The organism is Pseudovibrio sp. FO-BEG1 (genome assembly GCF_000236645.1).
Taxonomy (GTDB): Bacteria; Pseudomonadota; Alphaproteobacteria; order Rhizobiales; family Stappiaceae; genus Pseudovibrio.
This window is the reverse complement of record NC_016642.1, coordinates 3,226,115-3,281,707: the sequence shown is the minus strand read 5'-3', so window position 1 is coordinate 3,281,707 and position 55,593 is coordinate 3,226,115. Positions and strand designations below refer to the sequence as shown.

The 55,593-nt window shown below is 52.2% G+C and carries 60 protein-coding genes and 4 tRNA genes (2 of these 64 only partly in view); 15 read left to right on the top strand and 49 right to left on the bottom strand.

The features are described from left to right. The 24 genes from PSE_RS14910 to PSE_RS14795 all read right to left on the bottom strand — a co-directional run. A protein-coding gene (locus tag PSE_RS14910; RefSeq protein WP_014285619.1) for a phage tail sheath C-terminal domain-containing protein crosses the window boundary here: on the bottom strand, positions 1–1,312 show its 5' portion. Its footprint begins 89 nt before the window's first position; the window shows 1,312 of its 1,401 coding nt (coding positions 1–1,312); it begins with the start codon at positions 1,310–1,312; the stop codon falls past the left edge of the window. A gap of 71 nt (positions 1,313–1,383) precedes the next feature. Further along, a complete protein-coding gene (locus PSE_RS14905) occupies positions 1,384–1,815 on the bottom strand; it encodes a hypothetical protein (RefSeq protein ID WP_014285618.1) in 432 nt (143 codons plus the stop codon). A 47-nt stretch (positions 1,816–1,862) separates the two neighbouring features. After that, positions 1,863–2,609 carry a hypothetical protein gene (locus PSE_RS14900; RefSeq protein WP_014285617.1) on the bottom strand — a complete coding sequence of 249 codons (747 nt, stop codon included), beginning with the start codon at positions 2,607–2,609 and terminating at the stop codon, positions 1,863–1,865. A gap of 65 nt (positions 2,610–2,674) precedes the next feature. Further along, on the bottom strand, positions 2,675–3,262 hold the full coding sequence (locus PSE_RS14895; RefSeq protein WP_014285616.1) for a phage tail protein: 588 nt from the start codon (positions 3,260–3,262) through the stop codon (positions 2,675–2,677). Beyond that, on the bottom strand, positions 3,259–3,996 hold the full coding sequence (locus PSE_RS26745; protein ID WP_014285615.1) for a phage tail protein I: 738 nt from the start codon (positions 3,994–3,996) through the stop codon (positions 3,259–3,261). The genes PSE_RS14895 and PSE_RS26745 overlap by 4 nt, the downstream gene beginning before the upstream one ends. Then, complete coding sequence (locus tag PSE_RS14885; protein ID WP_014285614.1) at positions 3,989–4,948, bottom strand: baseplate J/gp47 family protein; 960 nt, start codon at positions 4,946–4,948, stop codon at positions 3,989–3,991. Before PSE_RS14885 ends, PSE_RS26745 begins: the two co-directional genes overlap by 8 nt. A 22-nt stretch (positions 4,949–4,970) precedes the next feature. Next, the gene (locus PSE_RS14880; protein ID WP_014285613.1) at positions 4,971–5,345 is read right to left on the bottom strand and encodes a GPW/gp25 family protein; all 375 of its coding nucleotides are present in this window, start codon (positions 5,343–5,345) and stop codon (positions 4,971–4,973) included. A gap of 3 nt (positions 5,346–5,348) precedes the next feature. Beyond that, positions 5,349–5,549: a hypothetical protein gene (locus PSE_RS14875; RefSeq protein WP_014285612.1), complete on the bottom strand. Its 201-nt coding sequence runs from the start codon at positions 5,547–5,549 to the stop codon at positions 5,349–5,351. A 12-nt stretch (positions 5,550–5,561) separates the two neighbouring features. Then, entirely contained in the window at positions 5,562–6,176 is a 615-nt protein-coding gene (locus tag PSE_RS26740; protein WP_014285611.1) for a phage baseplate assembly protein V, read from the bottom strand. A 115-nt stretch (positions 6,177–6,291) separates the two neighbouring features. Next, positions 6,292–6,948 carry a hypothetical protein gene (locus tag PSE_RS14865; protein ID WP_051125917.1) on the bottom strand — a complete coding sequence of 219 codons (657 nt, stop codon included), beginning with the start codon at positions 6,946–6,948 and terminating at the stop codon, positions 6,292–6,294. Beyond that, positions 6,948–7,322, bottom strand: a complete 375-nt coding sequence (locus PSE_RS14860) for a hypothetical protein (RefSeq protein ID WP_014285609.1) — start codon at positions 7,320–7,322, stop codon at positions 6,948–6,950. Before PSE_RS14860 ends, PSE_RS14865 begins: the two co-directional genes overlap by 1 nt. A 2-nt stretch (positions 7,323–7,324) precedes the next feature. Further along, positions 7,325–7,630 carry a hypothetical protein gene (locus PSE_RS14855; RefSeq protein WP_148266154.1) on the bottom strand — a complete coding sequence of 102 codons (306 nt, stop codon included), beginning with the start codon at positions 7,628–7,630 and terminating at the stop codon, positions 7,325–7,327. A gap of 72 nt (positions 7,631–7,702) precedes the next feature. Beyond that, the gene (locus tag PSE_RS14850; protein WP_014285607.1) at positions 7,703–8,713 is read right to left on the bottom strand and encodes a major capsid protein; all 1,011 of its coding nucleotides are present in this window, start codon (positions 8,711–8,713) and stop codon (positions 7,703–7,705) included. 11 nt (positions 8,714–8,724) lie between these two features. Continuing rightward, the gene (locus tag PSE_RS14845) at positions 8,725–9,105 is read right to left on the bottom strand and encodes a head decoration protein (RefSeq protein WP_014285606.1); all 381 of its coding nucleotides are present in this window, start codon (positions 9,103–9,105) and stop codon (positions 8,725–8,727) included. Between the two features lie 12 nt (positions 9,106–9,117). Beyond that, the gene (locus tag PSE_RS14840) at positions 9,118–10,182 is read right to left on the bottom strand and encodes a head maturation protease, ClpP-related (RefSeq protein WP_041768552.1); all 1,065 of its coding nucleotides are present in this window, start codon (positions 10,180–10,182) and stop codon (positions 9,118–9,120) included. 25 nt (positions 10,183–10,207) lie between these two features. Further along, positions 10,208–10,468 carry a hypothetical protein gene (locus tag PSE_RS14835; RefSeq protein ID WP_014285604.1) on the bottom strand — a complete coding sequence of 87 codons (261 nt, stop codon included), beginning with the start codon at positions 10,466–10,468 and terminating at the stop codon, positions 10,208–10,210. Continuing rightward, positions 10,461–12,092 carry a phage portal protein gene (locus PSE_RS14830; protein WP_014285603.1) on the bottom strand — a complete coding sequence of 544 codons (1,632 nt, stop codon included), beginning with the start codon at positions 12,090–12,092 and terminating at the stop codon, positions 10,461–10,463. The genes PSE_RS14835 and PSE_RS14830 overlap by 8 nt, the downstream gene beginning before the upstream one ends. Then, entirely contained in the window at positions 12,077–14,119 is a 2,043-nt protein-coding gene (locus tag PSE_RS14825) for a terminase gpA endonuclease subunit (protein WP_244421315.1), read from the bottom strand. Before PSE_RS14825 ends, PSE_RS14830 begins: the two co-directional genes overlap by 16 nt. Before the next feature lie 28 nt (positions 14,120–14,147). Continuing rightward, on the bottom strand, positions 14,148–14,831 hold the full coding sequence (locus PSE_RS14820; protein WP_014285601.1) for a hypothetical protein: 684 nt from the start codon (positions 14,829–14,831) through the stop codon (positions 14,148–14,150). Positions 14,832–14,999: 168 nt separating this feature from the next. Continuing rightward, on the bottom strand, positions 15,000–15,536 hold the full coding sequence (locus PSE_RS26735; RefSeq protein WP_014285600.1) for a phage tail protein: 537 nt from the start codon (positions 15,534–15,536) through the stop codon (positions 15,000–15,002). A gap of 101 nt (positions 15,537–15,637) precedes the next feature. After that, on the bottom strand, positions 15,638–16,393 hold the full coding sequence (locus tag PSE_RS14810; protein WP_014285599.1) for a hypothetical protein: 756 nt from the start codon (positions 16,391–16,393) through the stop codon (positions 15,638–15,640). A 311-nt stretch (positions 16,394–16,704) separates the two neighbouring features. After that, a complete protein-coding gene (locus PSE_RS14805) occupies positions 16,705–18,363 on the bottom strand; it encodes a phage/plasmid primase, P4 family (RefSeq protein WP_014285598.1) in 1,659 nt (552 codons plus the stop codon). Then, positions 18,360–19,496 (bottom strand): CHC2 zinc finger domain-containing protein, encoded by a 1,137-nt coding sequence (locus tag PSE_RS26730; RefSeq protein WP_014285597.1) that lies wholly within the window; start codon positions 19,494–19,496, stop codon positions 18,360–18,362. The genes PSE_RS14805 and PSE_RS26730 overlap by 4 nt, the downstream gene beginning before the upstream one ends. After that, positions 19,496–19,738 (bottom strand): hypothetical protein, encoded by a 243-nt coding sequence (locus PSE_RS14795; RefSeq protein ID WP_041768551.1) that lies wholly within the window; start codon positions 19,736–19,738, stop codon positions 19,496–19,498. Before PSE_RS14795 ends, PSE_RS26730 begins: the two co-directional genes overlap by 1 nt. 86 nt (positions 19,739–19,824) lie before the next feature. Here PSE_RS14795 and PSE_RS14790 point away from each other — a divergent pair, with 86 nt between their 5' ends. Further along, entirely contained in the window at positions 19,825–20,529 is a 705-nt protein-coding gene (locus tag PSE_RS14790; RefSeq protein WP_041768549.1) for a hypothetical protein, read from the top strand. Between the two features lie 26 nt (positions 20,530–20,555). On the opposite strand, the gene PSE_RS26725 is transcribed toward PSE_RS14790, so the two are convergent. After that, on the bottom strand, positions 20,556–21,356 hold the full coding sequence (locus PSE_RS26725) for a phage antirepressor N-terminal domain-containing protein (RefSeq protein WP_051125916.1): 801 nt from the start codon (positions 21,354–21,356) through the stop codon (positions 20,556–20,558). Then, a complete protein-coding gene (locus tag PSE_RS14780; protein WP_148266152.1) occupies positions 21,356–21,997 on the bottom strand; it encodes a hypothetical protein in 642 nt (213 codons plus the stop codon). The genes PSE_RS26725 and PSE_RS14780 overlap by 1 nt, the downstream gene beginning before the upstream one ends. Here PSE_RS14780 and PSE_RS14775 point away from each other — a divergent pair. The 4 genes from PSE_RS14775 (at position 21,962) to PSE_RS14760 (ending at position 25,617) form a co-directional block, all read left to right on the top strand. Continuing rightward, a complete protein-coding gene (locus PSE_RS14775; RefSeq protein ID WP_041768545.1) occupies positions 21,962–23,440 on the top strand; it encodes a pentapeptide repeat-containing protein in 1,479 nt (492 codons plus the stop codon). The genes PSE_RS14780 and PSE_RS14775 overlap by 36 nt on opposite strands. Continuing rightward, positions 23,441–23,869 (top strand): hypothetical protein, encoded by a 429-nt coding sequence (locus tag PSE_RS14770; RefSeq protein ID WP_014285591.1) that lies wholly within the window; start codon positions 23,441–23,443, stop codon positions 23,867–23,869. Positions 23,870–23,959: 90 nt separating this feature from the next. After that, a complete protein-coding gene (locus PSE_RS14765) occupies positions 23,960–24,397 on the top strand; it encodes a hypothetical protein (protein ID WP_014285590.1) in 438 nt (145 codons plus the stop codon). Positions 24,398–24,516: 119 nt separating this feature from the next. Further along, positions 24,517–25,617: a pentapeptide repeat-containing protein gene (locus PSE_RS14760; protein WP_041768543.1), complete on the top strand. Its 1,101-nt coding sequence runs from the start codon at positions 24,517–24,519 to the stop codon at positions 25,615–25,617. Positions 25,618–25,622: 5 nt separating this feature from the next. Here PSE_RS14760 and PSE_RS14755 read toward each other — a convergent pair whose 3' ends face one another. From PSE_RS14755 to PSE_RS14740, 4 genes are read right to left on the bottom strand one after another with little or no spacing between them, the layout of a single operon-like run. Further along, positions 25,623–26,141, bottom strand: coding sequence for a hypothetical protein (locus tag PSE_RS14755; RefSeq protein WP_014285587.1), 519 nt, complete (start codon positions 26,139–26,141; stop codon positions 25,623–25,625). Then, positions 26,138–26,632 carry a phage regulatory CII family protein gene (locus PSE_RS14750; RefSeq protein WP_014285586.1) on the bottom strand — a complete coding sequence of 165 codons (495 nt, stop codon included), beginning with the start codon at positions 26,630–26,632 and terminating at the stop codon, positions 26,138–26,140. The genes PSE_RS14755 and PSE_RS14750 overlap by 4 nt, the downstream gene beginning before the upstream one ends. Positions 26,633–26,644: 12 nt before the next feature. After that, on the bottom strand, positions 26,645–26,857 hold the full coding sequence (locus tag PSE_RS14745; RefSeq protein ID WP_041768541.1) for a hypothetical protein: 213 nt from the start codon (positions 26,855–26,857) through the stop codon (positions 26,645–26,647). After that, positions 26,841–27,077, bottom strand: a complete 237-nt coding sequence (locus PSE_RS14740) for a hypothetical protein (protein ID WP_148266151.1) — start codon at positions 27,075–27,077, stop codon at positions 26,841–26,843. The genes PSE_RS14745 and PSE_RS14740 overlap by 17 nt, the downstream gene beginning before the upstream one ends. An 88-nt stretch (positions 27,078–27,165) precedes the next feature. Here PSE_RS14740 and PSE_RS14735 point away from each other — a divergent pair, with 88 nt between their 5' ends. Further along, on the top strand, positions 27,166–27,480 hold the full coding sequence (locus tag PSE_RS14735; protein ID WP_014285583.1) for a helix-turn-helix transcriptional regulator: 315 nt from the start codon (positions 27,166–27,168) through the stop codon (positions 27,478–27,480). A gap of 101 nt (positions 27,481–27,581) precedes the next feature. On the opposite strand, the gene PSE_RS14730 is transcribed toward PSE_RS14735, so the two are convergent. Beyond that, the gene (locus tag PSE_RS14730) at positions 27,582–28,718 is read right to left on the bottom strand and encodes a hypothetical protein (protein ID WP_014285582.1); all 1,137 of its coding nucleotides are present in this window, start codon (positions 28,716–28,718) and stop codon (positions 27,582–27,584) included. 278 nt (positions 28,719–28,996) lie between these two features. Between PSE_RS14730 and PSE_RS14720 the strand changes: the two genes are divergently transcribed. From PSE_RS14720 to PSE_RS14710, 3 genes are read left to right on the top strand one after another with little or no spacing between them, the layout of a single operon-like run. Continuing rightward, on the top strand, positions 28,997–29,281 hold the full coding sequence (locus tag PSE_RS14720; protein WP_041768537.1) for a hypothetical protein: 285 nt from the start codon (positions 28,997–28,999) through the stop codon (positions 29,279–29,281). Between the two features lie 2 nt (positions 29,282–29,283). Continuing rightward, positions 29,284–29,847, top strand: coding sequence for a hypothetical protein (locus tag PSE_RS14715; RefSeq protein WP_041768535.1), 564 nt, complete (start codon positions 29,284–29,286; stop codon positions 29,845–29,847). 8 nt (positions 29,848–29,855) lie between these two features. Next, positions 29,856–30,059: a hypothetical protein gene (locus tag PSE_RS14710; protein ID WP_014285579.1), complete on the top strand. Its 204-nt coding sequence runs from the start codon at positions 29,856–29,858 to the stop codon at positions 30,057–30,059. Here PSE_RS14710 and PSE_RS14705 read toward each other — a convergent pair. From PSE_RS14705 to PSE_RS14695, 3 genes are all read right to left on the bottom strand, one after another. Next, positions 30,056–31,348 carry a DUF6538 domain-containing protein gene (locus PSE_RS14705; RefSeq protein ID WP_083841571.1) on the bottom strand — a complete coding sequence of 431 codons (1,293 nt, stop codon included), beginning with the start codon at positions 31,346–31,348 and terminating at the stop codon, positions 30,056–30,058. The two genes, PSE_RS14710 and PSE_RS14705, sit on opposite strands and share 4 nt — an antisense overlap. Positions 31,349–31,484: 136 nt before the next feature. Then, a tRNA-Arg gene (locus tag PSE_RS14700) sits at positions 31,485–31,561 on the bottom strand. 80 nt (positions 31,562–31,641) lie between these two features. Then, a complete protein-coding gene (locus PSE_RS14695; RefSeq protein WP_008546405.1) occupies positions 31,642–31,947 on the bottom strand; it encodes an ETC complex I subunit in 306 nt (101 codons plus the stop codon). A gap of 587 nt (positions 31,948–32,534) precedes the next feature. On the opposite strand from PSE_RS14695, the gene PSE_RS14690 reads away from it, so the two are divergent. After that, positions 32,535–34,025, top strand: coding sequence for an inorganic phosphate transporter (locus PSE_RS14690; protein WP_174519212.1), 1,491 nt, complete (start codon positions 32,535–32,537; stop codon positions 34,023–34,025). 349 nt (positions 34,026–34,374) lie between these two features. Here PSE_RS14690 and PSE_RS14685 read toward each other — a convergent pair. The 4 genes from PSE_RS14685 to PSE_RS14670 form a co-directional block, all read right to left on the bottom strand. Next, positions 34,375–34,451 (bottom strand) — tRNA-Pro (locus PSE_RS14685). Between the two features lie 22 nt (positions 34,452–34,473). Further along, positions 34,474–34,550, bottom strand: a tRNA-Pro gene (locus PSE_RS14680). Between the two features lie 20 nt (positions 34,551–34,570). After that, positions 34,571–34,647 (bottom strand) — tRNA-Pro (locus PSE_RS14675). A gap of 390 nt (positions 34,648–35,037) precedes the next feature. After that, a complete protein-coding gene (locus tag PSE_RS14670) occupies positions 35,038–35,787 on the bottom strand; it encodes a tetratricopeptide repeat protein (protein ID WP_008546711.1) in 750 nt (249 codons plus the stop codon). A gap of 740 nt (positions 35,788–36,527) precedes the next feature. On the opposite strand from PSE_RS14670, the gene parE reads away from it, so the two are divergent. From parE to PSE_RS14655, 3 genes are all read left to right on the top strand, one after another. Further along, positions 36,528–38,621, top strand: a complete 2,094-nt coding sequence (gene parE / locus PSE_RS14665) for a DNA topoisomerase IV subunit B (RefSeq protein ID WP_014285576.1) — start codon at positions 36,528–36,530, stop codon at positions 38,619–38,621. A gap of 207 nt (positions 38,622–38,828) precedes the next feature. Beyond that, the gene (locus PSE_RS14660) at positions 38,829–40,259 is read left to right on the top strand and encodes a DEAD/DEAH box helicase (protein ID WP_014285575.1); all 1,431 of its coding nucleotides are present in this window, start codon (positions 38,829–38,831) and stop codon (positions 40,257–40,259) included. Between the two features lie 110 nt (positions 40,260–40,369). After that, the gene (locus tag PSE_RS14655; protein ID WP_008547239.1) at positions 40,370–41,428 is read left to right on the top strand and encodes a GGDEF domain-containing protein; all 1,059 of its coding nucleotides are present in this window, start codon (positions 40,370–40,372) and stop codon (positions 41,426–41,428) included. 15 nt (positions 41,429–41,443) lie between these two features. On the opposite strand, the gene PSE_RS14650 is transcribed toward PSE_RS14655, so the two are convergent. The 9 genes from PSE_RS14650 to PSE_RS14610 form a co-directional block, all read right to left on the bottom strand. Beyond that, positions 41,444–41,854 carry a TfoX/Sxy family protein gene (locus tag PSE_RS14650; protein WP_256378183.1) on the bottom strand — a complete coding sequence of 137 codons (411 nt, stop codon included), beginning with the start codon at positions 41,852–41,854 and terminating at the stop codon, positions 41,444–41,446. Positions 41,855–41,969: 115 nt separating this feature from the next. Further along, positions 41,970–42,629 (bottom strand): thiaminase II, encoded by a 660-nt coding sequence (gene tenA, locus PSE_RS14645; protein WP_014285573.1) that lies wholly within the window; start codon positions 42,627–42,629, stop codon positions 41,970–41,972. Between the two features lie 42 nt (positions 42,630–42,671). Beyond that, positions 42,672–43,049, bottom strand: a complete 378-nt coding sequence (locus PSE_RS14640) for an iron-sulfur cluster assembly accessory protein (RefSeq protein ID WP_014285572.1) — start codon at positions 43,047–43,049, stop codon at positions 42,672–42,674. Between the two features lie 65 nt (positions 43,050–43,114). Then, on the bottom strand, positions 43,115–43,510 hold the full coding sequence (locus tag PSE_RS14635; protein WP_008546804.1) for an SUF system Fe-S cluster assembly protein: 396 nt from the start codon (positions 43,508–43,510) through the stop codon (positions 43,115–43,117). A 5-nt stretch (positions 43,511–43,515) separates the two neighbouring features. Continuing rightward, complete coding sequence (locus PSE_RS14630; RefSeq protein ID WP_014285571.1) at positions 43,516–44,763, bottom strand: cysteine desulfurase; 1,248 nt, start codon at positions 44,761–44,763, stop codon at positions 43,516–43,518. Then, positions 44,760–46,043 carry a Fe-S cluster assembly protein SufD gene (gene sufD / locus PSE_RS14625; protein ID WP_014285570.1) on the bottom strand — a complete coding sequence of 428 codons (1,284 nt, stop codon included), beginning with the start codon at positions 46,041–46,043 and terminating at the stop codon, positions 44,760–44,762. The genes PSE_RS14630 and sufD overlap by 4 nt, the downstream gene beginning before the upstream one ends. Before the next feature lie 15 nt (positions 46,044–46,058). Then, positions 46,059–46,811 (bottom strand): Fe-S cluster assembly ATPase SufC, encoded by a 753-nt coding sequence (gene sufC / locus PSE_RS14620; RefSeq protein WP_014285569.1) that lies wholly within the window; start codon positions 46,809–46,811, stop codon positions 46,059–46,061. Positions 46,812–46,874: 63 nt separating this feature from the next. Next, positions 46,875–48,347 carry a Fe-S cluster assembly protein SufB gene (gene sufB, locus PSE_RS14615; protein ID WP_008546371.1) on the bottom strand — a complete coding sequence of 491 codons (1,473 nt, stop codon included), beginning with the start codon at positions 48,345–48,347 and terminating at the stop codon, positions 46,875–46,877. A 143-nt stretch (positions 48,348–48,490) separates the two neighbouring features. Next, complete coding sequence (locus PSE_RS14610; RefSeq protein WP_041768533.1) at positions 48,491–49,657, bottom strand: cysteine desulfurase family protein; 1,167 nt, start codon at positions 49,655–49,657, stop codon at positions 48,491–48,493. A 328-nt stretch (positions 49,658–49,985) separates the two neighbouring features. Between PSE_RS14610 and PSE_RS14605 the strand changes: the two genes are divergently transcribed. Then, positions 49,986–50,645, top strand: coding sequence for an alpha/beta hydrolase (locus PSE_RS14605; protein ID WP_008547038.1), 660 nt, complete (start codon positions 49,986–49,988; stop codon positions 50,643–50,645). Positions 50,646–50,716: 71 nt separating this feature from the next. Here the strand turns inward: PSE_RS14605 and PSE_RS14600 are convergent, their stop codons facing one another. Both PSE_RS14600 and PSE_RS14595 read right to left on the bottom strand, forming a co-directional pair. Then, entirely contained in the window at positions 50,717–51,103 is a 387-nt protein-coding gene (locus PSE_RS14600; protein ID WP_008546198.1) for an NADH:ubiquinone oxidoreductase subunit NDUFA12, read from the bottom strand. Positions 51,104–51,272: 169 nt separating this feature from the next. Then, positions 51,273–51,962: a two-component system response regulator gene (locus PSE_RS14595; RefSeq protein WP_014285567.1), complete on the bottom strand. Its 690-nt coding sequence runs from the start codon at positions 51,960–51,962 to the stop codon at positions 51,273–51,275. Positions 51,963–52,660: 698 nt separating this feature from the next. Between PSE_RS14595 and PSE_RS14590 the strand changes: the two genes are divergently transcribed. After that, positions 52,661–55,593, top strand: partial view of a vitamin B12-dependent ribonucleotide reductase gene (locus PSE_RS14590; protein WP_041768531.1) — the 5' portion only. It continues 739 nt past the right edge of the window; only the first 2,933 of its 3,672 coding nucleotides appear in the window; the start codon lies at positions 52,661–52,663; its stop codon lies off the right edge, out of view.

The following is a 55,593-nucleotide window of genomic DNA, read 5'->3' as shown; positions in this document are numbered from 1 at the left end:
CTGGCGGCTCAAAATCCACCGCCAGTGTGATCTTGCCGCCTGCCATGGCTTCATTGGTGTTGCGCTCCATGTCCAGCCAGACCCGGCCACCAAGGATTGCCCCTTCTGCCTTGAGCTTGGCCATGAAGGCATTCCCGCTCTCAACCATGAACCGCAGGTTGGCTTTGGAGAACGGCTTGTCGACAAACTCCATGTAAGCACTACGAATGGCATCATTGATGAAATCAGCGGTACGGCGCACCGCCATAAACCGCCAAAGATCATCCCCACCAGAAAGCCGGTTACCCCAGGTCTTAAACCCTTCCCCATCATTGATGATGGTGGCAATGCCGTTTTCATTGAGATAATCGGTCTGAGGGCCATATGCGATTGGGCGAGATACCGCCGTCACGCCGTTGATTGGCTTGTTGGAGAGCGACCACCAAAACCCATGTGTGCGGTCAGTTCTCGCCTGCACACCGCAAAAATAAGGTGCCGCTGGCTTAAACCGGTTGGCGTTGATATCCGTGTCCCAATCACCAGCCTTCGGATCGACTATGTAGATACGCGGGTGGGCATTTACTTTCTTAAAGTTCACCGCGTCCTGGTCAGTGCTATCAGGCCCATCAACAAGGCCGATCGCTTCAAGTTCATTAAGAACACCGCCAAGCTCGGCAATCACCGGATCACCAACCGCACCGATATTAACGGTCGCAGTTGCTCCGTTGCCATCTCCGGCGAAGGTGGCTGTCGCATTGGTGTAACCAGAACCAGCCTTAGTAACCACCACCTCAGTGATTGCCCCTTCCGAGACCATTGCAATTGCCTCTCCCCCGGTGCCATCACCTGCAATTGTAACTGTTGTGGTATCGGTGTAACCGGCACCTCCATTTGTCACATTGATGGATTGCAGGCCCTTATCTTCAAAGCTGCCCGTAAAGCCAGGAATGGCAATCAGGCGCGGTATCAGACCATGCGCTGGCTGACATTTTTTGAGCGCATGGATGCCTGTGAGCGCGGAGGCTTCACCGATCACGTTGGAAAGTGTTGCGGCAGAATCTGCCCCTTCCGCAACACGGATCACAAACACGTAGGTTCCCACCTGTTTGAACACCGCATCAACACCATCGCGCAGGTTGCCGTCCCCAAGCTTAGCTGCCTTGCTCTGGTCCCCCAAAAGCAACACCGGTTCATTCAGGGGGAAGGTTTCAGCATCGGCTCCTTCAGCAGTGCCGATCAGAGCAATGGTCGAGGTTTGGGCAATCTCAATGAGAATGGGGTTTTCAGCAGATTCAAAGACCCGCACCCCGTGGTGAAAGCTGACATCAGCCATTCAATTCTCCATAAAAAAACCGGCCTCACAGGACCGGATACGAATGAAACTCAAAAGGGAAGAGAAGTGACTTAAAACTGCTCTGTCAGCGCAACCACTTCAGGCGGGCACTCCGGCCAGCTCGCATCCAACGTGAAGTTGATGTCTGGATCTTCAGCCAGCTCAACCACCTTAGCCCGCATAGCGCCCACCCAATCCAGTGCAGCCTTTGTGCTGGTTAGAAGTGCCGCTTCCTCCGCGCTTCGTTCAGTGTGTACTTTACCGGCAACGGCAGCAGCAGCTGTCGCCATATTCATTTGGGTCTCTGCACTGGCCTGCGCATAAATGCGCTTGCGGCATTCAGCTTTAATGGTTGTGAGACGGGCTCCTTTTTTAGCTCCATCAATGGCAGCTTGAGGCACACCAGCAGCTTTCAAATCGGCTTCGCTCCAGGCAATAAACGATCGGCCTGCATGCTTCAGACTGAGGCTCTGGCCTTCAGGTTGTTCATAGTAATCAGACATGGTTTTACACTCGTGATAGAGGGTCAAAATAGGAATGTGGCAGAAGCTTAGGGCAGTTCATCAAGTGGGATGTTCATGACGTAGGAAGCCGGATTATCATTCCTGCTGATATGGTCTTTAAGATTAGCGCCAGAGGCTGTCATGGCAGAGAAGAAAACGCCAACAGGCCCAAAGTGTGCGAGAATGTGTCCTGCCGGAGTACCTTCCTCAACTGTGGGTATGTGAATGTTTCCAAAACGGAACGTCACACCCTGATTGCCCGTGTGAACAGACGTCGAGCACGAAACAAGGGCCAGATAGGAGCTTGAGGAAAGGCCTGCATATTCTGGTGGAACTGTTGGCAACCTAAAGTCCAGAAAGCAGAAATTGATGTAGCTTGAGCCATACCATCGGAAACCGTTGAGCGCGGTGGATTCTTCTCCCCCACTGACATGGATGTAAGATCCAAAGGTAATCTTGCGGTGATTGCTCTCATCACCATACAGATTGATATGGCAATCTCTGGCAATGACCGGTTCATTCATATGATAGTCACTTAGAAGGTAAATGAACCCTCTGCCATGGCGCGGCACAAGGTCAAAGGCTTTGCGAAGCGTCCTGAGCGGATTTTCCTGTGTTCCATCATTGCTATTGTCACCATTTACGGCATCCACGTAGAAGGTCCGGCGCAGGTCTGGCGCAACCTTCATAATCTCTTCGATCTGCTCATCATGTTTGGAGTACGTTTCCCGGACGGCTTGGGTGAGGTCTTTGGTGGCCTGCACCACCTCATTCAGACGTTGTGTCAGGCTCATTTAAACTGATCCTTTCAATCGAATACTCTTAGAGTTGAAATTTTGAGGAGACATTGAGTGCTTTGTTAAAGGCGCTCCTGAACCTCAAGACGACGTTGCAGCTCATCCCTGCTGGAACGGGCAATCCGCAGATCTCGGCGTAACTCACGGGAAATTTCTTGCTGTTGAAAGCTGTTCAACTGCAACGCAAGGATCGCAGAGGCAAACCCGGCAAATTCTTCTCCAAAGAAGAGTTGCAGGTCCACATCACCTGTCACTTCCACAACACCTTGTGGAAGCGCGGCAAGCGCCAGAACAAAGGAAAACGCAATCGGTACGCCAGGAGTGTACTGAGCCAAAGGCGTTTCAGGATCAGACCAGACAGCAAGCAAAGTGCCGTCCTCTAACAAGACGCCCAGCTCTGCCAGTGTGAACCCGCTGTCTCCGTCAATCTTGGCTGTGATCTCCATCTGAAAATCATCCAGATAGCGAGACCCAACAATCTCAACACGAGCTTTTTCTGACTTCAGGTTGTTCTCATTGCCAGTTGGCGTGTAGCGCGAAGTGCCAAAAGCAAGATGTGTGATCCTGGCATGAAGACCAGCATCTGACGCCTCAAAAATGGATCGCATACCAGCGCGCGTAAGTGTCGGATTAATGGCCTTAAGGCTCATATCAAAAACTCTCCATGAAGTGAAAGAAATGAATGGCCGCGCGCAGTTGCCCCGCAGCCAAACGCTGCCCCCATCTGCGGCAAAACCGGCTCAGCTGTTTTTGCTATAAAAGCCACGCTGCATGTCATTGCCTCAGCGCCTATAGTTGCCCCACTTTGAGGAAGAACCGTTTCCCCCATGGGCTGTGTAAACGCATTGGACCGGCCTGCTAGTCCCATACTGAGCGAGCTTTCAAACTGTGCTCCAATCTGGAAACTGAAACCGCGTGATATGGGTTTGGTTGCAGAGATTGTGCTCAAGATATTTTTTTGCAATCGCGCATCCAGAACTGGCCCATCAGCAAAGATTTGCTCATTTGCATAAGCGGTAATCTCAAACGTGCCAGGAACACCCGAGCCGCCCTCTTGCCACCACTCCAGCAAGCGCGCCCTTACCCCAAGAGCCTTGAGCGCAGTCTTGATTGAGTATGGAGTGCCTTTGTATCTGTGCACCTCTGCCGAGACGGAGAGTACCCGGCGCTTGACCTGTTCAGGCCATTCCCGGTCCCACACATCAACAGACAGCTCCCAGCCCAGATGATCGAGCAGGCTTGCCGGTGCCCTCATTGGGTCAAGGCAATCACGGATGACCTCAGCCGGAAGGCCAGACATGCGATCCTCGACAAGATCCAGCGCCACCGCGATAGCTGAAGAGTTGGGAGGCAACACAGTTTGGCGGGAAGTCTTATCAGACATTGCGCCAGCCTCCGGTGATGGAGTTGACTGTAAGTTTCACAGAAGACGCATACGGCGCTTCAAAAGGCCCAACCATCACATCACTTGCAGGCTTGGTGATAATCACCTCTTCCACGCCGTCAACCTTTAAAGCAGCTGCCAGGGTGGTTCGGTAAAGCGGGCGACCGATTGCCAAGCGGGTTGAGATGAACTTTTGCAAGGTCGCTTGCGCTTGCTCTTCAACGAGTGAGGCCGTTGCAGCTGAAACAACTTGCAGCTCTGCCTCAACTTCATAGTGAACAGGCGTTGCAGAGATCACCGTCAGCTTATCACCCACCGGCCTGCGCTTATCTGATTTCAGGTTCTGATAAACACTCTCCAACAGACCTTCATTTGCAGCCCCGTCTCCAGTTCTGGAAAGAACACAGATCACAGGTTCAGCGGGCGCAATTGGTGGGTCCAGATTGTCATCAGGCCCATAAGGCACAACATCCAGCACATCACCAGAAGCCTGCAAAGCCCAGTACACGTAAGCGCCTTCCGGCCCATAAGGAGAGTAACTTTCCAGTACCAGCTGAATGCGCGCCCTGTAACTCTCATCATCCTCAAAAATGATGTTTTCAGGGTCACTATCATCCAGCACCAGCCGGGCAACGCCTCGCCCTGAACCCAGGTGATCAAGATCAGATCCGGTTGCCGTTGCCAGCAAAACGGATCTCACCGCCGCATTGATGCGCGCGTTCATATAAAGCTCGCGTGACGCCCCCGCCTCGCTTAAATAGCGGGCGGGCGATGCTGCAATGGAGCGTGCCAAAGCCATGATCTCATCAGCTTCAGCCTGCTCAAAACGACCGTCACGCAAATGACCGTCCAGCTCTGCAAGACGAGCTTCAAGCAAAGCAGTATAGTCCAGCTCCACCACAGCGGAGGGCTCCGGCAATGTTGCCAGATCAAGCGCAGCATAGCGGCTCATAGCGTGTTCCTGATGTAGGGAGTTAAAGGCCAGTAATCGGCACAGATAAGACTTGTTCGTCACCCTCCGGCGTGGTGTCGCCGTGATGACCTCTTGGCAGATAGGTTCCAACCAGGTTCAAGAGGATTTTGCCAGGCTCAGCCTGCGATACGTTTAGAGAGCTTAAAGAAAACCTTGGTTCCCATTGCTCCAGAGCTGTGGCAACAGCTACAAACAGCGCCAGAATGCCAGCATCATTTGAGGGAACATCAACAAGGCTAGGCAGATCAGACCCAAACTCACGCAGGAAGACCCGCGTGTTTTTGGGAGTAGAAAACAGCCGATTGATGGACTGGACCACATGAGCCCAGCCAGAGACTTCACCGCCTGTTGTCTCACTTAAGTCCTTACCGGCCATGTTCTAGCCAACTTTTCGAGAGCTGGCCTTGCCTTTAGCGGATGCCGACTTTGCCGCTTTGCTCTTCACTTCCTCTAGCCGGGTGCCAAGGGGTGGAAGGTCAACTTGAGCCTGCTTTTCAAACAGCTCAATCTCTTCCCCCTTTTGGCGATAGGTTCCATGCAAGAAGCCTTCACGCAAAACACGGTAGCGTTTCTTTTCCATAGTGTTCTCCAATTAGACAGGGGTTCCGGTGTTAGATGGACCAGGAGTAACTCCAGAATGAATGTGAGTGTGATCGATTGTGGTGCCCTCAGACTTCACATAACCGCCGTTCAGATCCACATCGCCTGCGGTTGTGATACCAGATGGGCTCAAAGTGATAGAGGTGCCAGCAACGCTGAAAGTCATCTGCCCATCAACCAAGGTTATGGCGGCATTCCCAACGCTGAGCTTGAGCTGTTCACCGCCACCTGAAACGATAACTTTTGTCGCCCCAACCTGCGCCAGAACATAATCATCCCCTTTGGCACTCGGTCTGGGATTGCCTTCACTTGGAAGCGCGGCCCCAATGCGAGCATCGGTTAAATCTCCGCTCTCACTGTTAATTGTGACCTGCTGACCAACTGAAGGAGGATTGTGGGTCTTGTTTGCCCCACTTGCTGGCTCCGTCCATGGCAACCAACCTGTGAGCATGGGACTATCAGAATCCGTCAGTCTGACCCGCGCTTTTCCTCTAGCCGCATCAACCTCAGCAATCACCCCTTCCCGTGTACGCGAAGCCAGGCGACGCTTGATCTCAGCAACTTCAAAATGCAGCTCGGCAAATAGGTCGGGCATGTCCTGCGCCATTGCGGATGCTCCATTTTAGGGGGAACCGGCGCTATGAGTGCTCTCCGGTACATCATCGGAAAAGACGGCAGAACGATTGAGCACAGATGCACTGGTTAGGTGCAGAGCATCAGCTTCAAGGCCCGTCAGGCCATAAAGTGCAAGCAGCTGGTGTTCCTTTGCTTGCCCATCCCAGGCAAGTAAACTTTGCAAGCTTTGCAAGAAACCGACTCCAGATCCCGGTCTCAGGCAGCACTGCGCCGGGAACCGGATCTGCAACCAGCTCAACGGTCAGTCGCAACTGACCGCTCACCAACCGCACTCCATCGCGGGCGTTGCCATGGCGCATCTCTTCACATGCCTTAAAATCGGGAGCAAATCCTTTAAGCAACTCAGACCATGGGTTGAGCGGATCAAGAAGCGTGAACTTGATTTGCCGCGTTAAAGCATCAAGAAAGAACTCAAAGTTGGGGCTGGTTGCCGGAACCTCCAGACCAACCACAACGCTCTCACCTTTATCATTGGTCTGGGTCATCGCGGCTGTAATGCCGAAATTAAAGACCAGATCCAGATAGCCGTTGGTGCGCAATGAGCGACCATTCAGCTCGCCCGATTTGGAAACATCCGTATAGACGGCAATAAACGGCCCTTCTTCATCGGTGCGCAAGCTTCCATCGCTGCTCACCTGAAGCGCTGCCACCTTGCTATCAAGAATATTGTTACCGACCAGCGTTCCAGCTGCTTTGAGCGCCTCCACCGCGCAGTGACGCAAGGCAATTCGGGCAAGAGACATCAGGCTTCTCCAAGTTCTAAGATGATGCGGGAAGCGCCCCGATCAGAAACATCAAGGACTTCAAACCACGGTTTGCCAGCACGTGCTAGGGCCTGCACCTTGTCCCCGATCCTGGGCATCGGCCCGTCATAGTCAGAGCGGGCAAGTTCCAAAAAGGAAGGCTCTGCAGAAAGGCTGGTGCGTTCTTTTTTCGATCCCTTGGAAAGGTTGAACACATGCCCGGCGCCACACCGCAAAACCGCATCTACTGCTACATTCTCGCGGGAAGGATCGCTCTGCTGTTCCCCGTCAAGGAAAGCCAGTAAAACTGGCTCTCCCATGACGTCATCCACCGCATCGGTGAGTTCGACCCGAAGGTCATCAAGTTCTGACATGATCAGTCCTGAACTGATCCACCAGAGCCATCACCGGCACCGGATTGATCATCGGGCTTCTTGCCATCGCCTGCAGGAGGGTCTTTGGGAGACTTACTGCCCTGAGAACCAGAGTTCGTAGGAGTTTCCTGCGACTTCTTGGTTTTGTCAGGCACATAAGCAAACCCCTCGGCAAGCAGATGATCTGCATAACCTTCAGGGGCAAGAAAGGGCTTGTCACGATCCTGACGAAAGTCTTCCTCTTTCCCCATTGCCTTGCCATTCAACATGGTAGAGCTATGGAGAGAAATTCTCTTCTTCTTCGACATAGACGTACTCCAAAAGTCCGGCGACAAAATACTGCCACCAGACCTTTCAATGAGATGTAGTTGGAAGGAGCTTTACAGTGTCAGCTTTCGAAGAGCTGCCGGCTGAGTGCAAAGTGAAATGGCATTGGTCTGCACTTCCAAAGCAATCCCTTTATTATTGGGCAGAGCATATTGATTGGCGTAGCGTGGCAGGCCAGGAGTATTCACTGTCTCAATGTAATCAGCTGGGGCAAAGCGCGTGATAAATAATCCAGGAACGCCAACGGGCACCACCCGTGCCTCATCATGAGCAATGTAGGCCCCACCTGCATTAGCACTGGCGCCAGCGCCTGTCTTGTAACGTTCAAACGTAAAGCTACCAACGGTGAAGGTATCAGGCACAGCCTCACGAAGCCGAGCTGCTCCTGATGTTGCAAGGAACGTTTCTCGGATGCGCTTGTGGCCCCAAAGCTTCAGATGAAACTCACGCCCCGTATAGACGTGAAAACCATCATAAAACGCATCCAAGCTGTCTTCGATCGAATGCTGAACATCAGTGGCCAGGAGTTCATCCACCTTGGCATCTTCGTTGCCCAGATTCAAAGAAATGGCAGCAGGGACAGCAATATCAAAGCGCGAGTAAAGATTATGCAGTGTTGCACCAGATCTGGACTTTACCAGGCCCTTAATCGCCCCAACACGTTGATGTTCAATCGTCATATCACAATCAGCAAGATGGCGATCCATCTTGGATGTCACACGGTCCAGAACTTGCTCAACTTCGTTTTCACTGCCAAAGGCTCGAACATTCTGAACTTCATCTGCTTTTACCGCATCATCGCGCTGATAATGGTCCACCTCAAACGGAACCAACTTGCGATCGTCATCACTCGTTGTCTCCCCGGGGCCACCACGCGCCGAAGGCTCAATCAGTCCCAGTTTCCCATCTTTCAACTCAACTGAAACCAGCGTGGTGGTTACACTGTCTTCTTCAAACAAACCAGATTTACTGATCTGTCCAGGTCGATAAGGCATTTGGTTTACAGTTGCCGTCAGGTTTTGAACTGAGAAAGCATCATCATTAAAAATATCTAGTCCTGGCATTATCGCTGCTCCTATCGAACTTTGATGAAAGCAGCAGCCAGCTGCTCATGTTTGGCAGAAATCTTTGTGGCATCATCAACACTGTCGTCAAAGATCAGCAAGTCAGACTTCACCTCAGCCAAACCATTGACCACCAGTGCTTCGACTGGACCTGAGGCTGTATCTGTTCGAATTGCCAGAATGGCCGTTGCTGTTTCAGCGCCTTCTTTCCCGGCTTCTTCAGCTGTCGGTGATGTAACGTACTCACCACCTGCAGTTAACTTGCCAAGCACGGTTCCTGCTTCCAAAGTGTTCTGCCCGCTGGCAAGGGTGATCGTATCCGTGCTCAAGTTTCCATGAGCAGCAGACAGCAAAAAGGCCCAGTTACGGGCCCCTTGAACTTTCGTTTCCATGTCGTGCAATCCTTATGCCTGCTTGCGTGCGGCAAAAATGTCGGCGCGGTTGAGAGTTGCGGTTGCTGTGGTCTTTTGAGAACCGTAATTGCTGGCTTGATTGCTTGAACGAAGCCGCTCCTGCTCATAGGTACTTGCCTGCGTGTTGGGCACATCATCTTCAGGCTTTTCAGTTCCCTCCGTTTTAGCAGCCTTGGCAAGCACCTTTTGAGCCTCCTCAAAGCTCGTTGAGGTCTCAAACGCGAGGTACTTTGCAAGTTCAGTTCGTCCTGCAGCTTCCTCGCAGTTGAGGATCTTACCGATGCGCTCGCGTTCTGCTGTTTGAGCATCACCAGTATTGGCCTGCGTATGGTCTGTCGTAGAGCTGGCGGAGTCGGCACCCGCCGCAGGTTGTGTCGTCATCGGCTGTATCTCCTGTTTGACAGTCTGTTGTGCGACGGATGCCGCTGGAGAGCGCTGTGCTTCAACGCTCCAGTTCATGTTTTTTGAGAGATTTCTCAACTCTTCGGGGGCATTGCGATATAGGCAATAATTGAAAGGCGCATAATCTTCAGCCAGGTTGCCTTCAGCAGATGATGCAAATCCCAACTCCACCGCTTCCTTGCCATTCATCCATGTCTCGGCTTCCATTAAGGCAAGGATTTCTTCTTGGGTTTTACCTGTCCTCACAGCGTAAATTGCAGCGATGGCAGCTGCATCTTTTTCCAGCTTATCCGCGCGATCACGAAAAGCCTTGGCATTCCCCTCGCCCCAACTCCAGGGCTCATGAACCATCATCTCCGCACCGGTTCGAATGACAATCTCATCACCAGCCATTGCAATTATAGAGGCTGCAGACGCGGCCATTGCCTCGACATAAACGGTGACCTTGCCTTTGTGGTCTCTCAGAGCGTTGAAACACCCATTCCCCTCGCGAACATAGCCACCACCCGAGTTTATGCGAACAGTTAACGGATTATCGCCTCCATGGTGCGCAAGTGCTTTCCTTACTTCAGCAGAGGTAAAGTAATCCCCCCAACCAAAGGCGCCCACGTCCCCGTAAAGGAGAAGCTCGCCCCCGTGATAAATATCAGGCATTTTTGAAAATCCTTAAAAGTTGAGTTCAGCACCAGCGAACTGAGCGAGCCCGGCGGCGAACCTTGCCGCCAGCTGCAAGGCTGCATTTGGCCTCATACTTGGCAATGAGCTTTTGCAATGCTGGCAGGTTGGCAGCTGAGTAGGTCACTTCATCCCGCCCGAAGCGGACGGTCTCCCGGCGACCACCAGCAGCAACAACAAGCTCAATTTTGCGAAGAGCCGTTGCAACGTCACAAGGCTGATTGATGGAAACTATGTCAGAACCGATTTTGACCTGATCACTCATCGGTAGCCCCTTGCGTTTCGTCACGGCTGACTTCCGCTACCTGCGAAGTCTTTGGCTCATAGGGCGAGCGCATGCCGGCATCCAGATAGCGTCGGTGCTCAGAAAGGCGCTGCTCAAACAGCTCCTCTTCATCAATGCCCATTTCAGAGCATTCGTGAGCAAGGGATGACGTGCCATTCTCCAACCGTGTGCTGGACGCCTTAGCGCTTTTTGCATCATCTGCCGTTGGCTTGGCGGGGCCTTGCCATTGAGCCCAGGATGCTTCCTCGCGTAAAGCAGAATAAGCTTCATATCCGCCCTTGAACGGGATACGCCCCTCACCCACTTCCTCATCAAGCCAGCTTTCGTAAACTGCCTGATAGGTTGGTGCAGCAATGCGTTCTCGCCGCCGGGTCACTACCGGCCAGATGCTTGCATTTTCCATCCGCACACTGGAGTAAGTGGCGTTGGAATAGTCCATGGTTAAGCCGCCATAGGTGATCCCGATCGCCCGCGCCATTTCCCGCCCAAGTGAACCTGAGAACGGCAAGTAATGAGGCCCTGGCGTTCCAGCCGTTTTGATTTCAAAATCTTCACCCGGCGCAATATGTGACACTGTGGGATCACTCCCCAAACTCACAGAGCTTTCAGCGGACTTATCCAAGGCACCAAGGAGATAATCAGAAAAGGATTCTTTGAACTCCTTGCCTGCATCTGTGTCCTGCATCGCATCAATTGCAGCAAAAGCCTCTTCTGATGGCAGCTCGCTTTTCAAAACAGCGGCAAACAAGGTTTGCAGGATCGCCGTTTGCAGCGTGGCATCTTCGAGCATCTCGTGCTGGATATGCTTTCTAAAGGCAGAGGCCAAAACAGAGATCCCACGCACGTCACTTGCGCATGTGGGATCAAAGATATGCAGGACCTGAACACGCCCAGCCAGGTCGCGTGCGCTATATCTCGTTTTAACTGTTTGACCGTTTCTCGCCTCTTCAATCAGATAAGAAATCGGGCGACCATTCTCATCATGGTAGACACCTTGGAACAGACGTTCATGCTCCAGCGTGTCCTGAACCAGCTTTTGTGGTGAGAACAAGCAAAGCTTTGTTCCAGCCTTAATGCCGTAACGAGCCCGCTGAGCACTGCCCATATAGTCCAGCATACCCGTCACTTCACCAAAGGTGATGTAATCGCGCAAAGAGCAGTCAACCAGTTGGGGCAAGGTGAACTTGCCGCGCATATCGCATTCAGCGTGGTCCCAGGCAAAACGCTTCCAGCGTTGCTTCACAATCCGGCACCATTCAGCGGTCTCCTGCGCATCATAGCCCGCAGCACTTAAATCCGGCTTTGGATTGAGCAGCAACTCAGAGCCAACCGTATCTGCAATCACCTGATCCACAGCGCCTTTAAGTCGGCCTGAGTTTTGAATGATGTCACGAGCCAGCCCGGCGCAGCGGCGCCAGGACAAACGAATATCATCCCGGCTGTTTGTGAGCGGTGCAGGACGTGTTGCCAGAACCCTGGATCGGGTATCGCGCAGATATCGGTTGAGGCTGCGAACTGCAACTTGCCCTACTCCCTTCTCAGTTGGAACAGGATTGCCGCCCCGGTTAAACAACCGACCAAGCGCTTTTAACGGTTTCGCCATTTCTCGCGCCTCTTCCTGATGCGTTCCTGCCTCTCTGCCCCTTCTTTATCGTGAGCTTGAGCTGCCTTTTTCTCTGTATTTTCGGAGGGTGTGCTTTCCTGTTTTGCTTTCACAACTTCAGGTGAGAGCAAATCCAGATCCTTTGCAGGTACAAGCCGCTTGCGCAGCCGCGCCCAATCATTGTCAGTATTTGAAGTCAGGCCCAAATGCTCGGCAATCGCCATGGCGTAGATCCGGCAATCAAGGAAGTGGTTGTCTTTTCGGGACTTCTTCCATTCCTCAAGCAGCCGGCCCTTCACCAGCTTCTGGTCGAAGTACTCAGCGGTGATTTGAAGAAAGTACTCTTCACCCAGCCAGACCCCATAATGGCAGTAACCAGGTGGATCACACTCAGCACCAGCCGCCATGCCAGACTTGTGCAAGCTGCCATAGAACTCATGCTTAAGGCCCCATGTTCCAACCGGCCAAAGCTGAGAACCGCGTACCTTCACGCGCTTGCCCCGCTTGTTGACTGACTTTTTCTGAGGCAGCCCGATTGCAGGAACACCGCGTCCCCCTTGACCTTTAATGGCGTAGGTATCTGGCCTTGCTCTGCACCAGCTGAGGACTTGCTCCATGCGGCCACTGTCACCAGCATCCACCGCCAGACCATCCAGCCGGCGCTCCATGCCCCATGCGTCCTTAAAGTGCTGTTTGTAAAACTCATCCAGCTTTAGCCAGGCACCTGCTTTGATGTCGTCCGTAGAGCCTTCAAGAAAGTGCGCATCCACGCACCAGCTTTGCCGGTCATCACCAAAGGCCACCGCCTCCACATAGATGCCGTAGTGCTGCACATCAGCGCCGGCCACGAACAACAGACCTTCAGCCGGGATCTTGCCGCGCTCCAGTTGCTCGCGCCGCTCCATAAGCCGTTCATGCTTAGGAGCATTGCCGCGCATGGCATATGCCTTGGCAAGCACCAGATTGGTGAAGTTCTTTTTGGCTGCTTCGCTGCGCTTTTCTGCGTTGATGAAGTCCCGCGCGATATCGCCGTAACTCATCATCAGCGAGCAAAATGCATCCACATGGAAACCCGGCTGGCGTCCATCAGCTGGCTTTGTAGCAATGAACCGCCCTTTGCGAACAGCAACAACGCGCTCAGCTTCTGTAATGGAGTGGCCGCATTCCTCACAAAGGTAGGTGCTCTCCTCTGGATCTTCCCGGTTTATCTGGAATCCGCTCCACTCCTGCCGTTGTTCAAAGTCGCAGGACGGGCAGCGAATGTGCCAGAACCGTTGGTCTGAACGCTTGAAGTCACGGTCAATGCGGCAATGGCCTGGCCCTTCACCATCTTCATCACCACTATCATGTTCCGGGGTAGAAAGAGCAAAGATCTTATAAGATTTCTCACGGCGAAAGGCGGTGAAGCGTCCAAAGAATAGCTCTTCAGGATCGCCGCCATTGTCTGTCTCTTCCCACTTGGAAACCTCGTCTTTCACCCCATACTTGATCGTCTTGGAGGAAAGATCCATTTCCGAGTTGGCATTGGCCAATGACAAGGCACCGCCTGGAAATTTCTTTTCATATGTGGTCGACCCTTTACCGCTACGGCTCGCAACAGGTTCAATCACTTGTTTGGAAGTGCGCTTCTCCCATGCCTCAATCAAAGGCATGATCTTCATGGAGTTGGTTTCTTTCAGCGCCTGATCACCAGGCACTGCGTAAAGGATGTTATCAGGTGCGTTTTCTGCCAGATAAATGCTCCAGGATAGCCCCAGGATAGAAACACCGGTCTGCTGAGACTTGCGCACGCACACATAGTTGCAAGGGTGATCAGCAGACAGACAGGCGGCGATCTCCGGCAAGTAAGGAGCGTCTTTTGCATTCCAAAGCTCACCGCGTCTTGGACCGTCCACCAGCTCAATGTTTTTGGGAAGCCACTCATGAAACGGCAGTGGCTTTTTAGGGCGGATCGCTTTAGCAAGTACTCGCGTAACAAGACGAGCTGCGCCGTAAACTTTTGTGTGTGCACCTCGCAAACTTCCCAAAGTTCCCTGCATGGCTCACCTGTTATTGTTAGAGTTCCTCCTGTTGCTCCCCTGCAAGCATGAGTTCTTCTGCACTGGCTTCAGCCCCGACCACACCCTCTGGCAGGTCATCAAACTGTGGTGCTTCCTGAAACGCAGCCTCCATTGCTTCAGCAATCTCCTGCGCAACGTCAAAGGCAACATCCTTCAGCGCTAGGCGCAGGCCATGGACACCATCCTTGGTGACACGTGCAGCCAGGTCATCCGCTCGATTGGGAAGCCGCGAAACAACGGATTTGATCTCACCTCCCATTTTGGCGAGCGCATCTTCCATAAGATCTCGGCGTACAAGCGCTCCAAGCTCCTCCTGCATTGCCAGTCGGAGCCGAAGAACCTTAAGCCATGTTTCCTGACGCTTACCTTCGTTCAGACTTTGCGGATCGGCACCGGGTGCTGCCGGCATACTGCCCTCTGCGGCGGGCTGGCTTGTTGGTGACGTTGGAACAGCGGGGAGCTTGGTGCTTGTTTTCAGCGGATTAGAAAACCGGGAGCGGATGTGATCGTAGTGGGCAAGCGAAAAGCAGGTAATCCGTCCGCGCCCATCCCGCTCAACCGGCAAACTATGGTTGTCTGCATAATTGCGCACGTTTTTTGAAACAGCCGATTTGGAGACCCCGTCCCGATCGGCAACCTGCACAAATGTTGCCATCACCAGTGGTGCATCTTCGTGCATCTGAAAACCCCCGTTCTGGCAACCTTGGCAACCGGTTGCTGGCAACTCTAACAACCCTGACAACTCAAATTTTCAACCTGTAAAACTGGCGAAACCCCGGGAGCTGCGCCCCCCGCGGGGAAAGGATGTTTTGTACGGTCCCTTTTTTTCTCAGCCGCCGCCGCGCCTTCAAAGGGAGCTCAGCAGCCGATCGATCTCGTGTTCCAGCCGAGGCCGCAGCTTCTCATCAGCGACATCTTCGAGCACATCCATGAACTCATCTTCGTGGTTTTGAACATCGGCGGCGGGGTTCGGTCCCCAAAGCTCGCGAACTGGAAGGCGTGCTGCGCTTGATCGCTTGAATACGCCGGTATGACCTGAGGCCATCGTGGCAAGGAACGTGCCTTGGTGTGTTCCCCAATTACGAACCGAAACGCCATCCCGTGTCTGGCGTACGCTCCCCAGCTGGTAGAGCGGTATCCAACCAGAGCGCATAATAACGCTGGCAATATCTGCACCGGTATTCACCGCAACGGTAACGCTTCGAATATCCTTTTGCCGCATTCCAGTAGAGGCTGCGGACTTTCGAACAACCCGCGTTTTGGCAATTGCTGTCGTGTGTTTGAGGGCGCGAGCAATCGCCTTTCCTTTGATATCGCCGGACAAGTTGCCAAGCCCACGCATGAGATCATCAAGGTCTCTTGTGTCAAAGCTTACGGTAAACACGTTCGCACCTCATTGCTGAGAAGGTAAGTTCATCACCTGAGCCTTTGATCAAAGCAAAACCGCCCTGAAGGTTGTCCCTCAGAGCGGTTTTCTGGTCGCTGTTAGGCTGTCAAATGCTCTAGGTCATTACAAGTATCGAGCTTCAAAAAGTTCTTGGCAGTGGTGCTCCGATCAAACTCAGGCATTTGAAACTCTTTGACTTTATGAGTTTTCAACATGGGTATCGCTTCGGCTATCATCTGAAGGCCTGCACACCAGTAGGTATAGGTTTCCAGCAAAAACTCCTCCAAATCACTTTCAACTGAGACGACCGCCAACTCACAGGCCTGACCCACCCGGCAGCCCGGGCCATCGTATCCATACGGCTTTGCCAGTTTGGTGTTGGGCTGAACGAAGAGCTCCTCGCCATCCTTCCAGTAGCTCATAGCAACGCGGCCAGAGGGATTGCGCTCGGCAACAAGCCGCTTGCCGCTCACATGAGGTTTTTCCGGCTGCAGCATTTGAGAGGCGTAGTAGATCACCAGACCCGCTGCATGTGCGCAGTCATCGGACAAGCGCGCAAAGTCCATCACGGTGCGATGCACCAGCTCCGCATCCGGATGCAGATCTGCACCAGAACGTCCGCCGCCATCCACGAATGTGCCAAGCGCCAGAACATTCTCAAGCCGTTCCAGCGAACAGCGCACGGTCAGGTGGCGGGCTTCGTCATCCGCGACCAGTTCCTGATGCGCCTTCTGCTCGGCGTAGACCCATTCCAGCAAGCTCACCAGATCAACCACACGCCGCTCTGCCTTTGCCGCCACATCCTTGTGCACCTGAGCTGAGTTTTGAGGAGATGAACGCAATGTTTGAACCATTTTGCACCTTTGCGAGTGTTCCGAGCGTTATGTGAGTGTTGAAATCACAACGCTCGCGGCCCTTTTAATTAATCAAATCAATTTGTTGTTTAACCCCTTGCGAGGGTACGAGTGTTAGAGTTGGAATTACGCACATAACTAATTGTCTTGGACAAAGCCTTTCCCAATTCCCCTTATACGCGCGGGTGCGCGAGTAACGCTCGCACCCGCGCAGCTTCCCCGTAAGCTCCTGTCACGAAACCGGAAATCCGCGCGAGGCCCAAAGCTCAACCCTCGCGCATACACTCGCACGCTCGCAGCTCGAAACGCACTCATCCCGGCACGCTCCAATCCATCGGATCAGGACGCATTTCGGGCGGCAGATTGAACCGCACATTGGCGTATTTGCGGATCCGGCCCATCACCTTGCGCATGCCATCCTTCTTCGGAAGCTCGCGACCAAAAGCCGTTTCTGTAAAGGGCTTTAGACCGGAAATTTCAGACCATTTCTTATAAGTGTCATACATGGTTCTGCCCGTGATTGAGGGCTCATCTGCGTCCTGTCCGGGCGGCTCGGCAAACTCGATGCACGCTTCCACAAATTGCTGGATCGGGTCGAGCTCAGTCTTGTAATCCTGCGTCAGCCCCTCCACAGCAGCAGGCACATCCAGTCCCTCCTCCATGTAGATCTGCAAGCCCTTCAGCATCCAGTTCAGGATGCCCGACCGCTCCACCTCAAACTCGGCAAGCACCTCTGCCATGGGCCGCTTCTGGTCCTCAGAGATGCGCACGTTCCAGGGCACAATCAGCAAGCGTCGCCAGATGCCATAATCATTGCCCTTGATGAACGGCTTGTCGTTGCCGCTCATGATCGCCTTGAAGATCGGCGTCATATCAAAGAAGCCCTGATGCAGCCGTCGCACTTGCATGGGCTCGCCGCCCGTCAGGGCCTTGATCAGCTCCTCCTTCACCGCCTCGCCCTTGGGCAACTCGGAGACACGCACCAGACGTTTCCCCACCAGCGTGGCGAGATCCGGCGTTGCCTGATCACCGCGCCGCTGCCCGGTGCCGGTCACGCTTTCCGGGTTCAGCTGCCCAGCATAATCGCCCATTAGCCCGCAGATCGCCTCCACGAAGGTGGATTTGCCATTAGCCCCATCGCCATAAAAGAACAGCAGCTTCTGCTCACTGGTCAGCCCCGTCAGGCAGTAGCCGGAAAACACTTGCAGGAAGCGCTGCATCACCTCGCAGGGCTGGAAGTAATCCAGAAACGCCTGCCAGCTCGGACATTCTGTTTTCGGGTCAAAGTCCACCGGCGCGCATTTGGAAAGCCGCATGGCCCGGTCATGCTCCAACGGCTCCACATTCATCACCCGGCCTCCATCCCCATCTGGCTCCGGATGCAGGTTCAGCGTGGCCGTGCGGGTGTTGAACACCAGCCCGTCTTCATCCATTTCCTCAGGCGCATAGGTCACATGCGGCAAAGCCTGTGAGATCATGCCTTTGATCTTGTTGGAGTTGCCGCTGGAAACCGCAAACTTCTTGCGTCCGTTTCGCCGGCTGCCGCGCGCTTTCTTCACGCCTTCCGCATCGCGCAGAATGGCCTCCTGCTCTTTGGTCAGCGGCGCATCATCATCCTGCGGCGGCAAACGCTTGGCTTTGTCCAGGATCAGCTCTTCCCACGGCTCATAGCCCAGATAATCCAGCTCTTCCTTGATCAGCTCCGCCGTGCGCTGCGCATAGCGCGTCATCACTTCCTCGCCGCCGGTCAGATCCCAATGGGTGCCTTTGTAGGTGTAAAAGCCCACTTCCCGCACATGCAGAAATTCGCTGCCAAAATGCTCCATAAGCCGCTTGGCGTTGCCCGTATCGTTTTGATCGTATAGGGCACAGCGTGAGAGTTTATCGGCAAACTCTGTAGACAGAGGGGTGATGAGGGGATCATCACTGGGCTGCATGGCATCATCAATGGCCGCTTTCATGGTGCTCATGCTGCATCCCTCCGTTCCATCATGATCCAGTCATTCATATCCATGCCCAAAGGCGGCCACAGAATGCGGGCAGAGCGCCCCTCACAGCGGGCACGACGCACCGCCCGCTCCAGTTCGGCCTTCAGTCCATCAAGGTCCTTGCTGTCGCTATCTGCGAGAACAATCGCAGATCTCAGCTTGTTAGGCAGATCCATCCGAGTGCTGTCAAAATCCGGCTGCGTGGTTGGCAACATATGCCCGATGCGTTTGGGGTGCGGCTCTCGGATCCCATGCACCCAGCCCCGCCCCACAAGATTTCCCAGAGAGCCCGCCGCCCAGCACGAGAGCCCACAGGCTATGACAGAAAGACAGGTCTCTATGCCCTCGCCCAGCCCCATCACGGGCGCTGCCGGGCCAAGGCGCAAACTGGCACCCATATACGGCCCGCGGATCTTTTTGGCCGGCAACCGCTGGCCATCCTCCAGCACAATCTCTGCCTTGCCGCTGCCATCGGGTTTCAGCCAGGTCTGATGAACGGCAGCAAACCGACTGTCTTTGTGCTGAAAGGCCGCCAGCAGCGCCGGGCCGCGATGCACCACCTCAAACTTGCCTTTGCGCACTTCCGCCCAAAACGGCAGATCCGGCGCATACCGCAGCACAGCCTCAGGCAGATCAAGATCACCCAGCCCCCGCGCTTCGCGCAGATAGGTTTCCGCAACCGATCCTTTCAATGCCCGCCCGGCTTGGAAAATGCGATAGCCTGCCGCCCTCGCCTTTTCCTGGTCAGTGGCAATCCGCTCTTCCACCTTCTGGCGCTTATAGGCTGGCCCCTTGTACCCATTGTCCTGCACAATTTCTTTTGCCAGCTCCTCACCGCTCAGGTCTTTGATGCAGTCCAGAAACGAGCGGAACCCTTCAAACTCCATCATCCAGTCGATGATAGAACCCGCCCGATCGCACTCGGTAGAATAGCACCGGAAGGTGTTTTTGACCGGATCAAACACAAAGCTGGCATTGCGGTCATCATGATCCGGAAACGGACATTTACCGGAATAAAGCCGCCCTGATCGGCGCAGTGTGGTGTGCTGGCAGATGCGCTCAAATAGATTGGCGCTCTGCTTGATTTTCTCGACCTGAACCTCGCTGAACCGCATCACACCAGCCTCCCTTGTTTGGGCGGTCGTGGGGGCGGAGGCGTGCGCTTGGCTGCCTCCACATCCGCCTCATACTGCTTGGCATGGTCCGGACAAAACCACAGTTGCTGACGTTTGCCAGCATCATCTACGGTGTACCCACGAGAGCCCCAGTTGGTGCAGCCCTCTGCCATGCAAGGATGCTCGGAATGGCCTGCTACCGTTGTTCTAGGGGATTTACGGAGATCTATCTTGAGAGTCATGCAGCACACCTCTCAACTGAAGCGTGCAAATGAGTAGAATTGCCGTTATATCTCATCGGCCTAAATGAGACTGTGAGTTCCTTTCCATGCCTAAGTTTAACTGGAAGCACTTTTTTGCCTTTGCCGCGATTGGCATCGCCTCGTCTCTCATCGCTTCTTTTTATACCGTATCTGTCATCGGATATTGGGCGGGAGGAGTTCCAGAAGGAACTATAACCATCCAAACTACCGAAGAGCATTGGGTTCGTGAGTGGATTGGTGCGACGAGTGGTTGGGTAGCAGCTATTGCTGCGATCACAACAATTTTTGTGTTGCTGTTTCAATCTAAAACAGCCCAACGGGACTACAAGAAAAGAGTAGCAAAGGACACGAGAAAACAGCTTGTTATACTGCACCAATGGATTAAAGCCGTTGCGCAACTTGGATCTATAACCCCTAAGAAACTTTGCGAACTCTTCGATGGAGATTGGGATCATGTGCTCTATGTTTCCGAAATGCGCATGGCACAAGTGAGCGAAATCTTTCACCTTCGAAATGACGTTATTCAATGTATCGATATTGATGACTTCGTGACCCTGCGGTCCAATTTTGGGAATAGAGAACATGCGGAGAAAGCTAATTTCGACAAAGGAAACTATAAAGAAGGCTCTGAGTTTTTTTGCAGCTACTCTCATCAACCTGATAATGGCAGCGAAAACATGGATGACGTAATTTCCTCTGCTCTCAAAATTCTCAGGAAGAGCCAATTGGCACTTACTGAAGAATTGAAAAAACTTGAAAAGATCACATAAGCATTGGTTGTCGAACGCTTTTCCCATCACCCCACCTCCTTCACCCGCAAACCACGATAAGTCACGATGCGGGCTTTGATTTTCAGGAAGTTGTAGTCCTGTGAGAGGTGGAGCATAGCGCGGCCGAAGGCGGTCTCGGAGATAATGGGGTGGCCTTCTGTGTGGGCCCAGTCTTTGTAAGCCAGGAACATGGCCCGGGCGGTCATGGTGTGCTTTGGATCCAGTCGGCAGCCATCCTCGATGAACGAGCGTAGTTGGTCTTCTGCTTCCATGACCACACCAGCGGGCACATCAGCAACGCGGGGGCCAAAGGATGGGACTGTTGGCAGCCCCAACTGATGCCAGAGCTCGCAGGCCGCACGAGGGCCAGAGATGCGGTTGGCGATCTCCACCAGTCTGGATTTGTTGCCCAGCTCAGTTTGGCTGCCCAGATCGCTACCGACGCTCTCTTCAGAGAACATCTGCTCATTGCGCAGGCCCAGAAAATGCTGGGACAGCACTCCATAACACTCGCGTTGATAGTCAAGCACGCGCAGCCGGATGCTTTCATCTTTGATCCGGTTGCTGTCGATGGTGAAAAGCCAACCATTGATCAGGTCCAAACGCAGGCAAATGGCCTTCTGGTCGCCGCCACGACCCAAAGGTGTTGCCATGATGGCAATACCTTCCTTCAATATCGGGTCTCGATTGACGCGCCGGTATTGTGCGGACCAATCCAAACCGATCGCCTCCACCATCGGCTTCAGCGCAATGAACACACCGTCACTTTGCTCAAAACCCCAAAGAGTGTCGCCTTGGAATTCAACTGGAACGATCTTGGTAGCCATCATGCTGCTCCTTGGGTTGGTAAAAGCGTGCGGGTGGAGTGCCACGCGGATTGGGTGTGGGTGAAAATCTCTTTGTGGTGGGTGAAAAGAAGGGATTGCAGGGTCACAATAGACTGCACCGCCTCGCACTGATGGGGAGGCAGGTTGTTGCCGAGCGCGGACATGGCGTGCAAAAGCGCACCGAACTGGGCCACAGCTAAATCAATATTTTCAAGGGAATTCCGTAGGTCTCGGCACGCACGTGTCGTGTCATCTGCCAGTACTACCATGGCAAATCTCCTTTGGTCAGAATGTATCCAACCGCAAGAGAGGCCAATCTCTGGCGGCCAGACGAGCAGGATTGGCCTTACCGTCCCAAAGGAAAACGGCGCGCGTGAGCGCTCCCGCCCGCCTAGCCATAAAAGCAAAACGCCGCTGGCATAGACATGCCGCGGCGCATAGCGTGCGCCTTTGGAATAGGAAGGGAGGCCAATCCCCGCACGCCTTTGTGTGACGCGCTCACTGGCAAACCACCAGCTGAGCGGAATCATGGCCTGATTTGTACCTGTTGTCAACGCACCCGGAATCGCGGATAGGTTGCAGATATTTGCATCGGGAATACTTAAATGAAATTCTTGCGGTACTTCTTCAGGACCAAGCAAGCCTATCGTTTGCTTCGCAACCTCATAATCGCACTGCTTTTGCTTCCTGTCGTTGCATTGGTCATTAGCTCTTCCTCCTTTTGGGCGAGCGTATCTATTTGGACTTCTGAGGTCTCTACAGGGCTGCTGGACTACGAATATTGGGGCGGCAAAGATGCTGATAGAATGGCAGTCCTTAGAAACGCAGCTTTGATCCTTTTTGGGTTGCTCGCCTTGTTGCTTGCTATTATTCGAACTCGTACCAGTACACGGCAGACCAACCTGTCTGAACGAGGCCTCAACAATGAACGCTATCAAAAAGCAGCGAGCATGTTGGGAGATGACCAGTTGATTTTGCGACAAGCTGGAGCCTTGTCCTTGAAAGCTCTGGTAGAGCAAGACCCGAAGAACTACTTTGACCTTGCACAGGACCTTCTTTGTTCTTTCATCAAGCACCGTACCGAAGAAATTGGTGAGCTCTATAACTTGCAGTTCACTGATGTTTCGGGAAAAGCAGAAACGCTTGACCAGAAAGACCGCAGTCGAACAACTGACGTTGGCACGGCGATGGCTTGTTTGGGAGCAATTCGTCAGGAAGTCTGGCAATACTACGCTATGGAAACCAAACCCGAGCTGAATGGTGTAATTCTGAGAGATTGCGAGTTTCCGAAAAGCAACTTGATCGGAGTTGAACTTCAGAAGGGTGATCTTCCTGGCGTAAATCTTGAAGACAGTGACCTGAGTCTGGGCAACTTCGCTGCGACCGACTTCTCTAACGCAAATCTGCAACGTGCAAAACTGGAAGGGACTGACTTTACATCTGCTATCTTTCGGGGTGCGGATCTTCGGTATGCCAATGCTATCAGAGGTATGAGAACAGCACTTTTGTTTATCGCAGTAACATTTTCGCCCTTGATCGTGGCTATCCCGGTTGCTTTTTGGAGGATTTACGACCCCACTGATCTCATTTTTACTTATCTTGGTTTTATATTTTGGACTGCAATTGTGGTGCGCATACTCAAAAATCGCACGGATAACTACCTCACCGGTTTCTTTCAGTCTATTCCTTTGCTGAGACGGTTTGTGCCTGCAGCTCCAGATTTCAAGCATACGGATTTGACTAGCGCAAAAATGAAACACGCAGATCTTGCGTACGCTAATTTTACAAGAGCAACTCTGAATGACACTAATCTCAGAAGAGCTAACCTTTGGAACGCAGATTTTCGAATGGCTAAGCTTTGCAATGCCAACTTGATTGGAGCAAATCTCAAAGGTGCTTCTTTTAAGGATGCAAAACTCACTGGCGCTCTCGTTGAAGAAAAATGGAGGCATTTGTTCAGCCAACAACAATGGCATGAGATTAAGGTCTCCACCAAGCATGGCTTGCCTATTCTCAACTCTGATGCAGAGAATGCCGAACAGCCAGAAGTCGACATCCGAGAACCCGAACAGGAAGACAGCTAGATGACTGCCTTGCCCTCTGCTCCACCAAGACCTTTCCGCTCCTACCTGCCAGCTCAACTGCGTGGGTTTGGGTTTGTTTTTGCGGGTAATTTGTGGAGCCTGGGCGTCTATCTGATTTATCAGGGTAGCGCGCTGCGGGATTGGTTTCTGGCTGGGTTTCTCTGGATTATTGGGGCGGTTATCGTTTACTGGCTGGCAACACGGATAGAGCCCGTTTTCAGCCCGTTCAAAGCCCTGCTGGTCACCCTGTTCTTTCAGGTGCAGATGTTCGCCGCCATCGCCCTCATCCGCGTGAGCCTGGCAGACTTCGAGATTGAAGCCATCAACCAGCTGACCATCACCCAAATGGTTATGGCGGTCTACATCCTCATGGTGCCCATAACCCTCCTCTCCGCCTTCATAAGCTGGGTGCGGCAGAGCAACGGGTGAATTCTTTTCACTGGCGACCGACTGGACATACCTCCGCAAACTGAGTGACAGTTGCGCCATTGAAAACCCTAGGAATTTTTGAGCTAATTGATGTCTGCTAACAATGCTACGCAAACAGGGTCTGCTACCGACGAACCTCATCAGCTCCTGAGCAAGACTGCTCTTATAAAAAAGTATGTTGCTGTCATCGCGTTCTTTGCAGGCGGACAGGGCTACTGGTTCTTTTACCGCCAGCTTTATGACATGCCCCCCATACTTGGGTTGGGTTTGCTTCTCGGCAGTCCGATTGCAATAGGTGTTGGTGTGTGGCTCTGGCCTAAGAAGATCAACATCATCAATCTGCTCAGCCTGGTTATCCTGATAAACGTCGGCGTGGTCGCACTCTTCATCGGCATTGGCACTATAATCGCCATTCTGCACTATGTTGAAGTTCTTGAGTTGTGGGCAGCGGAACCCGTGACCATCTATGGCCTGACGATCGGTGGTATTGCGACCTACTGGCTGTTCAATATCATTCGTGCGCCCTAACATCATGCAGCAGCCCTCCAATTGTCATTGGACGACCAGCATCCTCTGATTGAAGACTCAGAGGTGGGCGCCTTACTGTGCGAGGCAGTTACTTTATGCTGTTTTGAGAGCTGAGATTGATGATGATTATGTTGCGTGCGGTGCTCACCAAACTTGCTTGGTGGTTGGTGTGTTTGGCTGCGATTGCCATAATTAGCGCTTTTACTTTTATCGCTCTTGAGTATGCCAGCAATGTCTACTCCCAAAGCCCTGATAGCTTCTCTTTGGAGTATTGGGGGGCAGATAATGCCTCTAGGGCAGAAGTCCTTCGTAACCTTGGCTTGGTCGTCATTGCAGTTGTTGGTTTGCCTTTTTTGGTATGGCGAAGCATAACCGCACATAGGCAAGCAGAAGCATCTTTTAAACAGGTTGATGCAGCAAATCGAAACCTGTTTCAGGTTGAGCACGGACACAATGTAGATCGTCTTCAAAAGGCCATTGAAGGAATTGGTGCGGAAAGTGCACCGATAAGAGAAGCTTCGGTACACAACATCGGTGCTGTCATTTCGCTTGATCCAGCGAAATTTTATATCGTTGGCCAAAAAGCTATTTGTGGGCACATCCGCGATCTTTCTTATCAGCAAATTGATCAAGAGAAGAAGGCTGCGGACATGAACTTTGACCAATCGCCGGGAAGATTTCCCTACAACTACGAAATTCTGGATGCATTCGGAGCGTTCTCTGAACTCAAGAGAGTTTATGGTCCTGAGTTTGATCGCCATTGGAAGCCGAACTTGCTGGCTCTTAGGCTTTTCAACTTTGTGTCCCAATCTACCGGCTATGTGGGCGCAAGCTTCAATATGAGTAAACTCACCAACAACGACTTCATCGAGTGTAATTTCTCTAATGCACTGTTTGAAGAAGCTGTAATGAACAGGACGTCCTTCGATCGCTGTACTATGTGTGACTGTGTTTTCCGAAAGGCCGAGTTCAAGTACACAACCTTTATGAACTGCAATCTTACGAATACTGACTTTACTCAAGCAAAGCTTGATTTGCGAGTTAACCAAGCTGAGGCTGACCACTCCACTAAGTTCATTGGATGTACTTTGAAGGATGCAAAAGTTCCAATAGAATACATCGACTTGTTTCCAAAAGATCAAATCGAAGAAATTCAATGGTTTGACGGATTTGGTCAGCCGACTATGCCTCACAAAGAAACGGTTACCGACATAAAATAACCCCCTCACGCCACAGCCCTCCTTGTATCAGCCAACTCACTCGGGCGTGGTGCTCCAACCTGGAGGCAGTAGCGGCGGACGGCGCGGTGGACGACTTGGGGGCTGACGCCGCAGGTGGTGGCGATGCACTCATAGCCCAGGTCAAAGTGGCAGCTGAGGCCGTAATAGAAACAGCCGCGGCACAGAACATCTTCCGGCTTTCTGCCGTTACTGGTGAACAGCTTTGTCAGCGGCACATGGCACTTTTGGGCGGTCTCATTGGCAAAGCTTTGCATCTCCTTTGACAGGGCCTGATACAGCCGCATCTGCGGGGTGAGTTTGCGGGCGGGATCCTGCACCGGGTGCAGCGGCACGCCCTTCACCACCGGCACGCCGGAGAGCACAATCCGCTCGGCATTGGCGAGCTTGACCACATCCCCCACCTCAGCCTCACTACAGCCGAAGATGCGGGCGATGGCGCGGTGGCTCATGCGGTTGGTGTTGTGCTCCAAAATTCTGCGACGGATGGTTGGGGAGTGGATCATGAGAGCTCCCCCTGCTCTATGGCTTCGCAGGTTTTGTCCAGCTTGACGGCCACGCTGATCAGCTCGGCGATTTCCTTGCGCAGTCGGTGGTTTTTGACCTCGCTGGCAGAGACTTTGCCATCATCCTTCAGGCATTCGGCCACGCGGGAGACCACATCGGAAAACTCAGCGGAGAGCTCGCCCAGATTGCCCATCCAGTCAGGTTCGGCAGCTTCGCGTGGCAGCTGAACCAGCGCATAACCGCGCATGCGCGCCAGCACCTGTGTGAGGATGGGTTCAGCGGCCTCATGCTCCAGATCGGCGATCACATCCACGGGCATGGATTCCTCGCTTTGCTGCTGACCATAGCGGGCGAGCTGACTGGGCGAGACGCGCGTGCACATACTGGCCGCTTCTACGCCGCCATTTCGTTTCACCAGCGCTTTGGAATAGGCCACCAGCCGCTCATAGTCAGAGGCTGGCAAAGTGCGGGAGTTTCGTGCGCGGGACATGCAAAACCTTCCTTAAAATAACCGCTGACGGCGTCTTGGCAGTCTTGCAGACTGCCCTTCCAGAACAGCGGAGCCGAGCTGATGCAGGCAGAGAAATGGAATTTGGAAAAACTGGAGCGCGATGCTGAAGGGAAGCACGGCCATGGCCGGCGACAGATGCAAACCGCCCTCGCCGCATGCCGGTTCGCGCGTTGTTTTTCGGGCAAGGTCAGAGAGGAGTGTCATCGCGGCGCTCCTCTCCGTCTTCTGAAGCATGCTTCCAATTAAAAAGCGTACGCGGAACGGAAACGCCTTGAGACGCTCCCATACTGTCCGGCGCATCAAACCAGGCCGCGGGAAAGACGCCCTTGCCTTCAGCGGCATAAATTGCGGATTGCTTGACGCCCAAAGCCGATTTAACAGCTTCGCGGCCCAGTGATTGGAGAACTTGCTTTGCATCGGTCATGACGCGTAACATTACAAATATTTTGTTACATCACAAGTACAAAATAAAAAAGCTTCCAATTTTTTTGTAATCTGGAATCTTTAAGACCATGAAAGAACCAGAAGAATCCTCGACCAAGCACGTTGCCGAGCGCCTTAAATGGCTCAAGGAATACTATGACTTGAGCACAAAAGAGCTCGCAAGCAGTGTAGGCGCGAGCTACACCCAGATGGCAAACTGGGAGAATGGTACGCAGCGTCTATCCCTCAAGGGTGCGCTGGCCATTAACGACACTTACGGCACCTCATTGGACTTCTTGTTCATTGGGAGAGTTGAGGCATTGCCACAGAAGATTGCGAAAGCCTGGGCATCCAGGCCACGCGAGAGCAGCTCTAACAAATCGAGCGATAGCCCTGTCGAATAAGCGATAATTATCAGTCGTCTCAATCTACATTCATCACGCATAACTCAACCCTTAAAATACGGAATAAGGGCTGAGTTATAAAATGCATGCAGTTTGAATATTTAAAAGCAGAGGCTTACAAAGTCATCACAGAGCGCCATCCGCGCATCTTGGAGAACAAGCTTGTAAGTAAATGGCACAGGGGCATCACCCATGCTTAAATTAATCTCCTTAGTCTTAAGCTCCTGAATCGCATAATCATTTATCTGCTCCGGATCTCTCCCATACTCTTCTCGATATTGATTGAATATAAGCTCACGCTTTTCCTGATTCCTAAACACCCCTGGCCACATCAAATCAGACTCCACGTACTTTTGTAGGAGTAAGTAGAAGTCTTCGCCTATTTGAAAATCATTACCCTCCACCACGAGAGTATCCGACTTCGCAGAGTAGGTTAGTACAGAAGAAGTCACCATCGCAGCCATGCGGTCGGTGCCACCAGCAAGCAAAGTTAACTCGATGTCAACCTCAGGTAATGTTGAGTTAATTAACTTTGCCAATGAAGTCAGAGATCTTGCCCGCTCAATAGAGGTCCAGTTACCAATCCCGACCTCTCTGAACACCATAAACACCTCCCCGCCTTCATTTCTCTCTTCATCTCCCTCATCTTTGAGCTTGTAGTAGCCACCCATATAGAAATGCAGCGGCACTAGGCCGTGCTTTTGTAGATCTGCGGGAGTTTCTGCCTTGGCAAGCTGACTTGAGAAACTCAAATCCTCACACTTTCGCTCTAGGTACCCCATCCCCGCAGCAAGGTCCTCTGCACCGTAGAGAAAAGACTTGCCATAAAAGTCCCGCATTTCCATTCCGCCCTGCACTTGCTTTAAGCCTTTTACGGGATAAGAGGCGGACCTTGGATAAATTTCATAAGTAGACAGTACAATGTCGCCGAGATAACGCTCTACCCGCAGTTCCGGGCTACTAACTCCCCCTTCATCAATCTGAAATTCGAAGAGCACGAACTTCAGATTTTGCATATCTTCACGGCCATTTACCCCAAGACCTAAAATAGAGAATTTATACTGAGCAACCATCCTATCAGTGCAGGAAATAGCCAGACGTAGTGGAGAATTAATACGCCCTGCAGGCTCAAGCGCAACGGATGCAGTCGCATCCGGCAGCGGAGGTATAACCTCAAACGCATCCGAGTACGCGGTAGTCAAAAATAAAATCAATGAAGTTAATGCGATAGCTTTCATAAGCGCCCCTTAGAATTTAGGGGTAACTTTAGTAAATTTGCAGCATCTCGGCACAATGAAAAATATTCAGCTACAAATATTTTGTATTATACATGTTGACAATACAAAATATTTGTAATTTCTTATAAGGATCAATCAGACAACTTTTTTGCTCTGAAAACACATTTTTCCAAAGTACCTGCCATGCAGCTCCCCACGCTAGGCAGGTGACAGGCGCGGGCACTCCCTCCAACCCTTGTGCCCGCGTCACTTGTTTCATGCGCTCAGGAGATTTCTGCATGAGTTCATATCTGACACTTGCTTCACACAACACCGGCCCACTCCTGCAACCAGGACAATTGCCCACAAACCCCACCGCCGAGCAGCAAGGCCACAAGCTGCTCGACCAGATCGCCCCAAGCTTTGGCGAAATTGCGCTGAAGCGAGAAGACCTGAAACAGGTCCTGAAAGACACGCCCGCGGACAACACTGCGATCGTGGCGCAGATCCGCAACCTTCAGGATTTCTATCGAGACGGCTGGCAGCTGTGCCAGCACACTCTCAACAAGCTGGGTCGGGGGTGATCATGAAAGAGACCGTAAGCCTCATTCCGCTGCCAGAGCGCTGCTACATCAATCTGAGCCACCCTGCCTCGTCCAAAGTGAGCTGGCGGTCTCTGGGCATTGTTCTGGGCCGTGTCGCTGCCCTGCCCAACCTGACAGATGTTTTCCTCTCACAGGCCCAGTTCAATCTGCTGGCAGCCCGGTTCACACCGCGCCCATTGCGCCCGCTGATGATGACCTCTGGCCTACAAGTAATCCTGACCAGTCTTGCTTACGTGGAAACAGACTGTGATAGCGGCCAGACAACCCTTCAGCGCCCCTCAGGCGGCCTCTGTGAGCTTGCCAAAGCCCTTGGTGAGCTCATTCCTCGCCCGAACACCATCTCGCGCACTGACAGCGCCAAGCTGGAGCAAATCCGGCAGGCCACCACAATCACCGCCCTCAACCAACTCTCCCGCCGAAGCCTGACAGGCCCAACCATTCCATTAGCAGCGACCATCAAACCCAAAAGCCCCGAGATTGCAGCCATGGACTGGGCGGATGCGATGGAAAGCTACACCTCCTCACGTTCGCATGAAGCCGCTTAGGTGCTGATATGAGAAAAGCCGCGACCCAAAACGATGCAGAGGTGAGCATAGAAGAGCTCATCAAAGCACGTGGGATCGCGGCTACGATCGTCAAAAACTATGGACCAGACTATTTGCCTGTCTTCAATCGGGTGCACGAACTGATTGAAGAGCGCGAGAAGCAGCAAAAGGAAATGGATCTGGCTTTGCGTTACGCCCTGCCCGGCACTTAAAACGCGATTTTCTGAATTGCCTTCAGTTTCAACTCAAGACTTCCGCCCGGACCGTACTTCGGGCGATTGTAGGCATGCCCCATCAACTCAACCCTGATGCGCTCATCAACCCCAGCTTCTAGAAGATTTTCCTCAAACGCATGACGAAGTGAATAAACAGTGTGGCGCTCACTCTCACGAAGGCCATTCTCTTCCAGATACTTATTGACCGTATTGCTCCAAAGATCGGAGTTCAGGAAGTAGCGCTTAACTCCACCCGCATCCTTCAGCCTCCTTGCTGCCGCCAATGACACGCCGACCAACGGAATGTCACGCGCAGAGTGCTCCGTTTTCAATTTTCGCTGATACTCGCCACCTTGATAGGCCCGCACTTCAAAATAAGGGATGGCGCCATCAAGCATCAGATGCTCAGGCAGACTCCCAATCAGCTCGGATGGACGAATGCCCGTGTTGATCAGAAACAGGAAAACATCCCGCGCTTCCTCATTCAATCCGCCAAGCGCCCCTTCTGCTAAGATCTCATTGCGCATCCAGCCTGGAGAAAATGCAGCACGCGGCGCTGTCATTGTCTTTTTCACGCGCATTCCGGCAAATGGATTATCCAGATCCAGCTCGTGCATCAGGCCATACACTTGATAAATTTGCGCCAGATGCCCGATATCCTTGTTTGCAGAGACGGAGGACTTCCCCTCGTTCAGCAAGCGATCCACCCACCATTCGCGCAGCCTCTTGGCATCATTACGCGTGATTTCAAGGATCGGCTTGTCTCCGACAAGCTTTACAAGATTGTTGACGGCCTTCAGACGCGGGTTTCTCCATTTGCGCACCTGGTCATCATTCATGCCGACGCGTTGGTCCTTGGTGAAGTCAAAATACTCCTCAAACGCAAGGCTAAGCTGCTTGGGCGGGATTTTGGCATTGCCCAGCAATGCTGGCACCAAGGGATCCTCAACCTTCTCCAAGGCGCCTTCCAGCTTCATCAGGCGGTCAATGAGTTCGCGAGGACTGCTGGAAACCAAGTCATCCATGGGAGCGTAGTTAAAGCCGCTCGCCTGCGCCAACTCACGCAGAGCGTTCGCCAGCGCATCAGCATCTTCGCTGCTCCCTGTCCTCAGAGCCTCCCAGTAGGATAAAAGCTGCGCCTCAATCGGCCCCGCCTTAGTCAGGGCAATCTCTCTGCTGTCCGTGTGAAGAGCGATTGTCACCCGAGAACGCGGGTCAAATTTCTGGTAGCGCTTAGGCACCCTTTTGACGAAATAATATCTTCCACGATCACACGTAATCCCCATCACGACGCCCCAAATGTTACGGGATTTGTTACGGGAAATGTTACGGGATTACCGAATCATCGTCAAATGCGCAAAAGCAGATATTGCATAGTGCATTGATACTGCTAATGAAATTAGATTTTTAGGGAGAGAAAAGTGGCGATCCCTGCAGGATTCGAACCTGCGACCGTCGGCTTAGAAGGCCGGTGCTCTATCCAGCTGAGCTAAGGGACCGCTTTGGCTCGGGGCGATTGGCTCGCCCCTTGCGTGAGATGTTTCATAAGGCCGTTAGAGAATAATCTCAATGGCGAAACTTAATGTGTCCACGGAGATAATCTGTCAAAACGGAAATTATCTGAATAAGATGCACGGCGGTGCTTGCGCTTGGCCTCTTCATCAACGCGGTACTGAATGTTGTTGCGGCTGGCATATGCGACCGCTTCTTCCTTGGAGGAGAATTTCAACTTCACCTGCTGTTTCATGTCGCCGGAAGATGTGTAGCCCATGAGCGGATCGATGGACTTTGGAGACTGCGGATCAAACTCCAGCACCCAGTTGTTGGTTTTGGCGGTTCCGGACTGCATGGCCGTTTTGGCTGGATTGTAGATTCTAGCTACCATGTCACCTCTCTTGCTCGCATCGGAATCGGAAACACGTTTTCCAAGGCGAAATACCAGTTTTCCTGTTTCTTCTCCAATTATGCCATTGGTGTCAATGCACTTGGTAAACCTATACCGATTTCTCTTAGTAAATAACTATAGATGCACTCATTGCGGCAGCAAGTGCAATAATTGCGCTCATAGGTGCAATATTTGCGGTTTTGACTTCAGTATTATTGGACTTGACGCTGAGCCATTTTGAGTGAAGGTAGTGCGAAGTTTTCGTGAAATATCTGTGACTAGTTACTTCTCCAAAGTTTATAGGTATTTTTAACTTGAAATATACCGGCGCAAAAACTAGTTTGCGCGCGAACTGAGCGTTCACCGGAAATAAAAGCGCTTGCAGGTAACTTTAATACACAAAGTTCCTCGAGAAATGTTTCCGGCGCAGGCTCATTTGAAGGCAAAGATGCCACACTAAATGACATGCACTCACCTGTCCTTATCGGATGATGAGGGGTTGGGTGCCAAATTGCAGTGGGTATGATGCTTGCTGCGCGGTGCATGAGAAACTACGCGAAGAAGACGCGGCGAAAAAAGTATACAGCATGTCTAACCTTAGAAAAAAGCCGACTCTAGACAAAGACTTAGAAAAGTTTTCCAGGCTAGAGCTGGCCGGCAACGCAATGGCACGGCCATTGGTTGCTCCTGCGGTCGCATTTGTTTTTCTAATGTTCGCTATGGCGATGGCTGGTTTTTATGTCTCTGACCAACCAAACGCTATCATTATTGTTGCTGCAGCTGGTATTGGCGCCTATCTGGCGATCAACATCGGCGCAAACGATGTGGCAAACAATGTGGGCCCTTCCGTGGGCTCCAAAGCTCTCACAATCGGCGGCGCTCTGCTGCTGGCTGCTATCTTTGAGAGTGCTGGCGCTTTGATTGCCGGTGGTGACGTTGTTAAAACGGTCTCCAAGGGCATTATCGACGCAAGTCAGGTTGGTGACTACACCGACTTCGTAAAGCTGATGCTGGCGGCACTGATTTCCGCTGCAATCTGGCTGAACCTTGCGACCTGGATCGGCGCACCTGTTTCCACCACTCACTCCATTGTTGGGGGCGTGATGGGTGGCGGCATTGCTGCTGCTGGTTTCAGCTCTGTAAGCTGGGGCACTATGGCCGGCATCGCGGCCAGCTGGGTTATCTCTCCGGTTCTGGGCGGTATTATTGCTGCACTGTTCCTGGCCTTTATCAAAAGCTTCATCATCTATCAGCACGATAAAATCGCTGCGGCGCGCCGCTGGGTGCCGTTGCTGATCGCGATTATGGCAGGCGCGTTTGCGACTTACCTGGCGATGAAGGGCCTGAAGAAGATCGTCAAGATCGACATCGAGATTGCTCTTCTGATTGGTGCTGCTGCGTTTGTTATCGCACTGCTGGTTTGTCGCCCACTGATCCGCAAGCAGTCTGAAGGCATGGAGAACCGCAACCAGTCTCTGCGTACGCTGTTCCGCTGGCCTCTGATTTTCTCTGCTGCGCTTCTCTCATTTGCGCATGGTGCAAACGACGTTGCGAACGCGATTGGTCCACTCTCTGCAATCGTGCACACCATTCAGGAGGGTGGCATTGCGAAAGCTGTTGCTATCCCTCTGTGGGTGATGCTGATCGGTGCGTTTGGTATTTCCTTCGGCCTGATGCTGTTTGGTCCTAAGCTGATCCGTATGGTTGGCGAGAAGATCACCAAGCTGAACCCGATGCGCGCTTACTGTGTGTCCCTGTCCGCTGCGATCACCGTGATCTTTGCAAGCTGGCTCGGCCTGCCTGTGAGCTCCACGCACATTGCTGTGGGTGCAATCTTCGGTGTTGGCTTCTTCCGTGAGTGGTACACCATGAAGTCCAAGCGCCGCATTGCTTTCGTAAAGCAGAGCACCGGCATGGAGACCTTCAAGCAGAATCGCGTCAAGGAAGACGAGAAGCGCCGTATGCTGGTTCGCCGCTCGCACTTCATGACCATCATTGCTGCATGGGTTATCACCGTGCCGCTGGCAGCGATCCTGTCTGCTTGCATGTTCTTCGTTGTGGACCTCTTCATCTTCTAAGAAGAGCTCAACGAAATAAGATTTCGAAAGCCCGGAGGTTCACGCCTCCGGGCTTTTTTTGTTGCGCTGGCGCCCTTCCCTCATTGCTAAGTCGACCTATCCTCATGATGCGCTGAGAGGCGCCTGTAGCGGTAGTCTTAGGCTTCAGCGCCTCGCTGCGCTGCCATAGCCGCAAATGCATTCACAGGAGCCTGAGAGCTGCCTGTTGCTCCGCTGTAAAAGTTTGACTGTACAGGAATTTTTCGTCACGCTTGATACGCTCAGGATTTCTGAAAGTGGTGCGCAAACGCAAAAAAACACAGAGTGATCCGTGTCATTCAATCTTAGATTTTAAGAAAGAAAGAGAAGATGGTCGGAGCAGCAGGATTCGAACCTGCGACCCTCTGGTCCCAAACCAGATGCGCTACCAGGCTGCGCTATGCTCCGAACTAATCTTCGGGTCGATAGATGGTCGGAGCAGCAGGATTCGAACCTGCGACCCTCTGGTCCCAAACCAGATGCGCTACCAGGCTGCGCTATGCTCCGATCTATCTCGGGTTGATGAATGGTCGGAGCAGCAGGATTCGAACCTGCGACCCTCTGGTCCCAAACCAGATGCGCTACCAGGCTGCGCTATGCTCCGTTACTCATCAACGTGACGCCCCGCGGCGTCTTGTTGAGGCAGGTATATAGGCAGAGTTTTAAAGCTTGGCAATAGCGTTTTGTAGTTTTTCCCAAATCATGCGTGAAAAATGAGAAATCAGTTTCCAGCTGTTGAAAAGGCTGAAATTTCAGAGGCTTAAACAATATGCGGGAAGACTGTGAAAATTTTAGCTTTTCTGCGGGGTTCAGGCAAAAAAAGAGGGTGAGCCAAAAGACTCACCCCAAGTACATTCCAGAGACCCGCATCGGGGTCTACAATCGCCAAACAGAGGTCAATAACAAAACTTGAATATTGAACTCATGATTTAAATCGCAGAAATAACCTGAATGGTCAAGTCATATTTAGAAGAAAATACAGGAAGGACGTGGATTAGTTGCTGGAAGCAACCACGTGACCGCGTTTTGCGAGCCATTCGTCAGCCCATTCAGCGGATTTGCGGCGCTCTTTTTCAGAGGCCAGAGAGAAGGCTTTCTCATGCAGCGTAACGATCCAGGTGTCATTCGCACCGCCGACAATCTGCCTGCGCGCCAAAGTCATCCACTTCAGACCGGTTATGCGTGCTGTGGTGAGTTCTTCTGTAAAATAAAGAAGTTCGCCGAATTTAGCCTGTGCGCCCACATGTCCTTTTACCGCAGCCAGTTTGAGCCAACGCGCCGCGAGACGGCGGTCATGATCGGGAAGTTTGTCATCCAGATACATAAGGCCGAGATTGTACTGTGCGTCTGCATCACCGAAGTAAGACGCGGCGTAGGTGAAGACCTCACGTGCCTTATAGGTGTTCTGCTTGACTGGGGTATCGCCAATGCCTGTCAGGAAGTAGCGGCCCAGTTCAACGAGTGCGCTTGCCACGAAAGGAGCGGAGCGCGCGTTTGGACCATCAGAAGAGTATTCGCGTACGACCTGAGAAAAGTACTGGAATGCCTGAAGATCATCTTCTGGCACACCATCTCCCTGCGCGTACATTCTGCCGAGCTTCCAGGCGGCCATGGCCTGCCCGTTTTCAGCTGCGTAGCGGAGCGGAGAAAGTGCCTTGTCTTTTTCACCGGAGTAATAAGCGCGGGCCCCTTCCTTCAGAGCCTGCTGAGGTGTGACGTTTGCCATCTGGTTGACGGCGGCCATAGCGTCGGCACTCTTATTTGAATCGAGCGCGTAAACATTTCCAATTGCAGCGAACGTGAGAACCGAGACACAGCTCAAGCTTGTTATAAGACGCGTAAACGCAGCGCGGTGCGTCACCATTCCATCTTTAAACAATGCTTTTTTCAAAGTGCCTCACTTGACCGCTATCGAATGATCAACGGTTCTGACTTCTCATGTTTTCATGCCGTCGTTGTAGGTTCAGGCTATGAAAGGAAAAAATGTCAATTTTGTTTCCAAAGGCGACATATCTTCAAATTGTCACAAATGATCTTACAAATGCCTAGCTTTCAATCTGATTGACAAAAAACCTACACAGTTCGACCACCTCTCAAACATGGACAAGGCAAACTATCCAATTTGCCTTTAGCGAACCAGTGTCAGTTTCGACCATTCCGGTCAGCGTAATTTCATGTTGCAAGCTCGCAACAATCTACAGCACATGACGCTACTGTATTGTGTATGCGCGGTGTAAAGTTTTGACCACAGGCCATAGGGTAATCAGAAATGCCATTTGTATTTTCGCCGCGAATGGCGCATATGGCTGTCAGATGCCCGCTAAAGGTGGGGCTCGGCACAATCAGGTAAGCGAAAAAGCGTATATCTGGCGCTTACCCACAAGGAACAAGAGTAGAACTCCGGCAGATCTTTGCCCTTTTCTCTCAGTCCTGCAAAACTGCCGTTTGATTCGAGACTACTGAGCGCAAGACCAAAGAGGTACGATGAGCACGCCTGATGATCTGTTTGCAGATGTTACCAAAAGCATGGATGAGCTGACATCCTCTTCTGGCAGCACTGAGAAGAAACAAACACCAGCAGCAAGCGCACCGTCCTCCCCTGCCAAATCATCCAGCGCAGGCCGGACTCCTCCCCCTGCTGCAGGTGATGCGGAATATACTGCTGCCGACATTGAGGTGCTTGAAGGACTGGAACCAGTCCGTCGCCGTCCGGGCATGTATATTGGCGGTACGGATGAAAAAGCGCTGCACCATCTGTTTGCTGAAGTGATTGACAACTCCATGGATGAGGCCGTTGCAGGCCACGCCAGCTGGATTGATGTCTCCTTAAGTGAAGATGGCTATCTGACCATTACAGATAACGGTCGCGGTATCCCGATTGATCCGCACCCTAAATATAAAGACAAGTCTGCACTGGAAGTCATTATGACGACCCTGCACGCTGGTGGTAAGTTTGACAGTAAAGTCTACGAGACCTCCGGTGGTTTGCACGGCGTGGGTATTTCCGTTGTGAACGCGCTCTCTGAAGAGCTGGTGGTTGAGGTTGCCCGTAACCGGAAACTTTATCGCCAGACGTTCCGCCGTGGCCTTGCTGATGGCGGCCTTGAGCTGGTTGGCGATGTTCATAATCGCCGCGGCACCATGGTGCGCTTCAAGCCGGATGCAGAGATCTTTGGCAAAGCACTGAAGTTCAAGCCTGCCCGCCTGATGAAGATGGCGCGTTCCAAGGCCTATCTGTTTGGCGGTGTTGAGATTCGCTGGCGCTGTGCCAAGTCTCTAGCTGATGAAGCCAATGGTGTCCCTGAGAGTGCAACCTTCCACTTCCCGGGCGGCCTGAAGGATTATCTGGAAGAAGCGTTGGGCAAAGAGCGTCGCGTGACGGATGAGGTCTTTGCTGGCCGCACACAGGCAACTGGTAAACATGGCGCTGTTGAGTGGGCTGTTGCGTGGTTTGCAGGCGATGGGTTCGTCAATTCATACTGTAACACCGTTCCAACTCCGGAAGGTGGCACACACGAAACCGGTCTTCGTTATGCCCTGCTCCGCGGCCTGAAAGCTTATGGTGAGCTGATCGGTAACAAGAAAGCCTCCATTATTACCGGTGATGACGTTCTGACGTCCGCTGCTGGTATGCTTTCTGTGTTTGTGCGTGAGCCTGAGTTTGTTGGTCAGACAAAAGACAAGCTGGCAACCAACGAAGCGACCCGTATTGCTGAAAACGCTGTTCGTGATGCCTTTGATCACTGGCTGACGGCTTCCCCGAACCAGGCCAACAAACTGCTGGAATGGGTGATTGATCGTGCGGAAGAGCGTCTGAAGCGTCGTCAGGAAAAAGACGTTGCCCGTAAGACTGCTGTTCGCCGTCTGCGTTTGCCGGGTAAACTGGCGGATTGTTCCACCAGCAAGTCTGATGGCACAGAACTGTTCATCGTGGAGGGTGACTCAGCGGGTGGCTCAGCAAAGCAGGCTCGTAACCGTTCAACGCAGGCTGTTCTGCCACTGCGTGGTAAGATCCTGAACGTTGCCAACGCTGGTCGTGACAAGCTCGTGGCCAACCAGTTGCTTTCTGATCTTATTCAGGCGCTGGGGTGTGGCACGCGTTCCAACTACGACGACAAAGATCTGCGTTATGAGCGCATCGTGATCATGACCGATGCGGACGTGGATGGTGCGCACATTGCGGCGCTTCTGATTACCTTCTTCTATAAAGAGATGCCTGATCTGATCAACAACGGGCACCTTTATCTGGCTGTTCCTCCGCTTTACCGCATCAGCCAGGGCGGCAAAACGCTGTATGCCCGTGATGATGAACACCGCGAACAGCTGCTGAAGACCTCCTTCAAGAAGAACGGCAAGATTGAAATTGGTCGCTTTAAAGGTCTGGGTGAGATGCTGCCTGCGCAGCTGAAAGAAACCACCATGGACCCGAAACGCCGCACTCTTTTGAAGGTGGTTGTTGGCGAAGATGAAGTGATTGAGACCCGCAGCGCTGTTGAGCAGTTGATGGGCAACAAACCTGAGGCTCGTTTCAACTTCATTCAGGAGCGCGCGGAGTTCGCGACTGATCTGGATATTTAAAAGAGCCTTAATTCTGAATAGTTGCTGAGTTTTACGTAGGTTAGAACTCAGCAACCTTGGCATAACTTGAAGGAATATATCGGTTATGCCGCAGAATTTATTGACAACGCTGCTTAGAAATGTAGTGTTCCGCCAAACTGGTTGGAGAAACCTGTAAATCATACGGATTCCAGCTTCTCTCCTTAATTATCGTAAAGAACATGCCATATGTCGTTTTCCACTCTCGGACTTAGTGAGAAAGTTCTCGCCGCTGTTGAAGCCTCTGGTTATACAGAGCCGACTGCCATCCAGGCAGGCGCCATCCCTTACGTTTTAGAACGCAGAGATGTCCTCGGCATTGCTCAAACCGGAACCGGGAAAACGGCAAGCTTTACTTTGCCGATGATTACTCTTCTGGAAAAAGGCCGTGCGCGCGCCCGGATGCCAAGAACTCTTATTCTTGAGCCAACCCGTGAGCTTGCTGCGCAGGTGGAAGACAATTTCAACCGTTATGGTGTCAATCACAAGCTGAACGTGGCACTGCTGATCGGCGGCGTTTCCTTCGCTGAGCAGGATCGCAAGCTGGAGCGTGGTGCGGATGTTCTGATCGCAACACCAGGCCGCCTGCTGGATCACTTCGAGCGCGGCAAACTGCTTTTGCAGGGCGTTGATATCCTCGTGATTGATGAAGCCGACCGCATGCTGGACATGGGCTTCATTCCGGACATTGAGCGCATCTGTAAGCTTATCCCGTTTACGCGTCAGACCTTGTTCTTCTCCGCAACAATGCCGAGCGAAATTCAACGTCTGACCGATACATTCTTGCAGAACCCTGCCAAGGTTGAAGTGGCTAAAGCTTCCACTACGGCTGAAACGGTGACACAGCGTATTGCTGCAGCTGAGCCGGAAGATTATGAGAAACGCGCGAAGCTGCGTGAGCTGATCGAAGGTGCTGAAGATCTTCAGAACGCGATCGTGTTCTGTAACCGTAAGCGCGATGTGGCCACCCTCTTCCGCTCGCTTGTTCGTCACGAGTTTTCCGTTGGCGCCTTGCACGGCGATATGGATCAGCGCTCCCGCATGACCATGCTGGACAACTTCAAAAAAGGTAACATCAAGATCCTTGTTGCCAGTGATGTTGCAGCACGCGGTCTGGATATTCCGAGCGTAAGTCACGTATTCAACTTCGATCTGCCGATTCAGGCCGAAGATTACGTCCACCGGATTGGCCGGACAGGACGTGCAGGCCGTGACGGCACCGCAATCTCCATTGTGACGGGTAAGGACGAGAAAGCATTGCAAGCGATCAACGAGACCATTGGCAAGGAACTGGAATGGGTTGGCGAACCTGTCGACTTCTCAGCGCCTGTCGAAGAAAAGAAATCTCGCCGCCGCTCTACCCGTGGCCAGAAAGATAAAAATCGCTCACGTAAGTCCAAAACAGAAGCACAGGAGGCTCCAGTTCAGGAAGCTGATTCTGTTCCAGCTGGTTTGGAAGAGCAACCTATGGTTCCAATGCACACCGAACGCCGTGCTCCAGCACGTGCACGAGGTGGTCGCCGCGCTAACCAACCTAAGGATGAAGCGATTTTCCGTAATGCAAGCCACATTCCGGCGTTCCTGCTGCGGGAAACTCGTTCCAAAGTTCAAAGCCGATAGCCCATTTTCCTGAGGTTAACCACTGGTTAGGTATATCCCATTAAATAAGCTAATGTTAAATTAGCTTATTAACTATGGGGTAGCCCTATCCGTGACGCGGTGATGCAATCATGAGTCAAGAAGACGAGTTCAAGCGTACTATTGTTTATGCAGACAGTGCGCTCGATTACATCAAAACGAATAAGCTTCCAGCGTTTCCACGCAACTATGAGCTGTGGTATTCTTACGCATCCGGATTTAACCGGGCTCTCAACCGGACCATCAATAAGATTCTTGCCCGTGACGGCAAAATCTCTCCTGAAGAAACTCAGAAGATCTACAACCGTTTTTTGTCGCCAAACCGTTTGGGCGAACGCATTGACGAAGTTGGCGACAAGATCTCCGAGGAAGTCCGGGAGCTGATTTCTGCTCTTGATAAAGGCACGCTGAAGACCACCGAATACGGTGAAGAGCTTGCCCGCACTTTGAGCGCTCTGGAGAACGTGAGTGATCGTTCTCAACTTTCCAAACTTGTGATCCATCTTGCCAAGCTGACCACTGAAACTGCTGAAAGCAATCAGGAGCTTCGCGAACAGTTGGTTGATTCTCGTCGCCAGATTGGCGTTCTGCAAGAAGGTTTGGAAGCGATCCGTTATGAGTCGCTTACCGATGAGTTGACCACGCTGAACAACCGCAAGCACTTCGATCAAAGTCTGGTGCGCGCGGTGAAAGAAGCGGAAGAGAGCCATGCGCCCCTCTCCTTGCTGATTTCAGATATCGACCACTTCAAGCAGTTCAACGACAACTACGGCCACCAGACCGGTGACCAGGTTCTTCGCCTCGTTGCACTGGCTGTGAAGCAGAACGTGAAAAACAACGACATCGCATGTCGTTACGGCGGTGAAGAGTTTGGCATCATTCTGCCACGTACCACCATTGAAGATGCGAAAGTGATTGCGGAGAAGATCCGTAAGAACGTTGTTGCAAAGGAACTGGTGAAGCGCTCCACGGGCGAGAACCTTGGCCGCATCACGATCTCCATCGGTATCTCCACCTTCCGTCCGGGCGACAGTGCGGAGAGCATGGTTTCTCGTGCAGACCTTGCGCTTTATGCAGCGAAGAAGGCTGGCCGCAACCTGGTGAAAGCTGAGGAAGAGAAAAAAATCCCCAGCGTGACACAGGTTGCCTGATTTAAACGACTAACTTTAAAAGAAGAACGGGTTCGGGACGGCAGATCGTATGGTTGCCGTCTTTTTTTGTCGACTGTCCAATGTGACGGATGCCTTAGCTGTTTTTTCGGCTTGTTCCAGCTGCCGGATTGCCTTTGCAATCCACTTGGTCAGCTGGTCCTCATCCTCAACAACATCCAGCGGAACTGAATAGAAGTTTGTCGGAAAATACTCGCCAAAACACTGATGGATGTACGGCAACTGACCGGTCAGAAGGAAGTCTGCAACATTGCCGGAACCTGCCTTGAGGTACAAAGACTTTTCACGCACAAGCGCGAACATTTTTCCGTTTGCATAGTATCCGTGACCGCCAAACATAGGGCGGCAACGGATATTCTTTAGAAATAACGGGCGTTTATCAGATAGAAAAAATGCGGACAAAGACATAAGCTATCACCAAAAGAAATAAATATACCGAAAGCTTGCAATATTCAGTCAAACACCGACAAGAATATTGCCTACTTCATCCACTCACAGAAATGTGATGTGATCTTTTGAGTGATTATAGCTCGAGGCCCATTTGCCAGAAATTGGCCTCAAGTCTAGTGGCCTCTCTAAATATTCTAGACAATTTGGCGTAGCGGGCGTCTGTGGCGTAGAGTTCGCCGAGATCATCGATCTCTTTCACAGCATCCGCTGCGAGTTCCTGATACTCATCGCTAGAGTACTCTTTAATCCACTCCGCATACGGATTACCTGGATCCAGTGCACCATCCTGCTTTGCCAGTTCCGCGCCGATTTCGCCATATCCGATTGCACATGGCGCAAGCGCGACTTTCAGGTCGAGCATGTCGCCTTTCATCGCGGTGTCGAGAACATATCGGGTATAGGCCAGATTGGCTGGCTCTTCCGGCGTTGCTACGATTTCAGCTTCTGAAAGCCCCCAGCTTTCGCAAAGGCGGATGTGAAGACCCATCTCTACTTCCAGAATGCCTTTAGCAGAGGAAAGGCACTTCCTCATCTGGGTCAGATCAGTGGATTTGTACATGCCAAGTGCGTAAGCACGGGCAAACTCGATGAGGAAGAGATAGTCCTGAACCAGATACTTTTTGAAGGCCTCAATCGGCAGCGTTCCGTCGCCAAGGCCCTGGACAAACTCATGTTTTATGTAGGAATGCCACGTCTCGAGATTATCGTTTTTCAATGAGTTAAAAAGAGACATGGCATCCCACCTATTGCCATAGCTGCTCTTAAAGGAGCACTATTAATTTTTCTGAGCGAACTTTGAAAGATCAGCCGCCTGCAACTCTACGGATTCACCGCAGCCGCAAGCAGATACTTCATTTGGATTTTTGAAGGTAAAGCCAGAGCGGAACTTGGTGGATTCAAAACCCATTTCCGTTCCAAGCAGGTATAGTGTTGCAGCCGGATCAACAAAGACCTTCACGCCTTTGTCTTCCACCACATCGTCACCAGACTTTGCTTCTGTTACCAGATCCAGTTCGTATTCCATACCAGCACAGCCACCGGACTTGATGGAAACGCGCAATCCGAGTGGATCAGCGTCGCTTGCATCAAGCAGTGTGCGGATGTGCTCAGCTGCTTCCTCTGTCAGCTGTAATACCTGAAATCCTGAGGCCATTTTGCACCCTCCATGGGCACCTCAACACTGTCGAGGTGCCATACATTGTAAGCGCTGTTCGAACCTTAGAAGAAGTTCAATGCGACGCGAGCTTCGTCAGACATGCGGCTTGGATCCCATGGAGGATCAAAGGTCATGTCTACCTGCACAGCACCAACGCCAGGTACTGAACTTACTGCGTTTTCTACCCAGATCGGCATTTCGCCAGCAACCGGGCAGCCTGGGGCGGTCAAGGTCATGTCGATTTTGACCGTGCGATCATCCTCGATATCAACCTTGTAGATCAAACCGAGTTCGTAGATATCGACCGGAATTTCCGGATCGAAAACGGTCTTCATCGCAGCAATGATATCACCGGTCAAACGTTCCAGTTCTTCTGCAGGGATTGCAGAGCTCTGGTTGATTTCCGGAGTTGTCAAAGGTCCGTCAGAGAACTCGCTTGTTTGTGTGTTGTCTGTCATAGGTCCTAACCAAACATCATCTGCGCTTTACGCAAGGCTTCTACGAGAAGGTCGACTTCTTCATGGGTGTTGTACAGGCCAAAACTTGCACGGCATGTACTGGTCACACCATAGCGAGCCAGCAGCGGCTGCGCACAATGCGTCCCTGCCCGAACTGCAACGCCTGCCCTGTCAATCACCATTGAGATATCGTGGGCATGCACCCCTTCAATCTCGAAGGAGAAGATAGATCCCTTATCCTTGGCATTACCAAAGATCTTGAGGGAGTTGACTTCCTTTAAGCGCTGCTCTGCATAATCACGTAGGGACGCTTCATGCAATGCGATATTTTCGCGCCCCAGACTATCCATATAGTCAAGAGCGGCCCCTAATCCAATAGCCTGGACGATTGGCGGGGTACCAGCTTCGAAGCGATGCGGTGCTTCGGCATAAGTGACGAGACACTCAGTCACGTCCTTGATCATCTCACCACCACCCTGGAACGGGCGCATCTGGTTGAGTAGTTCTTTCTTGCCGTAGAGCACGCCGATGCCGCTTGGACCATACAGCTTATGCCCGGTGACCGCATAGAAGTCACAGCCGATATCCTGAACGTCTACAGGCATATGAACTGCAGCCTGTGAGCCGTCGATCAGGACTTTTGCACCGCGTTCGTGCGCAAGACGTGTCACTTCCTTCACAGGAACAACTGTTCCGGTGACGTTGGACATGTGGGTGATTGCAACGATTTTGGTGCGATCCGTCAGGAGCTTTTCAAACTCCTCGATCAGAAACGTACCGTCTTCTGCAATCGGTGCCCACTTGATGACCGCACCCTTGCGTTCCCGCAGGAAGTTCCAAGGGACGATGTTGGAATGGTGCTCCAGAATGGAGATGATGATCTCATCGCCTTCCTGAATGTCCTCTTCCAGACCGTAGGACACAAGGTTGATTGCTTCCGTGGTTGACTTGGTGAAGATCACCTCATCCACGCTTGGAGCATTCAGGAAGCGGCGCACGACCTCGCGTGCCGCCTCAAAGTTCTCAGTGGCTGTGTTCGACAGATAGTGTAAGCCACGGTGCACATTGGCGTATTCCTGGCTGTAGGCTTTAGTGATTGCGTCAATCACCGCAGTCGGTTTTTGGGCCGAAGCGCCATTATCCAGGTACACCAACGGCTTGCCATAGACCTGCGTGGAGAGGATCGGAAAATCTTTCCGAACCTTCTCTACGTCGTATGGAGCTGTGAAAGCCGTGTTGTCGACCTTGGTCATTCGCTCACCATCTCGTCGGCGTGGAGCCACTTGCGTGTCATTGCTTCCAGCAATTCTACAGAGCGTTCCTCTTCAAATTCCTCAATAGCTTCAGAGAGGAATGCGAGAACGAGGATTTTACGCGCCTGTGCTTCCGGAATACCGCGTGCCATGAGGTAGAACAGCAGATCTTCGTCAATGTCGCCGGTGGTTGAACCGTGGGCACACTGAACGTCGTCTGCGAAGATTTCCAGCTCAGGTTTGGCATTGATTTCAGCCGTATCGCTCAAAAGAAGAGACTTGATCATCATCTGACCGTCTGTTTTCTGGGCGCCTGGCTCCACAATGATCTTGCCTTGGAAGACTGCGCGGGCTTTGTCGTCTACGACGGCGCGGTAGTATTCGCGGCTTTCACATTCTGGCACTGCATGGTTCACAAACAGTGTAATATCAGCATGTTGACTGTTTTTGAGCAGACATGTACCGCGCAGACCTGCGTGGGTGCCCTCGCCTTTGAACTCCAGGAAGAGCTGTGCACGGGACAGAGCTGAGCCTTCATTGTAGATGAAGTGCTGGAAATTGGTTTCCGCACCCAGCTCAATGCTAAGCGTCTCGATGTGCTGCGCTTTTTCGCTTTCCACCTGCAGTTTCAGCCAGTGAATGTTGGCTTTATCGCCCACTTTCACTTCTGTCAGAGCGTTGGACTGGTAAGCAGCTTCTGCGTCACCTTCGAAGCTTTCGATGATGAGCGCTTTTGCGCCAGAACCGATTTCGACAGAGGTGCCTGCATAGGAGCTGACTTCCGTGCCGTCGGTGTAACGAACGATCTCAATTGGCGTCTCAATGGTTGCATCTGCATCAATCTTGATGGTGATGCCGCCCTGAACCAGAGCCTGATTGAGGTGCGCCATGGCATCATCTGTGCCAAGCTGAGCGGCCAGGAAGCCATCTGCTTCGGTCACAGTGAGACCTGCAAGTGTCTGATTTGAAGACAATTCCGGCACATAACGACCGTTGACGATCGCAATGCGGTAGGTCTCCAGATCTCCAGCACCAGTCAAAGCGTCGGCCTTTGGCGACGTCTTGGATGCCAATGCAAACGCATCAGCCATCTTGGTGCGCAGGTCAGTGTAGTGCCACTCTTCAACGCGGCGGTGCGGGATGCCTTTCGCTTTGAAAGCGTCCCACGCCTGTTTGCGTTGGTTTGCGTTATCTTGCGTTGTTTGCGCGAGAATTGCGTTGAACTGAGCGTTCAGGCTCTGCTCTGCTTTTGTCTCTTGAATTTTTGCCGGAGCATTCATCGGTTACCCTCCAGCTCAAGCAGCTTCTTCGTCGACGTAGTCAGCGTAGCCGTTTTTCTCCAGCTCAAGAGCAAGCTCTTTGCCGCCGGTCTTTACGATCTTGCCTTTGGACAGAACGTGCACGACGTCCGGTACAATGTGATCGAGTAGACGCTGATAGTGAGTGATCACGATCATGGAGCGCTCTGGGGAGCGAAGCTGGTTGACGCCTTCGGAAACGATGCGCAGTGCATCGATGTCCAAACCTGAATCTGTTTCATCCAAAACGCAGAGTGTTGGCTCAAGCAGCGACATCTGCAGGATTTCAGCGCGCTTCTTTTCACCGCCGGAGAAACCAACGTTGAGCGGACGCTTCAGCATGTCAGGTGTGACTTTGAGCTCTTTGGACTTTTCACGTACAAGCTTCATGAAGTCCGGGGTGGAGATTTCGTCTTCACCACGTGCTTTGCGCTGTGCGTTCAAAGCTGTTTTCAGGAAGGTCATGGTCGCAACACCCGGAATTTCGATCGGGTACTGGAATGCCAGGAACATACCAGCTGCTGCGCGTTCATCGGCGCCAAGCTCAGACCAGTCCACACCGTTGTAGGTGATGGAACCCTCGGTGATCTCGTAGTCTTCTTTGCCTGCCAGAACATAAGACAGGGTGGACTTACCAGAACCGTTTGGCCCCATGATTGCGTGGACTTCGCCCGGACGAACAGTCAGGTCAATGCCGCGAAGGATTTTGTTGCCATCAACTTCGGCGTGCAGGTTTTTAATCTCAAGCATCTATCGTTCTCGTCTTTTCAATTCTTCAATAGGTACGAGGCAAACGCGGGATCTGTCCGCGTTTTAGCCCACACTTCCTTCAAGGCTGATGGAAATCAGTTTTTGAGCTTCAACTGCAAATTCCATTGGCAGTTGCTGGATTACGTCCCGTACGAAACCATTCACGATCAGCGCGACAGCTTCTTCCTCATCAAGGCCGCGGGCCTGACAATAGAACATCTGATCGTCAGAGATCTTGGAGGTTGTCGCCTCGTGCTCGAACACCGCTGAGGAGTTCTTGCTTTCGATGTATGGGACGGTGTGGGCACCGCACTTATCGCCAATGAGAAGCGAGTCACACTGGGTGAAGTTACGTGCGTTAGATGCCTTGCGATGCGCGGAAACCTGCCCGCGATAGGTGTTTTGAGAAACACCTGCTGAGATACCCTTGGAGATAATCCGGCTGGCCGTGTTCTTGCCCAGGTGGATCATCTTGGTACCGCTGTCGATCTGCTGGTGACCATTGGAGATCGCAATGGAGTAGAACTCACCCTGGGAGTTATCACCGCGCAGAATGCAGCTTGGGTATTTCCAGGTGATAGCAGAACCAGTTTCAACCTGTGTCCAAGAGATCTTGGAGTTCTTTTCGCGGCAATCGCCACGCTTGGTCACGAAGTTGTAAATACCACCCTTGCCTTCAGAGTCGCCTGGATACCAGTTCTGAACGGTGGAGTATTTGATTTCTGCATCTTCGAGCGCAACGAGCTCAACAACAGCTGCGTGAAGCTGGTTTTCATCGCGCTGAGGAGCTGTACAGCCTTCCAGATAAGACACGTAAGAGCCTTTATCTGCAATGATGAGTGTACGCTCGAACTGACCGGTGTTCTTCTCGTTGATACGGAAGTACGTGGACAGTTCCATTGGGCAGCGAACGCCTGGTGGTACGTACACGAACGAGCCGTCAGAGAAGACTGCGGAGTTCAGAGTTGCGTAGAAGTTGTCAGAGACCGGCACGACTGAGCCAAGATACTTCTGCACCAGTTCCGGATGCTCACGAACCGCTTCGGAGATCGGGCAGAAAATCACGCCAGCTTTGGCAAGTTCTTCCTTAAAGGTGGTTGCAACGGACACACTGTCGAACACGGCGTCAACTGCGACGCGGTTTTCAGGTGCGACACCGGCGAGGATTTCCTGTTCGGACAGCGGAATACCTAGCTTCTTGTAGGTTTCCAGCAGTTCAGGATCCACTTCATCAAGGGACTTGGGCCCTTCAGTGTTCTTTGGTGCTGCGTAATAGTGAAGGTCTTCGAAGTCGATCTTCGGATATTCAACACGCGCCCATGTTGGCTCTTCCATCGTTTTCCAACGACGAAACGCCTCCAGACGCCAGTTTAGCATCCATTCCGGTTCTTCTTTTTTGGCTGAGATGAACGCAATGATATCTTCGTTGAGCCCTTTGGGAGCAAGCTCACTTTCGATATCCGTTACAAAGCCATATTTATACTGATCAACGTCAATTGCTTTGACCTGATCAATTGTTTCCTGGACTGCCGCCATGCTTTGTCTCCATACGCGGTTCAAAGCCGCATTGGGTACACCTTATTGGACCCTTTTGCCCTATCTAACAGATGCGCTGTCGCAACACAGTGCATCCTTATTTATACGAGGGTTTTGTCCTCGTTTATTTTTATATTTGGCGCTCACCCCTTCTGTGTGGGCTTCATTCGTTTATAAATTTTCGTCCAAGCGCCTAAAAAGCGCTCAACGTCGTCTTCGGTCGTTGCCCAACCCAGGCTTACCCGGATTGCGCCCCGCGCCAGTGATTCCGGCACCCCCATCGCAAGAAGCACATGGGATGCGCCTACTTTGCCGGAAGAACAAGCTGATCCAGATGAAACTGCCACACCAAACAAATCAAAGTTGATGAGCGCGGTTTCAGCTGAAATCCCTTCAACTGCGAAACACGTCGTGTTGCCAAGACGCGCGACATCTTTACCAAAGATGATCGCATCAGGAGAGATTTGTTTCACTCTCTCCTCCATATGGTTTCGCAGGCGCAAAATTCTAGCATGTTCATCAGGATCAGTTGATTGCGCTGCCGCAACTGCAAATCCTGCAATCCCTGCTGTGTTCTCTGTGCCTGCTCTTCTCCACGACTCTTGTCCGCCACCGGTGAGCAGCGGGATTGGCCTGAAGTCACCCTTACCTAAGATAAGAGCGCCTACCCCTTGCGGACCTCCGATTTTATGGGAGGAGATCGACATGGAGTTACAGCCAATCATGGCCATGGAGATTGGTTCCTTACCTGCCATCTGGACTGCATCCACATGGAAGATGTGACCTTTATCTTCTACCAGTACACCTATTTCCTGCAGCGGCTGCAAAACACCGGTTTCGCTGTTCGCGGCCATCACGGAAATAAGAACTGTTTCATCGTCACCCAGAGCATCCAACATATTGGAAAGTTCGCCGACGATGACACGGCCTTCTTCGTCAACCGGAATGCTCTGTACGTTCTGAGCTGCAAATCGGCCACCTGCGATAACGGAGGGATGCTCGATTGCGCTCACAAAAACCTGGGTCAGAATATAGGGCTCGCCATTTTTCAACCAAGTGGGCGATAATGCCGTTACATTCGCCTCAGAAGCACCACTTGTAAAAATAATGTTTGCCGGATTGCCATCTACCAGATCTGCAATTTTGTGCCTTGCATCTTCGATGATCGCCCGGGCGCGCCGACCGCTGCTGTGAATAGAGGACGCATTGCCAGCGGCTTTATATGCTTCCTGAAGAGCTAAAAGAGATTCTTCCCTCAACGGAGCGCTGGCGTTATAGTCTAAATATGTCAGTTCGCGGTTCGTTGTCATAGTTTAACACAGAAAATGGGGTTCTTTAGTGCCCTAATTGGGTCTCTATGGAAATGGAAACCTTGATATTTTCCACGGTGCTTACGATAAGGGTTAGTGAGTTCCCTTTGAATTCGTTGAGGTCTATAACGTGAGTGCGCCGAGTTGGATATACCTTTCTCCAATAGAGGTCGATTTTCAGTGTAGTCCTTGAGATTCACCGTAGAATAATTCTAAACTGGTTCTAATAAACTTGCCCTTCGCAGTCAAGTTTAATCGACATTGATCCAGTGTACCAAAAAATCGGCGGTCATTTGCTGCCGACCAAAACAAAAGGATTTTGCAGTATATGCCTGAGGTGATCTTCAATGGCCCTGCAGGGCGGCTAGAAGGCCGTTTCCATCCAGCTAAAAAACGCAATGCTCCAATCGCATTGGTGCTTCATCTGCATCCGCAGTTCGGCGGGACGATGAACAACCAGATCATCTATCAGATGTATTACATGTTTGCGAAACGTGGCTTTGCGGTTCTGCGCTTCAACTTCCGCGGTGTCGGTCGTTCACAAGGCCAGTTCGATCATGGACAGGGCGAGTTGTCTGATGCAGCAGCAGCGCTGGACTGGGTGCAGACTGTTCATCCGGATGCGCGCGCGTGCTGGATTGCAGGCTTCTCGTTTGGTGCGTGGATTGGTATGCAGCTTCTGATGCGTCGTCCAGAAGTGGAAGGCTTCATTTCCGTTGCTCCACCAGCAAACCTGCATGACTTCTCCTTCCTTGCGCCTTGCCCGTCTTCTGGTCTCATTATTCATGGTGAGCAGGATAAGGTTGTTCCGCAGAAAGACGTTCAGGCTCTGGTCGACAAGCTGAAGACCCAAAAGGGTATCATCATCGATCACCAGGAAATGCCTGGCGCGAACCACTTCTTCGAGAACCATGTTGATGGTCTGATTGATAACTGTGCCGGTTATCTCGATCGTCGTCTCGGTTTGATCGGTGAAGACGCGATGTAATCAGCGCAGATTTTCCGAATAAAAAAAGCCCGGTCAAATGACCGGGCTTTTTTTGTAACTGATGTTCTGACTTATTCGCCAGGTGTCCAGGCGTGGTAGTCTCCGGTCACTTCCGGACGTTTTTCCGGGGTCAGGATGGAGCCTTTTGGACGGTAAGCGTTTGGTGTGCCTGTCAGATTTGGCTGGTGATCTGCTTCCCAGTCGCGCTTGACGTATTCCATCTCAGTTGGAGGCGTGTCAGTGCGGTAGTGCATCCAACCGTGCCAACCGGCAGGGATCTGGGAGGCTTCTGCGAGGTTCTTATAGATCACCCAGCGACGCTTGCCGCCACGCTCTCTATAGTACTTGTTGCCAAACTCATCGGTACCGACGAACTCACCCTTTCTCCAAGTGAAGAAGCGAGTGCCCCACGTGTCACTGTTCCACCATGTGAAGAACGTAAGCAGAAGGTGTTTCATGTGTCTGGCCTTTCCAGATCGCTGGCTTGTAAATTTTGCTGGAATATGACGAGTGTTGGCCTGCCTGTCCAGTCTTTGAGTACCGTAGTTTCAACTATTCACCGGAAGTCGCTTAAAATATCCTAGGGTCAGTTAGCAATTTCCCAATTCTGCCCCTCATTTTGCGACTTCACTTCTTGGCTCTGCGCGGCAAGTACGGGTTTTGACTGAACTTGTCTGCCGGTGAAATGTTGCCGACTTCCAGATCCTTGAGGGAAAGCGGCTCATTATCATCCCTGCTCCGCTGTCTGCGCTTCGGTGGCACCGGTTCAGATTCGGGGGCAGCTGCGTTTTCATCCTTCTGGTACTCGCGCGCTTTGTTGAGCGCTGCGAACTTGGCCTGATTCTGTTCCAGACGCCTTGCCGTGCCATCAATGATGAAACCACCATCCTCATTGCGTATGAACTGACGGCGATCCTTACAGATTGATTCCAGCGACTTCTTCAGCACTGCGGAGGAAATAGGTGTCACCAGCAGATGGTGGGCCCCTGCTTCCATGGCGCGGGTTACGAGCGCACGGGTGCCGTAAGCAGTGATGAAGACGAGCGGAACGTTGATGAGTTCAGGGATTCGGCCTGAGCGCATCAGCTTTAAAAGCTGGAAGCCGCTGACCGGTTTCATCTCCCATCCGGACAACACTATATCTGGTGGGTCCGAGATAAGCATCGGCAATGCATCCTTGGGACTGTCATAGACACGTACGCGCCCCAGCTTCAGGGTGCCTAATATGCCCCTTAGGATTGCTTGGGTGGGTTTTGACTGTTCCACAAGAACCACATCTAACTGAGAAATGTCCTTGCCGAAGGAGGTGTGATGCATATCTGCTCGCTAATTTAACCTAACCAGATACTGAAGGTAATTGAGAAACTATATATGATCTCTCCATACAACTACTGCGTAAAATTGCGTGGGGTGCACAGACTTTTTTACCTGCGATTTTTTGTGATCCACTGAATAATTTTTCCGAAAAATATCCCCCAGAAAAAATGAGGTTGAGTTTGCTTTTTCGCTTGGCTTTGCGGAAATGGCAGGGTTCTGCTGCCTGTGCCCCATTTCGGACATACTTGAAGCTCCACACAATCCACACAGATTACAATATTTGGTGTTCCGATCCCTCTTATGCACACAAGCAGTGGACAGATCGACCTTGACGATGGTTTCCGATTCAATCTAGTTTGAGGTCGAAATCAAGACGTGTTCAGGATAGTGCGGCCTCGGCCGGGAGTTCACCTAATTTAAGTAGCTTCGAGTGCTAGGAGTTGGATTTATTTTCAGTTCCGGCGGTCGCTTTTTTTTGCCAATTGCAAGCTAAATATTGTGTTAATATATTATCGACACACTAGATATTGTGATAGCATCAGATTGCGTACCACTTTGCCTGCGTTAACTAGTATAAATACCAGATGGCGGATTAGTCGAAACCGGCGGCGGATTTTTGATTAAAATCTTAGCTATCTGATCTCTCAAAACCGAGATGCGCCGCGGTGGCCTTCACCGGGTGCGATAAGGGGCTAAATATGAGAATTGAGCGCCGATATACTGCGGAAGGACAATCCCCCTACGCAGATATTGAATTCTGCAATGCCACAAGTGAGATCCGTAACCCAGACGGGTCCGTTGTGTTTCGCCTTGAGAACATTCAGGTTCCAAAGCAATTCTCTCAGGTTGCCTCAGACATTCTTGCTCAGAAGTATTTCCGTAAGGCGGGTGTGCCTGCAAAGCTGAAGGCCGTTGAAGAAAACACGATCCCTTCCTGGCTGTGGCGCAAAACTGCAGACGACAAGGCGCTGAACAAGCTGCCTAAAGACAAGCGTTTCGGTTCTGAAACCGACAGTCGTCAGGTCTTCGATCGTCTGGCAGGCACCTGGACATACTGGGGCTGGAAAGGCGGATACTTTGACAGCGAAGCTGATGCGCAGGCGTTCTATGACGAACTGCGGTACATGCTCGCCACTCAGAAAGTTGCGCCAAACTCCCCGCAGTGGTTCAACACCGGCCTGCACTGGGCTTACGGCATTGATGGCCCAAGCCAGGGTCACCATTACGTTGACTTTGAAACCGGCAAGCTGACCCGCTCTGCGACCGCCTATGAGCATCCGCAGCCGCATGCTTGCTTCATTCAGTCCGTTGACGATGATCTGGTGAATGAGAACGGCATCATGGACCTGTGGGTTCGTGAAGCGCGTCTGTTCAAATATGGTTCCGGCACCGGCACCAACTTCTCTTCTCTGCGTGCAAGCGGTGAGCGTCTGGCAGGTGGCGGCAAGTCCTCCGGCCTGATGAGCTTCCTGAAGATCGGCGACCGTGCAGCGGGCGCGATCAAGTCCGGCGGCACCACCCGCCGTGCGGCGAAGATGGTTGTGGTCGACATCGACCATCCGGATATCGAAGAGTTTGTGTCCTGGAAGGTGCATGAGGAACAGAAGGTTGCGGCGATCGTAACAGGTTCCAAAGTCTGTCAGAAGCACCTTCAGGCTGTGATGAAAGCTTGCGTCAACTGCGAAGGCAGCGGTGACGATTGCTTTGATCCGAAAAAGAACCCTGCCCTGAAGCGCGAAATGCGCGCTGCTAAGAAGGCAATGGTTCCTGAAAACTACATCCAGCGTGTGGTTCAGTTCGCACGTCAGGGCTACAAAACCATTGAATTCCCAACCTACAACACAGACTGGGATTCTGAGGCATACCTGACCGTTTCCGGCCAGAACTCTAACAACTCCGTTCGCGTGACTGATGGCTTCCTTAAAGCTGTTACCGCTGATGGTGAGTGGGATCTGATTGGCCGTATTGACGGTGAAACCAAGAAGACCATCAAAGCTGCTGAGCTTTGGGAGCAGATTGGTTACGCGGCATGGGCATCTGCTGACCCAGGCCTGCAGTACCACACCACCATCAATGAGTGGCACACCTGCCCACAGGGCGGCGAGATCCGCGCATCCAACCCATGTTCTGAATACATGTTCCTGGATGACACCGCGTGTAACCTGGCGTCTCTGAACCTGCTGCAGTTCCGTCAGGATGACGGTCAGTTCGACTTTGACAAGTTTGAGCATGCGACCCGCCTCTGGCAGATCGTGCTTGAGATCTCCGTCATGATGGCGCAGTTCCCATCCAAGCAGATTGCAGAGCTGTCCTACGAATACCGCACCACTGGTCTGGGCTACGCCAACATCGGCGGCCTGCTGATGACCTCCGGTATTGCTTATGACAGTGACGAAGGCCGCGCGCTGTGTGGTGCAATCACCGCGATCATGACCGGTGTATGTTACGCCACTTCCGCTGAAATGGCTGGTGAGCTGGGTGCGTTCCCTCGTTATGAGGAAAACGCGAAGGACATGCTGCGCGTGATCCGCAACCACCGCCGCGCCGCTCACAGCGATACGCAGGGTTATGAGAAACTCAGCACTCTGCCTGTTCCTCTGGATGCTGCCAACTGCCCGCAGGCTGACCTTGTTGAACGTGCCCGTCTGGCATGGGACAAGGCGCTGAAACTGGGTGAGAAGCACGGTTACCGCAACGCGCAGACCACTGTTATCGCGCCAACCGGCACCATCGGTCTGGTGATGGACTGTGACACCACTGGTATTGAGCCTGACTTCGCGCTGGTGAAGTTCAAAAAGCTTGCTGGTGGCGGTTACTTCAAAATCATCAACCGCGCTGTGCCTGAAGCTCTTCGCGCTCTGGGGTACTCTGAAGCTGAAATTGGCGAGATCGAAGCTTACGCTGTTGGTCACGGTTCCATTGCTCAGGCTCCGGCAATCAATGAGGCCAGCCTGAAGGCAAAAGGCTTTGATGATGAAGCGCTTGAAAAACTCGCTGGTGCACTTGGCTCTGCCTTCGACATCAAGTTCGTGTTCAACCGCTGGACCCTTGGTGACGATCTGCTGACTGGCAAGCTGGGCGTTTCTGCTGAGCAGCTTGAAGACATGGAGTTTGATCTCCTCTCCCACATGGGCTTCAGCAAAGCAGACATTGAAGCGGCAAACACCCATGTTTGTGGTGCAATGACCCTGGAAGGTGCACCGCATCTGAAGGAAGAGCATTACCCAGTGTTTGACTGTGCGAACCCATGTGGCCGCATTGGTAAGCGCTTCCTGTCCGTGGACAGCCACATCAAGATGATGGCAGCGGCTCAGCCGTTCATCTCCGGTGCGATTTCCAAGACCATCAACATGGCAAACACTGCCAGCGTTGAGGATTGTAAAGACGCCTACATGCTCTCCTGGAAGCTTGGCCTTAAAGCGAATGCGCTTTACCGCGATGGTTCCAAGCTGTCTCAGCCGCTGAACGCTCAGCTGCTGGAAGACGATGAGGATGATGCAGAAGACACCGTTGATGACATCCTCGCACAGCCACAGGCTGCACGTGCGGAAGCTGTTGCAGAACGTGTTGTTGAGCGCATCGTTGAGCGTGCTGTTCGCAATCGTGAAAAGCTGCCAAACCGCCGCAAAGG

Bases quoted from the DNA above. Each gene is read 5' to 3' on its own strand.
- PSE_RS14905 (WP_014285618.1), bottom strand. From the start codon at position 1,815: ATGTCTGATTACTATGAACAACCTGAAGGCCAGAGCCTCAGTCTGAAG.
- PSE_RS14900 (WP_014285617.1), bottom strand. From the start codon at position 2,609: ATGAGCCTGACACAACGTCTGAATGAGGTGGTGCAGGCCACCAAAGAC.
- PSE_RS14895 (WP_014285616.1), bottom strand. From the start codon at position 3,262: ATGAGCCTTAAGGCCATTAATCCGACACTTACGCGCGCTGGTATGCGA.
- PSE_RS26745 (WP_014285615.1), bottom strand. From the start codon at position 3,996: ATGTCTGATAAGACTTCCCGCCAAACTGTGTTGCCTCCCAACTCTTCA.
- PSE_RS14885 (WP_014285614.1), bottom strand. From the start codon at position 4,948: ATGAGCCGCTATGCTGCGCTTGATCTGGCAACATTGCCGGAGCCCTCC.
- PSE_RS14880 (WP_014285613.1), bottom strand. From the start codon at position 5,345: ATGGCCGGTAAGGACTTAAGTGAGACAACAGGCGGTGAAGTCTCTGGC.
- PSE_RS14875 (WP_014285612.1), bottom strand. From the start codon at position 5,549: ATGGAAAAGAAACGCTACCGTGTTTTGCGTGAAGGCTTCTTGCATGGA.
- PSE_RS26740 (WP_014285611.1), bottom strand. From the start codon at position 6,176: ATGGCGCAGGACATGCCCGACCTATTTGCCGAGCTGCATTTTGAAGTT.
- PSE_RS14865 (WP_051125917.1), bottom strand. From the start codon at position 6,948: ATGTCTCTTGCCCGAATTGCCTTGCGTCACTGCGCGGTGGAGGCGCTC.
- PSE_RS14860 (WP_014285609.1), bottom strand. From the start codon at position 7,322: ATGTCAGAACTTGATGACCTTCGGGTCGAACTCACCGATGCGGTGGAT.
- PSE_RS14855 (WP_148266154.1), bottom strand. From the start codon at position 7,630: ATGTCGAAGAAGAAGAGAATTTCTCTCCATAGCTCTACCATGTTGAAT.
- PSE_RS14850 (WP_014285607.1), bottom strand. From the start codon at position 8,713: ATGCCAGGACTAGATATTTTTAATGATGATGCTTTCTCAGTTCAAAAC.
- PSE_RS14845 (WP_014285606.1), bottom strand. From the start codon at position 9,105: ATGGAAACGAAAGTTCAAGGGGCCCGTAACTGGGCCTTTTTGCTGTCT.
- PSE_RS14840 (WP_041768552.1), bottom strand. From the start codon at position 10,182: ATGCCTGATATTTATCACGGGGGCGAGCTTCTCCTTTACGGGGACGTG.
- PSE_RS14835 (WP_014285604.1), bottom strand. From the start codon at position 10,468: ATGAGTGATCAGGTCAAAATCGGTTCTGACATAGTTTCCATCAATCAG.
- PSE_RS14830 (WP_014285603.1), bottom strand. From the start codon at position 12,092: ATGGCGAAACCGTTAAAAGCGCTTGGTCGGTTGTTTAACCGGGGCGGC.
- PSE_RS14820 (WP_014285601.1), bottom strand. From the start codon at position 14,831: ATGCACGAAGATGCACCACTGGTGATGGCAACATTTGTGCAGGTTGCC.
- PSE_RS14810 (WP_014285599.1), bottom strand. From the start codon at position 16,393: ATGGTTCAAACATTGCGTTCATCTCCTCAAAACTCAGCTCAGGTGCAC.
- PSE_RS14805 (WP_014285598.1), bottom strand. From the start codon at position 18,363: ATGAGCACCATGAAAGCGGCCATTGATGATGCCATGCAGCCCAGTGAT.
- PSE_RS26730 (WP_014285597.1), bottom strand. From the start codon at position 19,496: ATGCGGTTCAGCGAGGTTCAGGTCGAGAAAATCAAGCAGAGCGCCAAT.
- PSE_RS14795 (WP_041768551.1), bottom strand. From the start codon at position 19,738: ATGACTCTCAAGATAGATCTCCGTAAATCCCCTAGAACAACGGTAGCA.
- PSE_RS14790 (WP_041768549.1), top strand. From the start codon at position 19,825: ATGCCTAAGTTTAACTGGAAGCACTTTTTTGCCTTTGCCGCGATTGGC.
- PSE_RS26725 (WP_051125916.1), bottom strand. From the start codon at position 21,356: ATGGCTACCAAGATCGTTCCAGTTGAATTCCAAGGCGACACTCTTTGG.
- PSE_RS14775 (WP_041768545.1), top strand. From the start codon at position 21,962: ATGAAATTCTTGCGGTACTTCTTCAGGACCAAGCAAGCCTATCGTTTG.
- PSE_RS14770 (WP_014285591.1), top strand. From the start codon at position 23,441: ATGACTGCCTTGCCCTCTGCTCCACCAAGACCTTTCCGCTCCTACCTG.
- PSE_RS14765 (WP_014285590.1), top strand. From the start codon at position 23,960: ATGTCTGCTAACAATGCTACGCAAACAGGGTCTGCTACCGACGAACCT.
- PSE_RS14760 (WP_041768543.1), top strand. From the start codon at position 24,517: ATGATGATTATGTTGCGTGCGGTGCTCACCAAACTTGCTTGGTGGTTG.
- PSE_RS14755 (WP_014285587.1), bottom strand. From the start codon at position 26,141: ATGATCCACTCCCCAACCATCCGTCGCAGAATTTTGGAGCACAACACC.
- PSE_RS14750 (WP_014285586.1), bottom strand. From the start codon at position 26,632: ATGTCCCGCGCACGAAACTCCCGCACTTTGCCAGCCTCTGACTATGAG.
- PSE_RS14745 (WP_041768541.1), bottom strand. From the start codon at position 26,857: ATGACACTCCTCTCTGACCTTGCCCGAAAAACAACGCGCGAACCGGCA.
- PSE_RS14740 (WP_148266151.1), bottom strand. From the start codon at position 27,077: ATGACCGATGCAAAGCAAGTTCTCCAATCACTGGGCCGCGAAGCTGTT.
- PSE_RS14735 (WP_014285583.1), top strand. From the start codon at position 27,166: ATGAAAGAACCAGAAGAATCCTCGACCAAGCACGTTGCCGAGCGCCTT.
- PSE_RS14730 (WP_014285582.1), bottom strand. From the start codon at position 28,718: ATGAAAGCTATCGCATTAACTTCATTGATTTTATTTTTGACTACCGCG.
- PSE_RS14720 (WP_041768537.1), top strand. From the start codon at position 28,997: ATGAGTTCATATCTGACACTTGCTTCACACAACACCGGCCCACTCCTG.
- PSE_RS14715 (WP_041768535.1), top strand. From the start codon at position 29,284: ATGAAAGAGACCGTAAGCCTCATTCCGCTGCCAGAGCGCTGCTACATC.
- PSE_RS14710 (WP_014285579.1), top strand. From the start codon at position 29,856: ATGAGAAAAGCCGCGACCCAAAACGATGCAGAGGTGAGCATAGAAGAG.
- PSE_RS14705 (WP_083841571.1), bottom strand. From the start codon at position 31,348: ATGGGGATTACGTGTGATCGTGGAAGATATTATTTCGTCAAAAGGGTG.
- PSE_RS14695 (WP_008546405.1), bottom strand. From the start codon at position 31,947: ATGGTAGCTAGAATCTACAATCCAGCCAAAACGGCCATGCAGTCCGGA.
- PSE_RS14690 (WP_174519212.1), top strand. From the start codon at position 32,535: ATGTCTAACCTTAGAAAAAAGCCGACTCTAGACAAAGACTTAGAAAAG.
- PSE_RS14670 (WP_008546711.1), bottom strand. From the start codon at position 35,787: ATGGCCGCCGTCAACCAGATGGCAAACGTCACACCTCAGCAGGCTCTG.
- parE (WP_014285576.1), top strand. From the start codon at position 36,528: ATGAGCACGCCTGATGATCTGTTTGCAGATGTTACCAAAAGCATGGAT.
- PSE_RS14660 (WP_014285575.1), top strand. From the start codon at position 38,829: ATGTCGTTTTCCACTCTCGGACTTAGTGAGAAAGTTCTCGCCGCTGTT.
- PSE_RS14655 (WP_008547239.1), top strand. From the start codon at position 40,370: ATGAGTCAAGAAGACGAGTTCAAGCGTACTATTGTTTATGCAGACAGT.
- PSE_RS14650 (WP_256378183.1), bottom strand. From the start codon at position 41,854: ATGTCTTTGTCCGCATTTTTTCTATCTGATAAACGCCCGTTATTTCTA.
- tenA (WP_014285573.1), bottom strand. From the start codon at position 42,629: ATGTCTCTTTTTAACTCATTGAAAAACGATAATCTCGAGACGTGGCAT.
- PSE_RS14640 (WP_014285572.1), bottom strand. From the start codon at position 43,049: ATGGCCTCAGGATTTCAGGTATTACAGCTGACAGAGGAAGCAGCTGAG.
- PSE_RS14635 (WP_008546804.1), bottom strand. From the start codon at position 43,510: ATGACAGACAACACACAAACAAGCGAGTTCTCTGACGGACCTTTGACA.
- PSE_RS14630 (WP_014285571.1), bottom strand. From the start codon at position 44,763: ATGACCAAGGTCGACAACACGGCTTTCACAGCTCCATACGACGTAGAG.
- sufD (WP_014285570.1), bottom strand. From the start codon at position 46,043: ATGAATGCTCCGGCAAAAATTCAAGAGACAAAAGCAGAGCAGAGCCTG.
- sufC (WP_014285569.1), bottom strand. From the start codon at position 46,811: ATGCTTGAGATTAAAAACCTGCACGCCGAAGTTGATGGCAACAAAATC.
- sufB (WP_008546371.1), bottom strand. From the start codon at position 48,347: ATGGCGGCAGTCCAGGAAACAATTGATCAGGTCAAAGCAATTGACGTT.
- PSE_RS14610 (WP_041768533.1), bottom strand. From the start codon at position 49,657: ATGACAACGAACCGCGAACTGACATATTTAGACTATAACGCCAGCGCT.
- PSE_RS14605 (WP_008547038.1), top strand. From the start codon at position 49,986: ATGCCTGAGGTGATCTTCAATGGCCCTGCAGGGCGGCTAGAAGGCCGT.
- PSE_RS14600 (WP_008546198.1), bottom strand. From the start codon at position 51,103: ATGAAACACCTTCTGCTTACGTTCTTCACATGGTGGAACAGTGACACG.
- PSE_RS14595 (WP_014285567.1), bottom strand. From the start codon at position 51,962: ATGCATCACACCTCCTTCGGCAAGGACATTTCTCAGTTAGATGTGGTT.